The organism is Paenibacillus sp. MSJ-34, assembly GCF_018918005.1.
Lineage (GTDB): Bacteria > Bacillota > Bacilli > Paenibacillales > Paenibacillaceae > MSJ-34.
Genome location: NZ_JAHLPR010000036.1, coordinates 1 through 56533, shown reverse-complemented (window position 1 = coordinate 56533; position 56533 = coordinate 1). Strand labels below are relative to the sequence as shown.

67 protein-coding genes (1 of these 67 cut by a window edge) are annotated in these 56533 nt (G+C 52.1%); 2 read left to right on the top strand and 65 right to left on the bottom strand.

The annotated features are described in order from the left end of the window. The 13 genes from dinG to KQI79_RS18415 form a co-directional block, all read right to left on the bottom strand. Positions 1–2065, bottom strand: partial view of an ATP-dependent DNA helicase DinG gene (gene dinG, locus KQI79_RS18475; RefSeq protein ID WP_216539769.1) — the 5' portion only. It extends 830 nt beyond the left edge of the window; the window shows 2065 of its 2895 coding nt (coding positions 1–2065); its start codon is at positions 2063–2065; its stop codon lies beyond the left edge, outside the window. A 70-nt stretch (positions 2066–2135) separates the two neighbouring features. Further along, positions 2136–2762 (bottom strand): tetratricopeptide repeat protein, encoded by a 627-nt coding sequence (locus KQI79_RS18470; RefSeq protein ID WP_216539768.1) that lies wholly within the window; start codon positions 2760–2762, stop codon positions 2136–2138. 130 nt (positions 2763–2892) lie between these two features. Then, the gene (gene panD, locus KQI79_RS18465) at positions 2893–3276 is read right to left on the bottom strand and encodes an aspartate 1-decarboxylase (protein ID WP_216539767.1); all 384 of its coding nucleotides are present in this window, start codon (positions 3274–3276) and stop codon (positions 2893–2895) included. Then, complete coding sequence (gene panC / locus KQI79_RS18460; protein ID WP_216539766.1) at positions 3261–4202, bottom strand: pantoate--beta-alanine ligase; 942 nt, start codon at positions 4200–4202, stop codon at positions 3261–3263. The genes panD and panC overlap by 16 nt, the downstream gene beginning before the upstream one ends. Beyond that, positions 4199–5107, bottom strand: coding sequence for a 3-methyl-2-oxobutanoate hydroxymethyltransferase (gene panB, locus KQI79_RS18455; protein ID WP_216539765.1), 909 nt, complete (start codon positions 5105–5107; stop codon positions 4199–4201). The genes panC and panB overlap by 4 nt, the downstream gene beginning before the upstream one ends. Before the next feature lie 304 nt (positions 5108–5411). Next, on the bottom strand, positions 5412–6383 hold the full coding sequence (locus KQI79_RS18450) for a biotin--[acetyl-CoA-carboxylase] ligase (protein ID WP_216539798.1): 972 nt from the start codon (positions 6381–6383) through the stop codon (positions 5412–5414). Then, positions 6376–7737, bottom strand: a complete 1362-nt coding sequence (locus tag KQI79_RS18445; protein WP_216539764.1) for a CCA tRNA nucleotidyltransferase — start codon at positions 7735–7737, stop codon at positions 6376–6378. Before KQI79_RS18445 ends, KQI79_RS18450 begins: the two co-directional genes overlap by 8 nt. Further along, positions 7737–8903 carry an N-acetyl-alpha-D-glucosaminyl L-malate synthase BshA gene (gene bshA / locus KQI79_RS18440; RefSeq protein ID WP_216539763.1) on the bottom strand — a complete coding sequence of 389 codons (1167 nt, stop codon included), beginning with the start codon at positions 8901–8903 and terminating at the stop codon, positions 7737–7739. The genes KQI79_RS18445 and bshA overlap by 1 nt, the downstream gene beginning before the upstream one ends. Before the next feature lie 81 nt (positions 8904–8984). Then, the gene (gene bshB1 / locus KQI79_RS18435; RefSeq protein ID WP_216539762.1) at positions 8985–9683 is read right to left on the bottom strand and encodes a bacillithiol biosynthesis deacetylase BshB1; all 699 of its coding nucleotides are present in this window, start codon (positions 9681–9683) and stop codon (positions 8985–8987) included. Further along, a complete protein-coding gene (gene mgsA / locus KQI79_RS18430; protein WP_216539761.1) occupies positions 9680–10102 on the bottom strand; it encodes a methylglyoxal synthase in 423 nt (140 codons plus the stop codon). Before mgsA ends, bshB1 begins: the two co-directional genes overlap by 4 nt. A 19-nt stretch (positions 10103–10121) precedes the next feature. After that, positions 10122–10925 carry a 4-hydroxy-tetrahydrodipicolinate reductase gene (gene dapB / locus KQI79_RS18425; RefSeq protein WP_367398214.1) on the bottom strand — a complete coding sequence of 268 codons (804 nt, stop codon included), beginning with the start codon at positions 10923–10925 and terminating at the stop codon, positions 10122–10124. Further along, positions 10909–11454: a tetratricopeptide repeat protein gene (locus KQI79_RS18420; RefSeq protein ID WP_216539759.1), complete on the bottom strand. Its 546-nt coding sequence runs from the start codon at positions 11452–11454 to the stop codon at positions 10909–10911. Before KQI79_RS18420 ends, dapB begins: the two co-directional genes overlap by 17 nt. Positions 11455–11512: 58 nt before the next feature. Next, positions 11513–11848 (bottom strand): nucleotide pyrophosphohydrolase, encoded by a 336-nt coding sequence (locus tag KQI79_RS18415; RefSeq protein ID WP_216539758.1) that lies wholly within the window; start codon positions 11846–11848, stop codon positions 11513–11515. A 213-nt stretch (positions 11849–12061) separates the two neighbouring features. Here KQI79_RS18415 and KQI79_RS18410 point away from each other — a divergent pair, with 213 nt between their 5' ends. Continuing rightward, positions 12062–12931, top strand: a complete 870-nt coding sequence (locus KQI79_RS18410; RefSeq protein ID WP_216539757.1) for a YitT family protein — start codon at positions 12062–12064, stop codon at positions 12929–12931. Between the two features lie 709 nt (positions 12932–13640). On the opposite strand, the gene KQI79_RS18405 is transcribed toward KQI79_RS18410, so the two are convergent. The 34 genes from KQI79_RS18405 to mtrB form a co-directional block, all read right to left on the bottom strand. Continuing rightward, the gene (locus tag KQI79_RS18405; RefSeq protein ID WP_216539756.1) at positions 13641–14516 is read right to left on the bottom strand and encodes a sporulation protein YpjB; all 876 of its coding nucleotides are present in this window, start codon (positions 14514–14516) and stop codon (positions 13641–13643) included. 102 nt (positions 14517–14618) lie between these two features. Further along, positions 14619–15260, bottom strand: a complete 642-nt coding sequence (locus KQI79_RS18400; RefSeq protein WP_216539755.1) for a DUF1405 domain-containing protein — start codon at positions 15258–15260, stop codon at positions 14619–14621. 67 nt (positions 15261–15327) lie between these two features. Beyond that, positions 15328–16206: a menaquinol-cytochrome c reductase cytochrome b/c subunit gene (locus tag KQI79_RS18395; RefSeq protein ID WP_216539754.1), complete on the bottom strand. Its 879-nt coding sequence runs from the start codon at positions 16204–16206 to the stop codon at positions 15328–15330. Positions 16207–16222: 16 nt separating this feature from the next. Further along, positions 16223–16894 (bottom strand): menaquinol-cytochrome c reductase cytochrome b subunit, encoded by a 672-nt coding sequence (gene qcrB / locus KQI79_RS18390; RefSeq protein WP_216539753.1) that lies wholly within the window; start codon positions 16892–16894, stop codon positions 16223–16225. A 15-nt stretch (positions 16895–16909) separates the two neighbouring features. Next, entirely contained in the window at positions 16910–17455 is a 546-nt protein-coding gene (locus KQI79_RS18385) for a ubiquinol-cytochrome c reductase iron-sulfur subunit (RefSeq protein ID WP_290370018.1), read from the bottom strand. A 185-nt stretch (positions 17456–17640) separates the two neighbouring features. Then, positions 17641–18051 carry a DUF2487 family protein gene (locus tag KQI79_RS18380; protein ID WP_216539752.1) on the bottom strand — a complete coding sequence of 137 codons (411 nt, stop codon included), beginning with the start codon at positions 18049–18051 and terminating at the stop codon, positions 17641–17643. 93 nt (positions 18052–18144) lie between these two features. Further along, a complete protein-coding gene (locus tag KQI79_RS18375; RefSeq protein ID WP_216539751.1) occupies positions 18145–18324 on the bottom strand; it encodes an IDEAL domain-containing protein in 180 nt (59 codons plus the stop codon). Between the two features lie 23 nt (positions 18325–18347). Next, positions 18348–18854, bottom strand: coding sequence for a gamma carbonic anhydrase family protein (locus KQI79_RS18370; protein WP_216539750.1), 507 nt, complete (start codon positions 18852–18854; stop codon positions 18348–18350). An 82-nt stretch (positions 18855–18936) separates the two neighbouring features. Beyond that, on the bottom strand, positions 18937–20058 hold the full coding sequence (locus tag KQI79_RS18365) for a hypothetical protein (RefSeq protein ID WP_216539749.1): 1122 nt from the start codon (positions 20056–20058) through the stop codon (positions 18937–18939). Positions 20059–20144: 86 nt separating this feature from the next. Continuing rightward, complete coding sequence (locus KQI79_RS18360) at positions 20145–20729, bottom strand: histidine phosphatase family protein (protein WP_216539748.1); 585 nt, start codon at positions 20727–20729, stop codon at positions 20145–20147. Positions 20730–20745: 16 nt separating this feature from the next. After that, positions 20746–21327, bottom strand: coding sequence for an anti-sigma factor family protein (locus tag KQI79_RS18355; protein WP_216539747.1), 582 nt, complete (start codon positions 21325–21327; stop codon positions 20746–20748). Then, positions 21324–21917, bottom strand: coding sequence for an RNA polymerase sigma factor (locus KQI79_RS18350; RefSeq protein WP_216539746.1), 594 nt, complete (start codon positions 21915–21917; stop codon positions 21324–21326). Before KQI79_RS18350 ends, KQI79_RS18355 begins: the two co-directional genes overlap by 4 nt. A gap of 541 nt (positions 21918–22458) precedes the next feature. Continuing rightward, positions 22459–23553 carry a prephenate dehydrogenase gene (locus tag KQI79_RS18345; RefSeq protein WP_216539745.1) on the bottom strand — a complete coding sequence of 365 codons (1095 nt, stop codon included), beginning with the start codon at positions 23551–23553 and terminating at the stop codon, positions 22459–22461. A 23-nt stretch (positions 23554–23576) separates the two neighbouring features. Further along, positions 23577–24674, bottom strand: coding sequence for a histidinol-phosphate transaminase (gene hisC, locus KQI79_RS18340; protein WP_216539744.1), 1098 nt, complete (start codon positions 24672–24674; stop codon positions 23577–23579). Positions 24675–24695: 21 nt separating this feature from the next. Continuing rightward, positions 24696–25508: a tryptophan synthase subunit alpha gene (gene trpA, locus KQI79_RS18335; protein WP_216539743.1), complete on the bottom strand. Its 813-nt coding sequence runs from the start codon at positions 25506–25508 to the stop codon at positions 24696–24698. After that, positions 25489–26700, bottom strand: a complete 1212-nt coding sequence (trpB, locus tag KQI79_RS18330) for a tryptophan synthase subunit beta (RefSeq protein WP_216539742.1) — start codon at positions 26698–26700, stop codon at positions 25489–25491. The genes trpA and trpB overlap by 20 nt, the downstream gene beginning before the upstream one ends. Beyond that, positions 26697–27416, bottom strand: a complete 720-nt coding sequence (locus KQI79_RS18325) for a phosphoribosylanthranilate isomerase (protein WP_216539741.1) — start codon at positions 27414–27416, stop codon at positions 26697–26699. The genes trpB and KQI79_RS18325 overlap by 4 nt, the downstream gene beginning before the upstream one ends. Then, on the bottom strand, positions 27413–28225 hold the full coding sequence (trpC, locus tag KQI79_RS18320) for an indole-3-glycerol phosphate synthase TrpC (RefSeq protein WP_216539740.1): 813 nt from the start codon (positions 28223–28225) through the stop codon (positions 27413–27415). The genes KQI79_RS18325 and trpC overlap by 4 nt, the downstream gene beginning before the upstream one ends. Beyond that, positions 28215–29240 (bottom strand): anthranilate phosphoribosyltransferase, encoded by a 1026-nt coding sequence (trpD, locus tag KQI79_RS18315; protein ID WP_216539739.1) that lies wholly within the window; start codon positions 29238–29240, stop codon positions 28215–28217. The genes trpC and trpD overlap by 11 nt, the downstream gene beginning before the upstream one ends. Before the next feature lie 16 nt (positions 29241–29256). Beyond that, positions 29257–30810 (bottom strand): anthranilate synthase component I, encoded by a 1554-nt coding sequence (trpE, locus tag KQI79_RS18310; protein WP_216539738.1) that lies wholly within the window; start codon positions 30808–30810, stop codon positions 29257–29259. A 358-nt stretch (positions 30811–31168) separates the two neighbouring features. Further along, positions 31169–31543, bottom strand: coding sequence for a chorismate mutase (gene aroH, locus KQI79_RS18305; RefSeq protein ID WP_216539737.1), 375 nt, complete (start codon positions 31541–31543; stop codon positions 31169–31171). A 2-nt stretch (positions 31544–31545) separates the two neighbouring features. Next, positions 31546–32640 carry a 3-dehydroquinate synthase gene (aroB, locus tag KQI79_RS18300; protein ID WP_216539736.1) on the bottom strand — a complete coding sequence of 365 codons (1095 nt, stop codon included), beginning with the start codon at positions 32638–32640 and terminating at the stop codon, positions 31546–31548. Position 32641: 1 nt separating this feature from the next. Continuing rightward, positions 32642–33811, bottom strand: a complete 1170-nt coding sequence (gene aroC, locus KQI79_RS18295) for a chorismate synthase (RefSeq protein ID WP_230191178.1) — start codon at positions 33809–33811, stop codon at positions 32642–32644. 165 nt (positions 33812–33976) lie between these two features. Continuing rightward, the gene (locus tag KQI79_RS18290) at positions 33977–34141 is read right to left on the bottom strand and encodes a hypothetical protein (protein WP_216539734.1); all 165 of its coding nucleotides are present in this window, start codon (positions 34139–34141) and stop codon (positions 33977–33979) included. 87 nt (positions 34142–34228) lie between these two features. Next, positions 34229–35005 carry a CheR family methyltransferase gene (locus KQI79_RS18285; protein WP_216539796.1) on the bottom strand — a complete coding sequence of 259 codons (777 nt, stop codon included), beginning with the start codon at positions 35003–35005 and terminating at the stop codon, positions 34229–34231. Between the two features lie 18 nt (positions 35006–35023). Further along, positions 35024–35467: a nucleoside-diphosphate kinase gene (ndk, locus tag KQI79_RS18280; RefSeq protein ID WP_216539733.1), complete on the bottom strand. Its 444-nt coding sequence runs from the start codon at positions 35465–35467 to the stop codon at positions 35024–35026. Positions 35468–35506: 39 nt separating this feature from the next. Beyond that, entirely contained in the window at positions 35507–36481 is a 975-nt protein-coding gene (locus KQI79_RS18275) for a polyprenyl synthetase family protein (RefSeq protein WP_216539732.1), read from the bottom strand. Between the two features lie 8 nt (positions 36482–36489). Beyond that, entirely contained in the window at positions 36490–37344 is an 855-nt protein-coding gene (locus tag KQI79_RS18270; RefSeq protein ID WP_216539731.1) for a menaquinone biosynthetic enzyme MqnA/MqnD family protein, read from the bottom strand. After that, on the bottom strand, positions 37301–37954 hold the full coding sequence (locus KQI79_RS18265) for a UbiX family flavin prenyltransferase (RefSeq protein ID WP_216539730.1): 654 nt from the start codon (positions 37952–37954) through the stop codon (positions 37301–37303). The genes KQI79_RS18270 and KQI79_RS18265 overlap by 44 nt, the downstream gene beginning before the upstream one ends. Then, the gene (locus KQI79_RS18260) at positions 37951–38820 is read right to left on the bottom strand and encodes a UbiA-like polyprenyltransferase (RefSeq protein WP_216539729.1); all 870 of its coding nucleotides are present in this window, start codon (positions 38818–38820) and stop codon (positions 37951–37953) included. Before KQI79_RS18260 ends, KQI79_RS18265 begins: the two co-directional genes overlap by 4 nt. Beyond that, positions 38813–39541, bottom strand: a complete 729-nt coding sequence (locus KQI79_RS18255) for a demethylmenaquinone methyltransferase (protein ID WP_216539795.1) — start codon at positions 39539–39541, stop codon at positions 38813–38815. The genes KQI79_RS18260 and KQI79_RS18255 overlap by 8 nt, the downstream gene beginning before the upstream one ends. Before the next feature lie 9 nt (positions 39542–39550). Further along, entirely contained in the window at positions 39551–40417 is an 867-nt protein-coding gene (locus tag KQI79_RS18250) for a heptaprenyl diphosphate synthase component 1 (RefSeq protein WP_216539728.1), read from the bottom strand. 117 nt (positions 40418–40534) lie between these two features. Then, complete coding sequence (locus KQI79_RS18245) at positions 40535–41077, bottom strand: hypothetical protein (protein WP_216539727.1); 543 nt, start codon at positions 41075–41077, stop codon at positions 40535–40537. Between the two features lie 91 nt (positions 41078–41168). After that, positions 41169–41390 carry a trp RNA-binding attenuation protein MtrB gene (gene mtrB / locus KQI79_RS18240; protein ID WP_216539726.1) on the bottom strand — a complete coding sequence of 74 codons (222 nt, stop codon included), beginning with the start codon at positions 41388–41390 and terminating at the stop codon, positions 41169–41171. 92 nt (positions 41391–41482) lie between these two features. On the opposite strand from mtrB, the gene KQI79_RS18235 reads away from it, so the two are divergent. Continuing rightward, positions 41483–41635, top strand: a complete 153-nt coding sequence (locus KQI79_RS18235) for a hypothetical protein (protein ID WP_216539725.1) — start codon at positions 41483–41485, stop codon at positions 41633–41635. Between the two features lie 74 nt (positions 41636–41709). On the opposite strand, the gene KQI79_RS18230 is transcribed toward KQI79_RS18235, so the two are convergent. The 18 genes from KQI79_RS18230 to KQI79_RS18145 all read right to left on the bottom strand — a co-directional run bounded on the left by KQI79_RS18230 (position 41710) and on the right by KQI79_RS18145 (position 56277). Next, positions 41710–41982 carry an HU family DNA-binding protein gene (locus KQI79_RS18230; RefSeq protein ID WP_216539724.1) on the bottom strand — a complete coding sequence of 91 codons (273 nt, stop codon included), beginning with the start codon at positions 41980–41982 and terminating at the stop codon, positions 41710–41712. Positions 41983–42571: 589 nt separating this feature from the next. Then, positions 42572–44050, bottom strand: coding sequence for a stage IV sporulation protein A (gene spoIVA, locus KQI79_RS18225; RefSeq protein WP_216539723.1), 1479 nt, complete (start codon positions 44048–44050; stop codon positions 42572–42574). 407 nt (positions 44051–44457) lie between these two features. Further along, positions 44458–44883 (bottom strand): disulfide oxidoreductase, encoded by a 426-nt coding sequence (locus KQI79_RS18220; protein ID WP_216539722.1) that lies wholly within the window; start codon positions 44881–44883, stop codon positions 44458–44460. Next, positions 44880–45632, bottom strand: coding sequence for a DsbA family protein (locus tag KQI79_RS18215; protein WP_216539721.1), 753 nt, complete (start codon positions 45630–45632; stop codon positions 44880–44882). Before KQI79_RS18215 ends, KQI79_RS18220 begins: the two co-directional genes overlap by 4 nt. Positions 45633–45714: 82 nt before the next feature. Further along, positions 45715–46467, bottom strand: coding sequence for a DUF3939 domain-containing protein (locus tag KQI79_RS18210; RefSeq protein WP_230191173.1), 753 nt, complete (start codon positions 46465–46467; stop codon positions 45715–45717). Further along, positions 46468–46809 carry a 2Fe-2S iron-sulfur cluster-binding protein gene (locus tag KQI79_RS18205; protein ID WP_216539720.1) on the bottom strand — a complete coding sequence of 114 codons (342 nt, stop codon included), beginning with the start codon at positions 46807–46809 and terminating at the stop codon, positions 46468–46470. A gap of 22 nt (positions 46810–46831) precedes the next feature. Continuing rightward, positions 46832–47125, bottom strand: a complete 294-nt coding sequence (locus KQI79_RS18200; protein ID WP_216539793.1) for a 2Fe-2S iron-sulfur cluster-binding protein — start codon at positions 47123–47125, stop codon at positions 46832–46834. Positions 47126–47290: 165 nt separating this feature from the next. After that, a complete protein-coding gene (locus tag KQI79_RS18195) occupies positions 47291–47566 on the bottom strand; it encodes a stage VI sporulation protein F (RefSeq protein ID WP_216539719.1) in 276 nt (91 codons plus the stop codon). A gap of 110 nt (positions 47567–47676) precedes the next feature. Next, the gene (locus tag KQI79_RS18190; RefSeq protein ID WP_216539718.1) at positions 47677–48714 is read right to left on the bottom strand and encodes an NAD(P)H-dependent glycerol-3-phosphate dehydrogenase; all 1038 of its coding nucleotides are present in this window, start codon (positions 48712–48714) and stop codon (positions 47677–47679) included. After that, positions 48707–49324 carry a glycerol-3-phosphate 1-O-acyltransferase PlsY gene (gene plsY, locus KQI79_RS18185; protein ID WP_216539717.1) on the bottom strand — a complete coding sequence of 206 codons (618 nt, stop codon included), beginning with the start codon at positions 49322–49324 and terminating at the stop codon, positions 48707–48709. The genes KQI79_RS18190 and plsY overlap by 8 nt, the downstream gene beginning before the upstream one ends. A 14-nt stretch (positions 49325–49338) precedes the next feature. After that, complete coding sequence (der, locus tag KQI79_RS18180; RefSeq protein ID WP_216539716.1) at positions 49339–50664, bottom strand: ribosome biogenesis GTPase Der; 1326 nt, start codon at positions 50662–50664, stop codon at positions 49339–49341. A 111-nt stretch (positions 50665–50775) separates the two neighbouring features. Beyond that, entirely contained in the window at positions 50776–51420 is a 645-nt protein-coding gene (locus tag KQI79_RS18175; protein WP_216539715.1) for a YphA family membrane protein, read from the bottom strand. Positions 51421–51444: 24 nt separating this feature from the next. Further along, positions 51445–52494: a type 2 isopentenyl-diphosphate Delta-isomerase gene (fni, locus tag KQI79_RS18170; RefSeq protein ID WP_216539714.1), complete on the bottom strand. Its 1050-nt coding sequence runs from the start codon at positions 52492–52494 to the stop codon at positions 51445–51447. Positions 52495–52563: 69 nt separating this feature from the next. Beyond that, positions 52564–53775, bottom strand: coding sequence for a 30S ribosomal protein S1 (gene rpsA, locus KQI79_RS18165; RefSeq protein ID WP_216539713.1), 1212 nt, complete (start codon positions 53773–53775; stop codon positions 52564–52566). A 153-nt stretch (positions 53776–53928) separates the two neighbouring features. Then, a complete protein-coding gene (locus tag KQI79_RS18160; protein ID WP_216539712.1) occupies positions 53929–54498 on the bottom strand; it encodes a lysophospholipid acyltransferase family protein in 570 nt (189 codons plus the stop codon). 3 nt (positions 54499–54501) lie between these two features. After that, the gene (cmk, locus tag KQI79_RS18155; protein WP_216539792.1) at positions 54502–55203 is read right to left on the bottom strand and encodes a (d)CMP kinase; all 702 of its coding nucleotides are present in this window, start codon (positions 55201–55203) and stop codon (positions 54502–54504) included. 102 nt (positions 55204–55305) lie between these two features. Continuing rightward, complete coding sequence (locus tag KQI79_RS18150) at positions 55306–55560, bottom strand: DUF5359 family protein (RefSeq protein ID WP_216539711.1); 255 nt, start codon at positions 55558–55560, stop codon at positions 55306–55308. Positions 55561–55626: 66 nt separating this feature from the next. Continuing rightward, the gene (locus KQI79_RS18145; RefSeq protein WP_367398213.1) at positions 55627–56277 is read right to left on the bottom strand and encodes a flagellar brake protein; all 651 of its coding nucleotides are present in this window, start codon (positions 56275–56277) and stop codon (positions 55627–55629) included. Between the last annotated feature and the right edge of the window lie 256 nt (positions 56278–56533).

Here is a 56533-nt window from a genome sequence, read left to right as displayed (position 1 = left end):
TCTTCTTGGCGTCGAAGAAATATTCCTTCAGTTGCCGGCTGACATCGGCCGGAACGGCGAACATTTGCAGCGACTTGCTGCGGAAGTTAGCGTTCGCCTCGAGCCAATAAACCGTTGCGGGATCGTTCAATTTCATGAAAAGACGCAATTCGTCGCGATGTCTCGCCATGTCCTTGAACAGTCCCGCAAGATCCGTCACGATGCTTTGGATGCTGAATTCCTCTTGATTGTCCTTCAATTCGTTAATCAATTTATCCGCGGCGCGCAGCACTTCGTTTGATTCAATATAGATGTTGTTCTCCAGATCGGCAAGCGGCTCCCATTCTTGCTGCAGCTCTTGCCACTGCAGACGGTGCACGAACTGCCCCGCCTCGGTTGCGCCTCCGTCATTCGAACGTTGCGGCAGCAGCGCGAACAGCAGCTCGGTCAATTTGTCCCAATATTCTTTAATATTAATGAGGGAAGGATACATCCGATTGACCGTTTCGCTCCATGAAGCCGCTTTTTCGTTGCCGGACAGTTGCAGCTTGGCATGCAGGTTGGGGAGTTGTCCCGATTTGCTGTCTTTCAACAGCCTCGTCAACGTATGGACCATTGAAAAATACTTCAAATGCAAACCGAGATGCTTGCCCGCAACCTCCTCCAAATGATGCGCCTCGTCGATGACCAAATGATCGTAGCCTGGCAGCAAGCGATGCTCCGCGCGTATATCGGTAAAGAGCATCGAATGGTTGGTGATAACGACGTCGGCAAGGTTCGCATCGTTCTTCGCCCGGTGGTAGAAGCATTTGCGGAACCACGGACAGGCCCGGTTCAGGCATGAATCCGAATCGCTCGCCACCGTATCCCAAAATTCCATCCCTTTGCTTGCAAAGTGCAATTCCTCGTCGTCGCCGTGTTCCGTCATGCTGAGCCAGACGATCATTTGCGCCGCCGTAATGACATCGTCCTTCGGATGAAGGAATTCTTTCGTATTCAATTTATGTTCAAACTTACGCAAGCATAAATAGTGCCGGCGCCCTTTGAGCACCGAAACTTGAAAATCGACAGGCAGAACGCTTTCCAGCAAAGGAACGTCCCGCTGCCTGATCTGCTCCTGCAAATTGATCGTATGCGTGCTTACGACGACTTTCCGTTCGTTCTTCACGCTATAATAAATCGAAGGGATAAGATACCCCAACGATTTGCCCGTACCCGTGCCCGCTTCCACCATCAGATGGTTGTCCTGCTCGAACGCTTGCATCACTTCTTCAAACATCATATTTTGCGCCTTGCGCGGCTCGAACTGGGGCATTCGTTCTTTCAATCGCTCCATCGTCATTTCGCGAAACTGCTCGAACGTAACATCCGCCAGCGGATTATCGTCTTCTTCGCTGCGCGGGGGCGTTCTCTCCGTCCAATCGTCGACATTCAAAGCGATTTGGCGGAAATACGTATGCGCCTGTTCGTCGACGGCCATCCGCATTTCCCGCTCCTGCAGCGAATGGACGATAAACCAGCCGGTATCGCTGTCGTCATGCTCGAACAAGGACGCCAGACGTTGCAGCGTAAGCAGCGGCAGATCGTCCAGCTTCTCCATACATTTCAACCAAATATGCGCCGTAGCCAAGGCGTCGCTGTCCGCCTGGTGGGGACGGTCATGCGGAACGCCGAAATGCGACGAAACGTTTCCCAATTGATAGCTGGTCAAGGAAGGGAATAAAATGCGCAAAAAATCGATCGTATCCAAGATCCGGCCCGTAAACGGCAAATACCCCGTCAAATCGAGCGCTTGCCGCAAAAAATTATAGTCGAAAGCGACATGATGTCCGATCAGCACAACATCGTTCAGCAGCGGCACGAGCTCCATCATCATGTCGTCCAATGACGGCGCTTCCTCGACGTCTTTGTCGGTAATGCCCGTTAATTGGGTAATAAACGGAGGAATATTTGTGCTTGGTTTCACAAAGGATTGGTACACATGTTCAATTGTCAGATCGTGATTTATAATGGCAAGCCCGACCTGAATGATTTCATCGGCGGGCTGGTTTCCGGTCGTTTCAAAATCTAGAACTGCAAATTTCATCGGTTATTATTGTCCCTTCATTCCAATCTCCTATAAGCATAACAGAAGATTGGAATTTTGGAAATTGCCTTTACATGAAAGAAGTCAATTCGCTGCCGTATTGCAATGTACCGTCGTTGTATTGGCATACCTTCAAATTTGCGAGCGGTTCCTGCAATTGGGGGTCGGTTTGATGGGCGAGTTTAAAATATTCTTGCGCTTTTTCGAAATTTTTCCTTTGCGCTTGGATGCATCCGAGCGCATTGTAAGAAATCGCCTTTACCTTTTTGTTATCGGTCAGAGGAATAATGAGTTGAAAATGGCGGTACGCATCATTGCTTTCGCCAAGTTGCAAATAAGCCATGGCCAAATAAATGCGGGAGACGATGCTGTCGGGAAATTGGCTCACGACCGTTTCAAAGGCGTCAATCGCCTGTCTGAACATAAACAGGCGATAGTAGCCTTGTCCGCGCATAAAAGCTTCGCTGCGCGTTTCTGCGGAACTTTCCAGCCATTCCTTCTGTCCTGCCCCTTTGGCCCGAAACGCCCCCATCTTCTCCTCGAACAACAACCACTCTTCAATAATGCCGTCGCTTAGCGCCCGTAGCAGCGCCAATTTTTGGTTCAATTCCTGTTTCGATACGTCCTGCGCCTGAGGATAATGTAGAATGATTTCATCTAACATTTCGTTCATGGTTGCAAACAAATGTTGGAACATCACTGCATCCCACCCTTAACGAAAGTGTACAGCCCAAAAATCATATTGCCGTAACCTCATTTTTTGTTAAGGCGAGCTTTTTAATTCCCCGTTCCAGCCTTTACATAAAGCTGAACAGGCTTAACATTGCTTACAAAATCGTCGCATGAATCTCTTCGCGGTGAACGTCCGTTATTTGATTTCCTTCGCCAAGAATGACGACTTTCGGCTGGAACTTCTTCGCGTCTTCGTCCGACATGATCGCGTACGAAATAATAATGATTTTATCGCCGGGCTGCACCAGTCTGGCCGCCGCGCCGTTTAAACAAATAACGCCGGAGCCCCGCGGTCCCGGAATGACGTACGTTTCCAATCGCGCTCCGTTATTATTGTTTACAATCTGAACTTTTTCATTAACGAGCAGATCCGCTTCATCCATTAAATTTTCATCGATCGTGATGCTGCCGACATAATTCAAATCGGCTTCCGTTACGGTTGCGCGATGCAGCTTCGATTTCATCATCGTTCTAAACATGTGGCTCGTTCCTCCTTGTCGAATAGTTCAACCGCATATGATGCGCGTTGCGGCAGCAACCGGTTGTCGATCAGCCTGGTATGGCCGAATTTCACCGCCAGCGCGACGATGATCGTCTCGCGGCGCTCGCTGATGTCGGTACCCGGTTCAATCGGCTGCAGCGCCGGGAATGTCAATATGTCCACGTAATCGATGCGCGCCAGCGGCGCGCTCTCAATATGCCGCACAATTTGCGATCGCAAAGCTTCCGCCGAGTTCGCGCCTGCGCCGATCCAATCCTCGATGCGACCCAGAGCTTGCGACAAGACGAGCGCCTGCTCGCGCTCTTCCGGACTTAGATAGACGTTGCGCGAACTCATCGCGAGCCCGTCCTCTTCGCGAACGATCGGACACGCCACAATCTCTACGTCGATGTTCAAATCCTGTACCATTTGCTCGATGACCGCAATTTGCTGCGCGTCCTTCAAGCCGAAGAACGCCTTATCGGGCTTAACGATGTTGAATAACTTCGTGACGACCGTCGAAACGCCGTCGAAATGGCCGGGTCTCGAAGCCCCGCACAGCCGCTCCGTAAGCTCGGCGACCTTGACGTATGTTTTCGCGCCGTGTGGATACATCGTCTCCACTGTCGGCATAAACACGACATCTACCCCGGCTTTTCGCGCGATATCCAGATCCCGCTTCTCGTCGCGCGGATATTTGTCGAGATCTTCGCCCGGTCCGAATTGGATCGGATTGACGAAGATGCTCAAAACGACAATGTCGCATGTTGCTTTCGCTTGCCGCAATAAACTGACATGCCCCTCATGCAAATAGCCCATCGTCGGCACAAAGCCGACCTTGGCTTCCGCCGAAGCGAACGAACGGTTGCGGCGCAGCCGGGCAAGCTCGCTCCGTATATCTTCAATCGCGCCTAATACGATCATTTGGTTGTGTGCGCTCCTCTCTCGCCCGAATTGGCCGTCTCCTCATTCGCATGATTGCCTCCGCCGCCGTACAAGCTCTCGGCAACCGTGTCCGCCGCCGCAAATACGTGGTCCTCGGCCGGGAACGAGCGATCCTTCACTTCTTTGACATATTGCGAAATGCCTTGGCGAATGATGCCGCCGACATCGGCATACGTTTTAACGAATCTTTTCTCATAATATGGGGAAGCGTACCGCACCACGTCGTGGAATACGAGAACTTGCCCGTCGCAGCCGCGGCCGGCGCCGATTCCGATCGTCGGAATCGTAAGTTCCCGCGATATATATTCCGCCACCTGCTCCGTCACCAGCTCAAGCACGACGGCAAACGCGCCCGCGCGTTCCAACGCTTTGGCGTCTTCGAGCAAACGCTTGGCGTCTTGTTCGTCTTTCCCCTGAATCCGGTACCCGCCGATGCGATTGACCGACTGCGGAGTCAAGCCGATATGCCCAAGCACCGGAACGCCCGCCTTCACGCATGCGTCTACGGCGAGGCAAATATCGGCGCCGCCTTCCATCTTAACGGCGTTCGCATGGCCTTCCTGCATAATTCGCGCCGCATTGCGCAGCGTTTGATCGATGCTGCCGTGGTAGGTCAAGAACGGCAGGTCCGTCACGATAAACGTGTGCTGCGCGCCGCGCGCCACGGCCCGGGAGTGGTACACCATATCGTCAAGCGTCACCGGAACGGTCGTTTCATACCCGAGCACGACGTTGCCGAGGGAATCGCCTACCAGAATGATATCGACCCCCGCTTCTTCCGCAAGCTTGGCCGAAGGAAAATCGTATGCCGTTATCATCGTGACCGGAATTCGGTCTTGTTTCATTTTTTTCAATTTCGGTATCGTCAATCGTTGATTGTTCATCGGAAGTTCAACTCCTTTTCTCTTTTGTATTGTGCGCAAAACAAAAAAACCTTTTAGCATTTCCACTAAAAAGGTCCCAACACAAAAAAGAATCACTTGCGATCATCCTTCTGTCTCGGTCCCTGAGGCTCAGAGCAGAATCCATTTCCCACAACGTTATCGCCGGTCCGCACGAACTTTCACGCCGAACCGCCGAATGCGAATATGAAATTATGCGTATATAATTGCTGCCCGAGTGCAATTCGTTCGCACGATATCGCCTCTTGCATAAAAGTATAACATGCCGTACGGCGAAATTCACTATTTAATTTGGCATCTCGATTTCGCCCGAGAACAATTTCAATCGTTCCCCGTCTTTGTTCAACACGATCAAGGCCCCGGTTTCATCCAATTGCTTGGCTACGCAGTCGATCGAGCCGTTCGCCGTACGGACCGTTATCGGACGATTCAAAGTCACCGAATTGAGTTCCCATAGCGTGCGAATCGGCGCAAAGCCTTGTTCATGATACAGTTCGTACAACGTTTCGAATTCGCGCATAATGTCGAGGATGATTTCCGCGCGGTCGATCTTGCGCCCCGCTTCGATTCGCAGCGACGTCGCTTTGGCGCGCAGCTCTTCCGGATAATCCGCTTCCGTCAAATTGACGCTAATGCCGATGCCGGCGATGACATGACGGATCCGCTCGTCCTCCGCACTGGATTCGAGCAGTATGCCGCATATTTTGCGGCCGTTCACCAGCAAATCGTTTGGCCATTTAATGCCGACTTTTGCCGGGATGAATTTCTGCAAGCTGCGGCAAATCGCCACGGCGGCCAGCAGCGTCAATTGGGGCGTAAACTGCAGCGATATACGCGGCCTCAGCACGAGGCTCATCCAAATCCCTTTGCCTGACGGCGAGTGCCACGACCGCCCCATGCGGCCCCGCCCTGCCGTTTGCTCTTCGGCAATGACCAGCGCCCCCTCCGGGGCCCCTTGCGCCGCAAGCTGCTGCGCCAACGTTTGCGTCGAGGCCGCCGTTTCAACCAGTTGGATGCTTCGGCCCATCGTTTTCGTATTCATTCTCGCAAGCAAGGCATCCGGATCCAACCGCGCCGGCCTGCCGATATAACGGTAGCCCAGACGGGAGACGGCTTCGAATTCATATCCTTTTTTGCGCAGACGGTTAATTTGCTTCCATACGGCCGTCCGGCTTATTTGCAATTTGCGGCTAATTTCTTCGCCGGATACATATTCGCCCTGCTTATCCAAAAATATTTGCAGCAACGCATCATTCATGGTCATTCATCACTCGTTTCGCTTCGTTTAACAATGCTTCTTTCTCGTTCGGCAACGATTCGACCGCGACTTTCTTCAGCAGCAATTCCAACAACCGCCCAAGCCACGGACCGGGCGGACGCTCGAACAGCGACAGCAAATCTTGCCCGCGGACATCCAGTTCGCGCACACTCGCCGCCCCCATTTCGTTCAACCAACGGCGGCCGTTTGCCGCTGCCGCGCCAAGCTCCGCCACCATGTTCCCGCCGCCGGAAGAAACGGCTTGATCCGCATACGGCGCTTCTACTTCGCGCAGCGCCAGCCAATCCTCGGCCGCGCTTCGGCCGAATTCGAGGGCGGCGTACAACCATATGCGCCGTATTTCCGGCGCCGCAGCCGGGCGGGTCTCCGCCCGTGCGAACTCGGTCCGCAAGCGGGCGTCAAATCGCAGCGCCGCCGTAATCCGCGCGGTCTTGCTCCCTGCGAACGTCAACGTTTGCAGCAGTCCGCGGGCCGCATCGGCATCCGTTTCGCAGCATGCCAGCAGAGCGGCCCAACGCAGCGCCGGGTCGTCCGCGAACGCGGCCGGCCCTTGCAACGAACGCAGGCGCGAACTGCAGCCGTTCCCGTTTCCGCGCTTGGCATCCCAGGCAAGCGACGCGGCAACGGATTGCGGCAGCTTGATGCCGGTATGCTCCATTAACCGGCTGCGCCGCAGCAGTTCGATTGCCCTGAACGGATCGGGCCCCTCGATCATTTTCTCCAATTCGGCCCGGATGCGTTCGACCGCGATGAAGCGAAGCTTGTCCCGATGGCGCAGCAGCGCCGCCCACGTCTCCTTCGCGATCGCAAAACCGTATGTCGCGGCAAACCGGAGGCAGCGCATCATACGCAGCGCGTCTTCCTGAAACCGCGCATCCGCTTCGCCTACGCAACGCACGATTCGCTTGCGGATATCGGCTTGTCCGCCGAAGGGATCGATCAAGCGTCCGTTCCGGTCGAGGGCGATCGCATTCATCGTAAAATCGCGGCGAAGCAAATCATCGCGCAGCTCCGAGATGAATTCGACCTTCGCAGGCCGGCGGAATTTCTCATATGCGGATTCCCTGCGGAATGTCGTCACTTCGAAAGTATGCTCGTTCATGATGACGGTAACGGTCCCGTGCTTTACGCCGGTTGGAGCCGTACGGGGGAAAACGCGCATGACCTCAGCGGGCAACGCTGAGGTCGCAATATCGATATCGGCAATCGGGCGGTCGAGAAGCGCGTCCCGCACGCATCCCCCGACCAAATAGGCTGAATGCCCGTTATCCTGCAGCGCAGCCAGCACGATTCCGGCTTCTTCCCCCAATGAACCTTCGATACGAATTTGCATTATACGCAAACATCCTTGCTTACTCGCGCAGGCGCCGGTCGGCCCAGCACGCGATAATAAATTTGTTCGTATTCCGACATAATCAAATCATTGCAGAATTCGGTCCGCGCCCGATCCAAACAGTTTGCGGATATGCGGGCCGCCAATTGCGGATCGGACAGCAGCCGATAAGCGTAATCCGCCATCTGGTCCGTGTCGCCGATCGGCGCCAAAAATCCGGTTTCCCCATGCGTCACCAGTTCGGGAATGCCTCCCGCCTGGGAGCCTACCGTCGGCACGCCGCATGCCATCGCTTCCAGCGCGACAAGTCCGAAGCTTTCTTTTTCCGAAGGGAGCAGCATCAAGTCGGCGATCGATATCACCTGCGCGACATCGTCCTGCTTGCCAAGAAAGGTGACGCGGTCTTCGAGCCCGAGTTGCTGAATTTTGGATTGGATTTTCGGCAAATCCGGACCTTCGCCGACGAGAACGAGCCGAGTCGGCAGCCGTTCGCTAACTTTGGCGAATATGTCCACAACGTCGGATACCCGTTTCACCGGGCGGAAATTCGAAATATGCATCAAAATTTTCTCATGCGGCGCGGCGATTCCCGCACGCAGATCCGAACAATTCCGCGGATAATATACCCGCTTATCGACGAAATTGTATGTCAGGTCGATATGACGCGTAATTTCCAGCAATTCCTTCGTCTCGGCGATCAAATCTTTGGATACCGCCGTCACCGCATCGCTGTTGTTAATCCCGAAACGGATCATATCTTTCAACGTTTCGTCCTGCGCAAGCACGGTAATATCGGTGCCGTGAAGCGTCGTCACGATCTTCAGCGAATCGCCGAGCATTTGCTTTGCCAAATAAGCGCATATCGCATGCGGAACCGCATAATGGACATGCAAGATATCCAATCCGCGCATGCGCGCCACCTGAGCCATTTTGCTCGCCAGAGACAAATCGTAAGGAGGGTAGCGAAAGACGTAATAATCGCTTACCTCCACTTCATGATAAAATATATTTTTTTGAAACGTACCTAAACGGAACGGAACGCTGTGCGTTATAAAATGCACTTCATGGCCCTTCTCCGCTAGCAATTTTCCAAGCTCCGTCGCCACAACTCCCGAACCGCCAAGAGAAGGGTAACAAGTAATTCCGATTTTCAGCATTTCCCCCATCCGGCATGTTCCTCCTATCGTTATCTGTATTGACCCAGCGTTCATAAGCCGACTATAACATTTATATTATTCGGCGTTTGTTTAAAATAGGTTAATCAAATGAGGCTGCTTGGTCGTAAAGCTTTCCGCGTACCGGACGAGACGCTTCTGTCCCGTCACTCTGTCCCGCGCTTCCACTTGCTCGATATAACCTTGATTCAAAGGCGTCCGCACATATTCCGCTACCGTGCCCGGAGAAGTAAATTGCGAGCGATACGCCTTCAGCGCGTTCAACTTTGTCTCATAAACGGCCGTTACATCGACCGCAAGATCGGAAGGGCCCAAATCATTAATATAGTAGAAATAAAGCTGTTCCACCGTTACCGCCTCGAATTCCGGCATATACCGCCGCAATTTCGCGTTGAAGACGGCTTCCTGCACCATTCTGCTGCACATGACATGATCGGGATGACGATCTTCCCAATACGGCGCGAAGACGATTCGAGGCGCGAAACGGCGAATTTCGCGGACGATCGGATCGATCTGTTCTTTCTCCGCTCGCAGCCCGCGATCGGGCAAGCCCAAATTCGTGCGGGCCGTCAACCCCAGAATGCGCGAAGCTTCTTCGGCCTCGATCCTGCGCGTGTCCACATTGCCGTTGGACGACATTTCCGCATGCGTCAGATCGCAGATTCCTACCTTTATCCCCGCTTGCGTATGTTTGGCGACCGTACCGCCCATTCCGATCTCCGCGTCGTCCGGATGGGCGCCGAAAATAAGAATGTCCAGTCGATCCGTCATTCTTCAATACCCGGCTTATATTTATGGACAAGCTCCCGCCATGCGAAATCGCCGCGGTCCAGCGCCTTCACCAATATTTCCGCCGTCGCGATGTTCGTGGCGACCGGAATGCCCTGCACGTCGCATAGGCGAAGCAGAGCGATAATATCAGGCTCATGCGGCTGCGCCATCAAAGGATCGCGCAGAAAAATGATGAGATCCATCTCGTTCTGTGCGACGAGAGCGCCGATCTGCTGATCTCCTCCAAGCGGACCCGACATGAAACGGTGAATGTTCAGCCCTGTCTTCTCCATAATTCGCATTCCCGTCGTTCCGGTCGAATATAAACGATGCCCTTGAAACACTTTCTCATACGCGGTTACAAAATTAACCATCTCGTCTTTTTTACGATCATGCGCTATAAATGCAATGTCCATCATTTCAGAATCGCCCCATATCTTATTCTATAAAATGGTCAAATCCATAGATCAATCCGGTATATTCCATTACTTTTTTGACGGCAAGGTTTACGCCCGGCATATAACCGGCGCGCTCGTACGAATCGTGGCGGATTTTGAGCGTTTGGCCGAAACCGCCGAATATGACTTCCTGCTGCGCAAAAACGCCCGGCAGACGGACGCTATGTATGCGGAAACCGTTGTAATATCCGCCTCGCGCCCCTTCGATCGTTTCTTCCTCTTTCGGGTTGCCTTGACGCAATTCCTCCCGTACTTGCGAAATAAGCTCGGCCGTTTTCACCGCCGTACCCGACGGCGCATCCAGCTTCTGGTCGCCATGATATTCGATAATTTCCAGGTGGGGGAAATATTTCGCAGCCTGCGCCGCAAATTTCATCATGAGAATGGCCCCGATCGAAAAATTAGGGGCGATTAATCCGCCAATTTGGCGATCTTGGCAAAGCTTGTCCAGCTCTTCGATTTGTTCGGGCGTAAAGCCCGTCGTTCCGATGACAGGCCGCACGCCATGCTCGATCGCCGTCTTCGTATTATGGAATACCGTTTGCGGCGTCGTAAAGTCGACCATGACATCCGGCTTCGAATCGGCCAGCGTCGTTTCGAGATCGGTCGTCACGATGACTTCGGATGCCGGCAATCCGACCAAGGAAGCGGCATCTATCCCGCCGGAGTGAGGATCGACGGCTGCGACCAATTGCAATGCCTCGTCCTCCAGCACCATTTTTACGACTTCTTTGCCCATTCGCCCGCCTGCGCCTGTTACCGCAACTTTAATTTTTTGCATGATCGCCTGCAACTCCTTCTATTTCGAGATCTTTTGCCAATTTTTGTTTCCAGTCCTCGTATAATACTTTAACCGTTTCGTTGTCGGGATCAAGCTTGCGTGCTTCTCCCAAGCAACGAATCGCCTGATGATAATCTTGCAGCTTCGCGTAGGCTTCGGCCATCAGCACGTAAGCCCGCACCGCGAGCGGATCGAGCTCGACCGCTTGCCGCAGCAGATGAATGGCTGCGTGCGCGTCGATCGCATTGTCGCCCGTATAGTTCTCCGCTTCTTCGATTCGCTCTTTCGCCTGCAAATGCTGCAGATGAAGCCGATACTTCTCATGCTCAGGCTGTAAATCCGACGCGCGTTTCGCATGGACGATCGCTTGCTGCAACCGGCCGCTGCGAGCATACGTAATCGACAGCTTATAATGGTAATCCGGATGATTGCCGTCCAGCAATATCGCCTGTTCGAACCAATAGACGGCACGCCCGAAATCGCCTTGTAGAATGGAATGATAAGCTTGCTTAATCATTTCATCCGCATTCACCGGCCCTTCCTCCTCCCGGCTTCTATCCTGAAGCCACTATAGCATATGAGAAGGGCGGTTATTCGGTGTGTTTTTTCGTCCAACGATCCGCATCCCGCGTGTTGAACTTTTCGAGCACTTGATCATGCGCTTTCGTCAAATCGATTCCGAGCGAATTGGCGAAACATATCGTAATAAAGAGAATATCGCCTAATTCCAGCTCGACCGAGTTTTCGGCTTCGTCCGGCTTTTTCGGCTTTTCTCCGTAACGGTGATTGACTTCGCGGGCCAGTTCCCCGACCTCTTCGGCCATCCGCGCAACGAGCGCGAGCGGGCTGAAGTATCCCTCTTTAAATTGGGATATGTAACGATCCACTTCCCGCTGTATTTCCGCTAACGACTTCTCTTCTGCCATAGCCTCGTTCCCCTACCCCTTCTTTATGTTTTTATCAATATGTTATCCTAAAGCCGTATTGAACACAAACCCTTTTTTTGCGGGCCGTCCAAAAATGTTTTGCTCCAACATGAGAAAATCGCGCTTTTCTTCTTGGATAAAAAGAGATACTATATAGAACGGAAATAAAATCATCCGGTTCGGCTTTTGCGCAACCGGCTCTGGGAGGATCCGATGAGTAAACATTTTGCTCTAGCTCAAATCAAAACGATCGCGCCGATTATACTTGGTACGGCGATATACGCCCTGGGCCTTTTATACTTCATCATTCCAAACCAACTGATGGAAGGAGGCATTACAGGGGTAACCGTATTGCTGAAATACGCCTTTAACATACAGCCTTCCTTGTCGACGCTTGTCCTAAACATTCCGCTGTTCTTCGTCGGATGGAAGGTGCTCGGCAAGAAGCCGATGGCTTACACGATTCTCGGCACGCTGTCGCTTACTTTTTTCCTATGGCTGTTCGAATCGGGGATTCGCGCCGGCTGGATCGTCCCGTTTCAAACCGATCACGATTACATATTGGCGGCATTATATGCAGGGGTAACGCTGGGAGCGGGGCTCGGAATCGTCTTCCGCTTCGGAGGAACGACCGGAGGGGCGGATATAATCGCCAGGATATTGAACCGCCGGTTCGGTTGGAGCATGGGGCAAATCATTTTATCGCTCGATGTCATCATCATCGGCTCCTCCTTGTTTTTTATCCCGAAGGAAAAAATACTGTACACATTTATCGTCGTGTTCATCGCTTCGAAAATGATCGATTTTATTCAAGAAGGCGCATACGCGGCCAAAGCCTTTACGATTATCAGCGACCGCGCGCCTGAAATCGCGGACATCGTGACGCGCGATATGGAGCGCGGCGTGACGCTCATTCCTGCGGTAGGCGCCTATTCCAAGCAATCCAAATATATCGCGTACTGCATCGTCGGACGCCAGGAAATGCGCCGGCTTCATCAAATCGTAAGATCGGTCGATCCGCGCGCGTTTGTCATCATCAACGACGTGCATGACGTGCACGGGGAAGGGTTTAAGGAATCATAGCGTTTCGGCCGGGCGCCCCGGCTTTTTCTTTTTTCCCGCCGTTCGTCGAAATCCCGCTCGCTCAGGACCTATCAAATTTTCGACTAGTTCCAATTCGCTTAGTCTTATCACCATTCGCATTAGCTTCACCTCGCTAAGATGAGATCAGCCACGGATTAGCTCCTCCTCGCCAGGATCTATCAGCCTTCGCATTAGCTCCAGTTCGCTCGGAACAGACCTGCCTCTCGATAGCTCCAAAATGTGGAGTTCATTTTCGCGCTCCCCGCTATCTGCGTTCATTAACGGTAAAAACCGGCGCTAATGTGCGGCAGATCGCAAGATCGGGCCAATGTGGACGAGATTAACTGTAGAAAATGCCGCTAACTTTCTCTTTTCGCTTTCCGAGTACAAAATAGCTCCAGTTTTTACCGTTAGTTGCAGGCGTCGAGCGAGAGTGTGGTCGACCGCCCGCCGACATGCAGCGAAACACCGTGCGCTGGAAGCTGCGAGCGGTGCAAGAAGAGCGCAGAGACCGCGCTTCAGAAGCGGCTTAGATAGCCGAACGCTGTATTTTTCATTGCGCTCCAAACCAAACCAAACCATACATCATACACCACACACCATCCACTGAACGAAGGGGATATCGACAGAAGGGGAAAAAAAACAATACCGCGAAAATGAGAATGCAGCGCACGGCATGCCACTCATGAAAAAAGCCCGATTCCTCGGGCTATCGTTCAGGCTTGCGGCGGCGCCTCTCGGCTTCCGCCTTTTTCTCGTACCGGTATTTGCGCCAGGCGACGTAACCGAGTACGATGACGACGACGGTTCCAATCCACAGCGTCCATATCCATTGGTCGTTCGTGCCGACGATCGGCATAAAGGTAGGAACGTCTTTTTTGCCGAAAAACAGCTCGTTCACCCATTGCCTGCCAACGGGCAGTATCTTTCGCAAATCTTCCCGCTCTACCTTATCTTTCGTAATCCGCTGGCGCAAATAAGCCATCATCGAATCGAGCTTCTCGATTTCTTCAGACGCCCGCTGAATCGCCGCCGCCGGGCGAATGACATTGTAATGCTGCTGAAAAGCGGCAAACGCCGCCCGGATGGCGGCAGCTCCTCCCGTTTCCGCGGCCAGCCCCTGCTCCATCCGTTCGATATCGTCGTTCATGACTTTATAATACTGATGCCACATCGGCTGCTCGGGATGCGTTAACGCATCGGCGGCCAGCCGGACGGTAGCGGCCGCTTCCAGCCATCGTTCCGGTTGAATCGTCGCTTGATTGACGATCCGTTTCATATCGACAATGCATTCCGAAAGAGCCCCGACCCCTTCCACGGAAGCGGCTCCCTCAAAACGAATTTGCGCAAACAGCTTTTCCATTTGCGCGATCCGTTTGCGCACTTCCAATATATTACCATCGGACGTATAGCGGTATACGGAATCCGCCAACCGATCGAATTCCTCCAGCTTGTTTCGATCCACTGGCCGGTCGCCGGACGCATATGTCGCGTACCGATCATGCGAGTCGCTCGCCGAACCGTATATCGGATTGCCGAACCATATCGTTCCGATGCAAAGGATAAGCAGCAATTTGCGAAGCATGGATCATCCCTCCCACAGTACATACTATGAAAGGTTGTCCGGCGCTAGAACATCCGTCGCGGCGAAACAGCGAAGCGCCCAGGAATATGCCGCAGCCTTGCCTTATTTCCGTTGGCGTATCGCTCTGGCCGCCCGCAGCGCCGCGTAACCGCAAACGAAGCTGAAGATAGTCAAACCGAACGTAAAGTTGCGCACGGCCGCAAGATCGTCCATCAACACTCCAGGCAGCGTTGGAAACACATGAAACGTATAATCTACCGTATCGTTAAGCAATGTCCATAATAAACCGATTACGAGCGCGCCCGTTCCAAACGAGAAAAAGCGAACGAACAACAACGCTTCGACCGCCATTGCCGTATGCGACGCAACAAGCATCCAATCCTGCCATACGAGCATATTCCCTTGCGCGGCTCCCGCAAAAATAATTGCCACCGCCCAAATGCCGTATTTCACCGAAGTGATAACGGCGAGACCTTCGACGATCTTCCGCAATCCGATCATGAACTTCGACCTGACGGGCGGGTACAGCAGGAACAGCACCGCGATCGTAAAAAACAAGCTGGCTGTCGGGCTGTCCGGAACGAACACAAGCTGCCATACGGGGGAATTCTCGTACGTATATCGCAATTGCGGACCGTACCATATGTAGCCGTAAATCGTGCCGAGCAAGTTAAACCAAAATAAACACCATAAAATAATGCGGTTCGTCAAAAAATGTTTGCTCCAAAAGAAAGCGACGTTCAATCTTTTCCCCCCTTAATAAAGGAAACCTGATCGAATAAACGACCAGGTTCTGTTCCCTAACATATTACTATGCCTTTTTCTGTTTCGCAAGCCATTCGGCCAGATGATCGATTTGATCGTCCGTTAAACCGTTGCCGACGGCGATATCGTACATGGCAGGCATTTTGCCGTTCTCCGATCCTTCATGAATAATCTTCAGGATCTCTTCTTTCGAATGCTTATCCCCTACGCCGCGGAGCGCCGGCGCGCCGTTCGTGCCTTTCAAATCGTTTCCGTGGCACGCTAGGCAAGTAGCGGTTTTTAAGTATTCCATCGCCGGATCGTCAGGTTCGACGATCGCAACTTCCACCGGCTTCTTCGCGCTGCTCGTCGGAAGTCCGTTCTCGAAGTTCTCGCGGGCTTGTTCTTCGCGAGTGATATGTTCAGGTTTAATGCCTGTCGCCGAAAGTTCTTCCTGATATTCGCCCCATGCCGAACTTGTCAAGTAAACAAGCGAAATGAGCCCCAAGAACATCAAAGAGGAAGCGATCGGTCGGCGGTAGAAGCGCCGTTCTTTGCCTGTATCCAGGAACGGAGCCAGCACCAGCGCCCCGAATGCGACGCCCGGAACCAATACGGTACCGATTACGATGAAATCACCCGATGCGTACGGGAATTTCAAAAACTGATACAAGAACAAGAAATACCAGTCTGGAATCGGAATGAAAGCCGCGTTCGGATCCGCCGGAAATCCAAGCGGGGCCGGTTCGGAAATCGTCAATACGAGAAAGCCGACCAGCACGACAACGCCGACCATCCATTCTTTCAATAAGAAGTTAGGAATAAACGCTTCCGACTTCCCCGGAAAAGATCTGTAGTCCGGTTGTTCCGGCTTGTTGGTTCTAACGCGGACGCGAGAATCGCCCACGAATACAACTTTTTCATTTGATTTATGACCGTGTGCCATCGATATTCCTCCCTTCTTATAGCGGTCCCGAAATTCCTTGTCTGCGGATCATGAAGAAATGTCCTCCTAAAAGGGCAAGAAGACAGGCCGGCAAGAAAAAGACGTGAATTGCGAAAAAGCGCGATAACGTTTGAGCTCCGACGATGGTTCCGCCTTGCGCCAATTCTTTCAAGTACGGTCCGATCAATGGAACGGAATCCGCAATTTCCATCGTTACTTTCGTCGCAAAATACGCTTTGTTGTCCCAAGGCAATAAATAACCGGTCAAACCGAGACCGAGCATGACGAAGAAAATAAGCATGCCGACAACCCAGTTCATCTCGCGCGGCGCCTTGTAGGAACCGGTAAAAAATACGCGCATCGTATGCAAAAACATCATTACGATAACCAAACTCGCACCCCAGTGATGCATCCCGCGCACGATCTGGCCGAACGCGACTTTGGTTTGCAAATATTCGACGCTCGCATAAGCGTTAATAATATCCGGAACGTAATACATCGTAAGGAACATCCCGGATAAAATTTGAATTACAGTGATGAAAAACGTCAGCCCGCCAAAGCAATACACGAAGGCGGAAAAATGATGCGCCGGATTGACGTGTTCCGGAACTTCATGATCCGCAACGTCTCTCCACATCGGCGTGATATCAAGACGTTCGTCCATCCAATTGTAGACTTTCTTAAACATCCGACTCTACGCCTCCTATTTCACTCTCGTATTCTCGATAATATCCCCCAAGTAAACCCATCCGTTTTCAATCCTAATGTCGTACTGTTTCAACGGACCGCGCGCTACGGCAAGCTGCTTGCCGTCTTTCGTGTAGTGGGCTCCATGGCATGGGCAGTGGTACTCGTTCGGGAATTTTTTGTCGCTGTTCCAGCCGACCGTACAGCCTAGATGCTGACAAATCGGAGACAACGCAAAAATCTCTCCCTTGGAATCTCTCGCAATGTATGCGGAAAAAGTCGGATCGCTCTCATACCAGCCGTCAACCTGATGTTTCTGGAAAGTAAATTCAGTCGGCTCTTCCGTAATTTTGCTCTCTTCGGCAACTTTCACGAATGCGCCTGTATCTTTCTTCTGCAACAGCGGATCCACCGCGAATCGAATCATCGGAATAACCGCCCCGCCCGCCATGAACGCGGTAGCGCCGCCTAACGTATACGTCAAAAATTGGCGCCGGGAAATTTCTTTGCGCGTCAGACCGCCGTGGTTCGTCGTCTCTTCATGTTCGTTATGGTTACTCATTCTGTGCTCTACCCCCCTTGTCAACCATATCTTGCGTCATTTCAATGACCAAAATCACTTATTAACTTGGACATAATTATAATATCTTAGGCGCCCTATAGCGTCAAGAATTTCCAAGCTTATTTATAAAGCAGATGAAGCGCAGATGATTCAAATGTTGAGAATTTGTCACAATTCAATCACAATTATCGCCAAAGCTCCTGCACCATCCTGGAAATGTCCGCCGCTCTCGGTTTCCCGCCCGGCTCGCTCTCGGACGTCGGCGATATCGCCAGATCGGCTTCGGGAAACGATTCGCCGTTCAATTCGAGACGCGACGAAATCAAGATGACGTATCGAAACCCCGCATTCTTCAATTGACGGCAAACTTCGTTGACCCCGTCTTCTCCCCCGGCATAATGCATGGCCGGATATGTAACGACTCTCCCGCGGAACGGAATTTCGACCATATCCATCCAATCCCGCAAATCTTCCAAAGCTTCGGTCGTTTCCCAAGGTTGTTCCCGTCCGGTTAACCCGGTGACCGGCAGAAGGCAAGTATCGAGGTATGGTTGTAGTTCTTTCCATTCTTCCGCTGAAATATCACTAAATTTCATTTTTTCCACCCCTTCAGGTTTTCATTATATACGGAAGCGTATAAAATTGAAATCGTCTTGGCCGAACAAAAAAAGAAACGCGCGCGCGTTTCTTTAATTTAAAGTTTTCAGTTGATCGGTTAGCAAGCGGAACGTCGCTTCGTCCCCCGAAGCCAGCGCCTTGTCGATTTCCTCGTATATTCGTTCTGCTCGATATTTGCGGAGCGCCTCGTCCAATGCCATTTCCGCCGCCAAACTCAACATCGCTTCATAAGTAACTTTCATTTTATCCATAGGATGCACCTCCAAACCAACGTTTAAGAGATCCTATATTCCTTTCCTTTCACCACATAACTTTCCGCTGTTCGACGCATACGCAATAAGTCTTCTTCGGTTAACTCTCGGACGACCTTGGCGGGTGAACCTAGAGAAAGAGTATAGGCCGGAATTTTTTTGTTCTCGGTAACGATCGAACCTGCCCCTACTAAAGCATATTCACCGATTTCGGCTCCGTTTAGTACAATAGCCCCCATTCCGATTAATGTACCTGTGCCTATCGTACAGCCGTGTATGATGGAGCCGTGGCCTACAGACACGTCGTCCGCGACGATGAGGGGCTGATCGGTATTGACATGGCCGACGCATCCGTCTTGAATATTGGTGCGCTCTCCGATCCGGATCGGAGCCAGGTCTCCGCGCAATACCGCATTGAACCAAACGGACGATTCGTTGCCGATCGATACATCGCCGACAATCTTGACGCCGCTCGCTATATAAGCCGATGGCGCCACGTTCGGCATTATTCCCGAATAAGGTATGTACATTGGGCAACCACTCCTGTCTAAAATGCGTGTTCAAAAAGTGTGAACAACCTCTAAAATTGGAGTGATTTTACCAGTCATCGCTTTACTTGTCAACCGGGAGCTCGATTTTATCTTCATGCGAGACGTAGATGCCTTGAATCAACGCGGATCCCAGCTTCGTTACGACGACCGCCCTGCCTTCCTGCTCGTCTTCTCCGAAACGGAGCAAACCTAGATGAAGCATCATTTTCAAAATGCGTTCTTCCAAAATCGACTCCGCGTCGTCATAGTAATAAGGTTTAATGAACGGACAAATAATTGTGCGCAGAGAAGACACAGATACCCAATTCCGGGCGCATATGTCCACCCAATGAACGAGTGACGACAAATTCGGGATCGCTCCTTTGTACAACCGCAACCAGAAGCGATATAACTGTGTCAACTGCGGTTTCGTTCCTTCCGTTATGCACTGTTGTCCCAATTGGGTCAGCGCAAGCCGATTGTCGCGTTCTTCAATAAACCCTTGATAATAAGCGAAGTCGTAGAGAAGCGAGAAGCGGTTCGGATATTCTTTGAAACGGCGACCGTAACCGAATCTCCACCCTCCCTTTGCGACCAAATCTTCGTTGACGGCAAACCTTTCGAATAATTGCTGCTGATTTTTTCTGTACATCGCTCCTTCCATATTCAACGGAATGTCTTGCTCATACACATATCGTAGAAATTGATGAAAATCGTCCAATATCAACATCTGTTCGTCCCTGTATACCGACGGCTCTCCGGTAAAGGTCAGCTCGCTGCGGAATCTGTTCGACAACGCCTCGCGGAACCGTTCCCTTAAATCCAGCGGCACCTGAAACAAATAGCGGGAATGATGGGAGTAGCCGTTAAACAACCAGCCGAGATGTTTAAATTTCATAATCGTATCCCGCGGGCTGGAGGCCGCCTCTTCCGATTTCTCAAACCTCGTTTGTCCGACCCGGGCGACAAGCTCCTCGAGGCTGAACGAATTGCGCTGATCGAACAAAATCGAATTCAAAAACCGCAAGTCTTCCAAACTAAGCCGGTTAATATGTTGTTCGAAAATATCTCTGCGGCTGACGGTGGACAAGATCGATTGAATCAAATCGTTTTTGGAATTTGCGTTGCATTCGCAATTGTAATAGTGTGCGATGCGCGTCAATTGCTGGATGTCGGCAAAACTGAGCATATCTGCGAAATTCATAACTTCTACGCCCCTTTTACAAACCATTATTGGATTTTTGCCGGCTTTTATTCTTCGAAACAAAAAAAATAGCCCAAATATTCGGGCTATTCTATCGTTTGTAAATGACGAGTGCAATTGTAGAGAAGCGGAATCCATTCGGCGTCCTTTCTTTCCAGTATCGTAAAGGAAAGATTGCCGATATGCTCCTGGAACCGGTCTTGAAATAGGGCGGTATACAGTTGAGCCAAGAAACTGCCGTGCGTCACGACCAAAATATTGGATTGCGGATACCGGCCGTACAAATCTTCGATAAAGTCGAGCCCTCTCGCCTGCATCGATGCGTCGGTCTCTTGACCGAGATCGAGCCGCTTCCAGTCGGCGCCCCATCTGCGAACTCTCTCTTCTTGCGTCGTACCTTCGACCGAACCGTACGACCGTTCAATGAGCCGAGGGTCCGGAGGCAATATCGGCATATCCAAACGTTCGGCAATGATTCGCGCCGTTTCTAGCGCGCGGGATAAGTTGCTTGAAACGATATAATCCCATGGTCCGGCATCGTCGATAAGACGCGAAGCCATTGCTTCGGCTTGCTTCCTTCCGTCCGCATTCAGCGGAATATCCGTTTGTCCTTGAATTTTGCCAAGCGCATTCCAATCTGTCAATCCGTGGCGAATTAGTCCGATTTGCACGCGTGTCTAGTTCCTTTCAATGTCGTACTCTTGCGAGCCAGTTCAGCATCAGCAGCGTAAAGGCTACGCCCAATAGAGAAAGCGCGATCCAGTATTGCGGATATGTAGGCACGACTTTCAAAATCGGCGGATCGCCAATGCTGGCAACGGGTATTTCTCCGAGATTAAAATCGGTCGTAAAGTTCATCTCCGAAGCGACTGCGGTCGGAATCAATTCGTTATGTTTCGGTCCGAGACCGCCCGTCACGGCAAGATACATAAAACTGCACAGAAATACGGCCATAAAGCATGCTACCAGCGCGGCGATGTTCCGTCTGAGCTTTGCCGTGAAAGCGTAAGTGCGGTGGCTTACGGGAGCGAACCATGACGATTCGGCATAAATCCGATTCATCACATTGTCGCTGACGTCGCCCGATGCAATCGGAACGGTATCCTCCGAGAACGAAAGAATCAGTTCCTGGCTCTCTTCCCATATTTTAAATTGTTGGGCACAGCTTGCGCAATATTCGATATGGCGTTCCACCTTGATGCGGTTCGCATCCCCTTGCGGCAGATCCCAATAACTGCCTAGCAATTCTTGTACCTCAAGGCAATTCATCTCGATTTCATCCCTTCGTATTCCTCATAAACGGTCTCGACATAATATGGCTCCAGCTGCGTCTTGACGCTAGCTCGCGCTCGGAATAATAAAGATTTGACAGAACTGACCGTTTGCCCGAGAATATTGGCGATTTCCTGATAATCCAACTGGTCGTATTCGCGCAATATGAGCGCGGACCTTTGCTTTTCGGGCAAATTATTGATCGCTTCCCGGACCATGCTTACTTTCTCACTGCGCAATATCGCTTGCTCCGGTGCAATTTCGGGCGGAGCAACGGGAACGATCCCGCTTTCGTCGAGCGACACGTTGCCGGCCCTTTGCTTGCGAAGCTCGCTAAGCACCGTATTTCTAGCAATCGTGTACAACCAAGTGGAGAAAGAAGCGTCCACCTCGCGAAACGAATTCAAGCTGCGAAACGCTTTGTAAAACGTCTCCGAACATAAATCTTCCGCTAGCAACTCCAATTGCGCGCTCTTTAACATATGATATATAAATGCCAGAATTTTCCTTTGATAACGTCGCATTAACTCCGAGTACAACTGCACGTTCCCGTCTTTAATTTCACGAATTAGCTGGGAATCGGTCATCGATGAGATCCTCCTTGACCAACCATGTTCCTCCCAGTTCGAATTACATATTAATACCGAACAGGGCAGAAAAAGTTGCGGTATTCCGCAAAAATTTATCCTTTTCTTCGAATGAATCGTTCCGAATATATAGAAAGCAAGTTTTATCGCCAATAGGACGGCAAAGCATCCGTGTCAGAAATCTACCAAAACCTATGTAGGAAAGTCGATAACCTTCTATTAGCAAACTACACCATTTTTTTGAAAACATACCTCTCTTATTGTATCATATCTTGGCTCGTCCAAGGATAAATATTTTTTAAGAATAAAAAAAGAACCACCTGAAAATCAGGTGGCTGCACAAAAGTGCCATGTATTTGGATAGGAGTGGAGAGAAACCATACTGTAGTTTTATTATATGTATACGTTTTCATTTTGTCAACAGTTGTTTTTCACTTTTTCGGGGGCGCATGGATTTAGGGAACAAATGCCGCCTGGAACGCCTCCAAAATCGGTTCGTCAGGCGGCGGCATCGTCCCATATATTTCGTCATCCAACGGCTCTATACGTATACTTTAAAATCCATCGACTCGAGCAGAGCGTACGCCCGATCCTTATCCTCCTCGTTGCGGAAGGACAGGCGAAGCACGCCGGGAACGTCCTCCCTGCTCTCGATAATTTGCAGGTTGCTGAGATTGACGTGGCTGTTGCCGAGTTCTGTCGCGATTTTGCCGATAATTCCCGGATGGTCGGGCACGTCGACATACAGATCGTACAAGGACGTTATTATTCCTTTCCGCCGCTCCGGCAATCCGCTGCGGAACCGGCTCGCTTCGTTGAATGCTTGCTCGATCCCTTCCCCGTCCCCGCGTTTCAGCAAATCGATAAAATGAGCGACTTCGCCGTTCCAGTCCTCCAGCAACGCCAGCAGGACTTCCTTGTTGTTCAGCAATATATCGCGCCATATAACCGGATCGCTCGATGCGATCCGCGTAATGTCGCGGAAGCCTCCCGCAGCCAGGCTGCGGTAGAGCGCGTTCGTTTCGTTATACCCTTTAATCTGATTGACGAGCGCGACGGCGATAATATGCGGCAAATGGCTAATGGCGCCGACGATATCGTCATGCAGCTTCGGATCTACCCTGACGATTTGCGCTCTCGTATGCAGCAAGAGCCGGCGAAGGCTCTCATAGGCTTCTTCCGAACCGTCCGGCTCCGGCGTAAGCACATAGAAGGCGTTCTCGAACAGCAGCGAAGTCGCCGCTTCCACGCCGGACCGCTCCGATCCGGCCATCGGATGCCCTCCGATAAAATGGGCGTCCCGCAGATCGATCCGCCGCGCGCAAGCGGCGATCGACGCTTTCGTGCTGCCGACATCGGTAATGATGCATCCCGGTTTCAGCGGCAGCCTGCTTAGCTCTTCCAAATACGCTTCCAGCCTGCCTACGGGAACACATAAAAAAATAAAATCGGCGTCTTCCGCCGCTTCGCTCATGGACGTCGTCGCGAAATCGACTACATTCCGCGCCATATATTTGCGAACCGAGTCCGGGTTATTGGAATGTCCGACGACGGTCATCCCCGGCTTGCCTTTAAAGCAAAGAGCCAGGGATCCACCGATGAGTCCGACTCCAAAAATCGCGATTTTCGTTGTCATTGACTTCACTCATTTACAATAGATTAAGCTTCGACGGGAATTTCATTCATTACTTGTTCCAGCGCATGAACGAACTTATCGTTTTGCTCCGGCGATCCTACCGTCACGCGAATATAAGTAGGGTACATCTTGTGGCCGGCGCGCGTAATGATGCCTTTGCGCAGCAATCCGTCGAATACTTGAGAGGCGGGCCGCTTCACGTCCACCATAATAAAATTACCATGCGCCGGGAAGGAGGACAACCCTAAACGGGCAAATTCCTTTTGCAAATATTCGATGCCCGCAGCATTGCTGCTGCGGCATTGTTCGATGAACTGCCGGTCCTGAAGCGCCGCAAGCGCCGCCGCTTGGCCGAAACGTGTCGTATTAAACGGCTCGCGCACTTGATTGATCAATTTAATCACATCCGGATGGCCGACGCCGTATCCGATCCGGAGGCTGGCCAATCCGTAAATTTTGGAAAATGTGCGCAATAAAACGACGTTTTTGAAACGGCGAAGCAAAGCGAGACCGTCCGGATAGGAAGGATCGGTAACATATTCGCAATAAGCCTCGTCAAGCACGACCATAACCGTCTCGGGCACCTGTTCGATAAAACGAATAAGTTCGTCATGCGAAACGATCGTACCCGTTGGATTGTTCGGATTGCAAACCCAAATGATTTTCGTCTTGTCCGTCACTTTGCCGAGCATCGCTTGCAAGTCGTGCGTACCGTCCCGAAGGGGCACTTCGATCGCAAGCGCCCCTTCGATGTCGGTGTTATGTTTATATTGCGGGAACGTTTGATCCGCCATAATCGTTTCGTCGCCAGGCGTAACGAAAGCGCGCGCAATCATAAGAATCACTTCGTCGGAACCCGCTCCGAACACGATTTGATTCGTCCCGACGCCTAAATGTTCGGCGACGGCGGCCGTCAAATCGACGGCGAATCCGTCGGGGTAAATGCTGGTGTTACGGATTTCATCGGCAATCGCCTGTTTCGCCTTATCGGAACAACCGTACGGATTTTCGTTCGATGCGAGCTTGATCACTTCGCTTAATCCGAGTTCCCGCTTCACTTCTTCCATCGGTTTCCCAGGCTGGTATATCGGCAAATTCACTATATTCGGTTTCGGTTGCACCGGCAATCATCCTTTCTGTTTTCATGCTTTTAATTGTCGCACAAAATTTTGGATTTGCAAGAGTCCTTGATCTTTCGTAGACGGGGAGCCGAGCAGCGGCAGCGCCTGTTCGATTTCGCGCACGATTGCGCTTCCGACGACGACGCCGTCGCAAAGCTGCGAGAACATGCGGAATTGATCGTTATTGGAAATGCCGAATCCGACGGCAACCGGAACCGAGGCATGCTCTTTCACCGTAGCGATAAATTGCCCGATTCCTTCATGGAATGCGGCTCTAACCCCCGTTACGCCGAGCGAAGAAACGCAATATATAAATCCGCCGGCGCGGCTGACGATTTTGGCGATACGGTCATTGGACGTCGGCGCGACAAGCGGAATCAGATGAATGCCCGCCGCAGCCGCCCGTTCGCGGACTTCCGCGTCTTCTTCGAACGGCAAATCCGGAATAATCATTCCGCTTATATCGTTAGCCTGCAGCAGTTCGAAGAATGAATCCAGGCCGAGCTGCAGCACCGGATTATAATACGTAAACAAGATGAACGGGAGTTGCACGCCTTGATCTCTCGCTTCCTTCGCGACATGAATGCAATCGAGAATCGTAATCCGGCTTTCAAGCGCCCGTTCCGAAGCGCGCTGGATGACAGGGCCGTCCGCAAGCGGATCGGAATACGGAACGCCGAGCTCGACGATATCCGCTCCGGCAAGCTCCAGTTGTTTCAATATTTCGATCGTCATCGCGATCGACGGATCCCCGACCGTCAAGAACGGGATCAGCGCGGTCTTCCCTTCCTGAGCGAGCCGTTCGAACGTTTGATCAATGCGATTCGTAGCCATCCAAGCCACCTCCCAAATAGTTCATGATCGACTCAACGTCCTTATCTCCGCGGCCGGATAAACTAACGACGATAATATCATCCTTGCCCATGGTCGGAGCAATCTTGATCGTTTGCGCGACGGCATGCGCCGATTCGAGCGCCGGGATAATGCCTTCCGTCCGGCATAACAGCTGCAAGGCGTCGAGCGCTTCGCCGTCCGTGATCGGCACATATTGCGCCCGGCCGCTGTCTTTCAAATACGCGTGTTCCGGACCGATACCCGGATAATCGAGTCCGGCCGAAATGGAATGGGCCGGTTGAACCTGGCCGTATTCGTCCTGCAGCAAATAGCTGAAGGAGCCTTGAAATACGCCTTGGCTTCCTTTCGTCATCGTAGCCGCATGATAAGGCGTGTCGACGCCTCTCCCCGCCGCCTCCACGCCGACCAGCCGGACCGTTTCGTCCTGAACGAACGGATAGAAAATGCCCATCGCGTTGCTGCCGCCTCCCACGGCCGCGACCACAACGTCGGGAAGGCGCCCTTCCGTTTCAAGAATTTGCTTGCGGGCTTCGTCGCCGATAATGCGCTGGAAGTTGCGGACCATCATCGGATAAGGATGCGGCCCGGTAACGGAGCCGAGAATATAAAACGTATCCTGCACGTTGCTCACCCAGTAACGCAGCGTTTCGTTGCACGCGTCTTTCAGCGTCCGCGTTCCGGACAACACCGGCACCACTTCGGCTCCGAGCAGCTTCATGCGGAATACGTTCAATTGTTGCCTCTTCGTATCTTCCTCGCCCATGAAAACTTTGCATTCCAAACCGAGCAAAGCCGCTACCGTCGCCGTTGCTACGCCGTGTTGGCCCGCGCCCGTCTCGGCAATCACTTTCTTCTTGCCCATCCGCTTCGCCAGGACGGCCTGTCCGATCGTATTGTTAATTTTATGGGCTCCGGTATGATTCAAATCCTCGCGCTTCAAATATACTTTAGCGCCGCCGAGATGCTCCGTCAGCCGCTGCGCGTAATATAATGTCGTCGGCCGTCCGGAATATTGCTTCAACAAATAGTTGACCTCTGCCGTAAATTCGGAATCTTCGGCAAATCGGTTATATGCTTCCTCCAATTCAAACAATGCGTTCATCAACGTTTCGGGAACGTAACGTCCGCCAAACCCGCCGAACCGTCCGTTCTCATCCGGTACTCGATTCATCCGATTTTCACCCTTTCCACAAATGCCGTAATTTTCGCGATATCTTTCACGCCGTCCGTTTCCACGCCGCTCGAGACGTCGACGCCGTCCGGCCCATACGCTTCGATCAATCCGGCGACGTTATCCGCATCCAGGCCGCCGGCGACGAGCAATTTCACGCCTGCCTCGCGCGCCCAAGCTTGATAGCGCGGAATCCGATCCCATGCGAACGCTTTGCCCGATCCCCCCGCCTGCTCCGGATCGTACGTATCGAGCAAAATCGCGTCGACGGCTCCTGCATACGCCGCTATCCGCTCCATCGCTCCGTCCTTCAGGACCGCCACCCCCGCGGCGTTCTCAGCGCCGCTTGCGGCCGTACCGCCATCTTCGCGAGCGGTCGCAATGGAACAGCTTTTATATACTTGCACTCCGAACGTCTCTTTCACCCAACGGCAAAATTCCGGCGTTTCCTGCCCGTGCAGCTGCACGACGTCCAATTCGGCTTTGGACAAAACCGCCTGCAACTCTTCCTTGGCCGGATTGACAAACACGCCGACCGTCAAAGGGGCAAAGCCCTTCTGTGCGCGAATAAAGTCGATCATCGTCCGTGCCTTCTCCGCATCGACTTGCCGCTTGCTCTTGGCGAACACGAAGCCGACTTGATCGACCGGCAAGTTTATCATCGATTCTAGCAGTTCAACCGTTTGCAGTCCACATATTTTCACCGTCGCCGTCATGAGCGCACGCCCCCTTCGTTCCGTACCGGCCCGAGCAAATCCGTAACGCCTTGCGCGACGACCGGCTGCCGCATGAAATGTTCGCCGATCAGGACGGCATGCGCTCCGGCCGCTCGTACGAACTCGATATCTTCCGGTCCGGCGATGCCGCTCTCGCTTACAATGGTAACGCCGTCCGGCATCTGGCCGATCAAACGCTCGGTCGTGCGCAAATCCGTTTCGAACGTATGCAAATTGCGGTTGTTGATGCCGATCAACGTCGCTTTGTTCAACTCCAGCACCGCCTCCAATTCGGCGCTGTCATGCACTTCGACGAGCGCGTCCAGGCCGATCGATTTGGCCGTATCGATATATTCCGCGATTTGGGAAGGCGTTAATATCGCCGCGATCAACAAAATCGCGTCTGCGCCGATCAATCTCGCTTCGTAAATTTGCCGCGCGTCGATCGTAAAGTCTTTGCGCAGAATCGGAACGCCGACGGCTCGACGCACCGATGTCAAATAATCGTTGCTTCCTTGAAAATACGTTTCATCCGTCAATACGGAAATACAATCGGTACCCGCGGCTTCGTAAGAACGGGCGATCTCGACCGGATGAAAATCGGGGCGGATCAACCCTTTGGACGGCGAAGCTTTCTTCACTTCGGCGATCAAACCGACCTCGCGCTTGCGCTTCGCGGCAAGCGCTCGCTCGAACCCTAAACATGCCGGCATCTTCGCGATATTCCGTTCGGCTTCCTCCAGCCGAAACGTTTCCGCGAGCCTGTTCACTTCTTCTTTCTTCGTTGCTACAATACGGTCAAGAAACATAGCTCAGTTCTCCTGTCGTTTCAATTAATTGTTGCAATTTTGCGTAAGCTTTGCCCGTGTCGATCGCTTCCGCCGCCGCCCGCACGCCGTCCTGAATCGACGGAGCCAGCCCGGAGACGTAAATGCATGCGCCGGCGTTGGCCAATACGACGTCCCGGTATGCGCCTTGCTCCCCTTGCAGGACGCGGCGAATAATGTTCGCGTTCGTAGCGGCGTCTCCGCCCAATACTTCGTTGATCGGATAAGTCCGAAGCCCGATCGCCTCCGGATCGATATCGTACGTTCGAATATCGCCGCCGACCAGCTCCGATACTTGCGTTGGAGCGGAAATGCTGATTTCGTCCAATCCGTCGTGGCTCGATACGACCATCGCCCGTTTCAGGCCGAGCTGCTGCATGACCGAGGCGATCGTCGCTGTCTTGCCGCGGTCGTAAATGCCGAGCAATTGCCGGTCCGCTCCCGCCGGATTCGTCAACGGGCCGAGCATATTGAAAATCGTCCGTACGCCGAGTTCTTTGCGCGGCGCGGCCGCATGCTTCATCGAAGGATGGTAAAGCTGCGCGAACAGAAAGCAAATGCCGATCTCGTCCAAACATTTTGCCGCTTGATCGCTAGTTAAATTAATATTGACGCCCAGCGCTTCCAGCACATCCGCGCTGCCCGCCCTTCCGGATGCGGACCGGTTGCCGTGCTTGGCGACCCGGACCGATACCGAAGAGGCGATAATGGCCGAAGCCGTCGAAATATTGAATTTGTGAATGCCCGATCCGCCGGTGCCGCATGTATCGAGCAATCGATACTGTTCGGTTCGGAGCCGATTCGATTTGCTCCGCATCGATTCGGCGAAGCCGGTAATTTCGTCGATCGTCTCTCCTTTGATGCGAAGCGCCGTCAGAATGCTCCCGATTTGCGCCTGCGTCGCGCGGCCCTCCATAATTTCATCCATAACCGAACGCGCTTCCTCGCGCGACAAGTCCTCTCCGGCAATCAATTTCCCAATCGCTTGTTTCATCATGCCCGTCCGCCCCTTTCTATGCTTTTACGAAATAATCCAAGTTCGTGAACCGCTTCTCGTCCTCGGGAAGCTTCGTCACGAATATTTCTTCCGCCATCCGAATCGCTTTCAGCATCGCTTTCGCCTTATTCTGCGTCTCCAAATATTCGCTCTCCGGAATCGAATCCCATACGATCCCCGCTCCCGCCTGGACGTACGCTTTCCCTTGCTTGAAAATGATCGTCCGGATCGTAATGCAAGTATCCATATTTCCGCCGAATCCGAGGTATCCGATCGCGCCTCCGTACGCTCCGCGCGCTTCCTTCTCCAATTCCGCAATAATTTCCATTGCTCTTAACTTCGGCGCGCCGGATAACGTTCCCGCAGGCAAGCAGGAGATGAACGCATCGAAAAAGTCTTTGTCATGCCTAAGCTTGCCGGAAATATTCGAAACGATATGCATCACGTGCGAATACCGTTCGATCTCCATGTACGAGTCGCAGCGCACCGTACCGAATTCGGCCACGCGCCCGATATCGTTTCGCCCCAGATCGACGAGCATGACATGCTCGGCGCGCTCTTTCTCGTCGGCGAGCAATTCCCGCTCGAGCGCCTCATCCTCTTCCGTTGTCTTCCCTCGCGGTCTCGTGCCGGCGATCGGCTTCGTTTCCACCCGTTCCCCATCCACCTTCACCAACGCTTCCGGCGACGTTCCGACGATGATCTCGTCGTCCATCTTCAAATAATACATATACGGCGACGGATTCATCGTTCGCAATACGCGGTATACATGGAGCGGCGAAACGTCTGTCGCGATATGGAACCGCTGCGATAAGACGACTTGAAAGATGTCCCCGGCGCGAATATACTCCTTGGCCCGCTCGACATTGCTCAGGAACCGTTCCTTCGTCACATTGGAATGCACTTCCCCGAGATCGACGTCTTCCGGGATCGGTTTGCCGCTCATCACGGCATACGAGATCGGCTGCTTCAACTTTTCGACGGCGGCATCGATCTTGCGCGACGTCGTTTCGTACGCTTGTCTAATTTGCTCGTCGGTCGCTTTGTCCGGGATATGCACGTTGGCGATCACTTGAATTTGCTGCTTCATATGATCAAACACAATCACTTGGTCGCAAAACATAAATTGAATGTCGTTCATCTGCATATCGTCGAGCTCATGGGCGGGCAGCTGTTCGTAATACTGAAGCAGATCGTAACCGAAAAATCCGATCGCTCCGCCCGTAAACGGCGGCAGTTCCGCAAGCGAAGGGCTGCGGAAGGAGCGCAAATACGACTTCAACGTTTCGATCGGCTTCCCTTCCATCTTGCGGACGCCGTCTTTCGTCTCGATCTCCATCATGCCCATCTTGCCCTTGATCATCAAGAACGGATCGGTCCCGATAAAGGAGTAGCGGGCCCATTTCACGCCACCCTCGACACTTTCCAGTAAAAATGCCCGCCGGTCTTGGTAAAAGTGTTGAAAGATGCGAATCGGCGTTTCCGTATCCGCCATTAACGTCCGTACCAGCGGAATCAAGTTGTACTCTTGCGCAAGCCGAATCACTTTATCCACATCAGGGGTCGCCATGAACATCACTCCTCGTTTCGCTTGATCGAGTTGGCCGAAAATAAAAAAACCTCTACCGAAGTAGAGGTTGTTTCGAAATGGTTATAGTCCGGCGAAGACAAGAAACAAGGCACTTTATAGTCCATGCCTGCAACAAACTGCGGCAAGAAATATAAAGACCGCTCCCGGCCTTCTCGATATATTGCTGTATAAGCACCGCTCTCATACTGCTCTGCTCAGGCTCATCTCTACGGACTAACTACTCTTCTCAACTAAGCTCAACTCTCGTTACAACCACTATACACGATAAGGGTAGGTACGTCAACGATCGTTTTGCGAAGAGGGGTTCCCATTAGAGCCTGTATGGCATGCATAGGCGTCACTTCGAGCTTTCCGCCAAATCCGGTCGCAGCGCTTTCGCCTCGTTCAAATAAACGTGGCGGATTTCATCCTGCCTCTTGTCCGTATTCACTTGCACCATCAATCGGATGCAGCGCTGCAAGCTGCCTTTCACCGGAATTTCAACGGAGCACATTAAAGGCACCAGCTCCCAGCCCGCCATTTGCCGAATCGCTCGGGCCGGAAAGGTCGCGTCCAAATCGGTCGTCATCGTCACCCATACGCTGCATATGTCTTCCGGTTTGAAATCGTTCTCCCGCACGATTTCATTCAGCAGAACGATCGTTTCCGCCAAAATTTCATGTTCTTCATTTTGCTTGACCGTCGTCGCTCCGCGGATTCCTCTAACGTACATGCCTAAGCTTCCTCCTTCAATTCAGCCACAATTTGCCGCACCAGTTCGGTTGATACGTCTTGCTTGATTTCCACCTTGCCGATGGCGACCGGCACGATAAAGACCGTACGGCCTTCCTTGAATTTTTTGTCATGCATCATGGCATTCATGATGTCATCGACGTTCATCTGTTGCGGCACCCGGATCGGCAAACCGAATTTCCGCAAAATCCGCTTCGTCTCGGTATAGATCGATTCGTCGTAACCGAGCCGGACGGCCAGCTTCGCGGCTCCGACCATCCCGATGGAGATCGCTTCCCCGTGCAGCAGCGTATCATAGTTCGCCACCGCTTCCAGCGCATGCCCGATCGTATGTCCCAAATTCAGGATAGCGCGCAAGCCGTTCTCCTTCTCGTCCTGGGAAACGACGATCGATTTCACTTTGCAGCCTTGATACAATCCGTAGCTCAACGTTTCGGCTTCCAAGCCGATCAGCCGTTCCGCGTTCTCGTCGCACCATGCGACGAATTCGGCGTCCCAAATCAACCCGTGCTTAATCATTTCCGCCAAGCCCGATTTCACGTCGCGTTCCGGCAGCGATCGCAGCGTCGCCGTATCGTACAATACCATTTCCGGCTGGTGGAACGCGCCGATAATGTTCTTGGCGAGACGATGATTGACGCCGACTTTGCCGCCGACGCTGCTGTCATGCGCCAATATGGTCGTCGGAATTTGCACGAATTTCACGCCCCGCATATAAGAGGCCGCTGCAAAACCCGCCAAATCTCCGACCACGCCACCGCCCAACGCGACTACGGTGGAATGGCGGTCCAGTCCCGCATCGAGCGCAATCGTCACGATCTCTTCCAAAACGGCGAGCGACTTCGACTTCTCCCCCGCCTCGACGATCGCGTGTACGACCGAATACCCTCCGGCTTGCAAATTGGACTCCACGCTCTCCAAATAAAGAGGCGCAATATGTTCATCCGTTACGATTAATATCGGACTTTTCTTCGTAATTTCATGCTTGACGAACATGGAGGAGACGTCGCCAAGCAGCCCTTCGCCGATATAGATCGGGTAGGAACGGTCGGGAAGTTCGACCCGCAGTTCGCGCATCTTAATACTGCTCCAGTTGCTTCAAGTAATTATTATAATTCGCGCGGATTTCCTCCATCGAATCCCCGCCGAATTTTTCCAAAAACGCTTTGGCCACTTCCCATGCCACCACATGCTCCATGACGACGCTTGCGGCGGGAACGGCGCAGCTGTCGGAACGTTCCACTTGCGCGGTGAACGGTTCTTTCGTATCGATATCTACGCTGCGCAGCGGCTTGTATAACGTCGGAATCGGCTTCATTACGCCGCGCACGACGATCGGCATTCCGTTCGTCATCCCGCCTTCAAATCCGCCAAGCCGATTCGTAGCGCGGTAATAGCCGCGTTCCGCCGAATACAGGATTTCATCGTGAACTTGCGAGCCGCGCATCGTTCCGGCTTCAAAGCCGATGCCGATTTCGCATCCTTTGAAGGCGTTGATCGACATAACCGCTTGCGCAATTCGCCCGTCCAGCTTGCGGTCGTACTGCACATGGCTCCCGAGTCCGACCGGCACGCCCTCGACGATGCATTCGACGATGCCGCCGATGGAATCGCCTTCGGCCTTAATCTGGTCGATATACGCTTCCATCTTCTTCTCGGTCTCCGGATCGACGACGCGGACCGACGATTCCTCCGTGCGTTGGATCAATTCATCGATCGGCAAGTCATGCGGCGGCGCTTCGATTTCGCCGATGCGAATAACTTGCCCGGCCACTTTGATGCCGAATGCCGCCAACAGCTGCCGCGCCACCGCGCCGCATGCGACGCGCGCCGCCGTTTCGCGCGCGCTGGAACGTTCAAGCACGTTGCGCAAATCTTTCAAATTGTATTTCAAACCGCCGTTTAAATCGGCATGGCCCGGGCGCGGACGGTTCACGCGGCGTTTCGCCTCGTCTCCGCCTTCGATCGGCTCGATATTCATAATTTGCATCCAATGCTTCCAGTCGTTGTTAGCGACGACAAGCGCCACCGGCGCTCCCGTCGTTTTGCCGTGGCGAACCCCGCCGACGATATTCGCCGTATCTTTTTCGATTTGCATCCGGCGCCCCCGTCCGTACCCTTTCTGGCGACGGTGCAATTGAAAGTTCAATTGTTCGAAATCCAGCTCCAAATTGCTCGGAAGACCTTCAATAATGGCAGTTAATTGCGGACCGTGAGTTTCACCCGCTGTTAAATAACGTAAAGTCACGCTGCGTTCCCCCTTTAAACTTTTTAAGCTGTAAACGACTAAAACCCGATTCTTGTCTTTGCTCATTATAGTATACGTTCAAACGGTTTGACAACCGCTGACTAGGCGCAAAACGCAAAAAAGCGCCGCACGGCTCTTGCAAGCCGAACAGCGCATTCATCTCGATTAACCGTTTGCTGAGTGCTTCTTGATTACGATCGGCACTTCCGCATATTGCGGGTCGTTGACCAATCCTTTAATTTGTGCGGATTCAATGCCCAAAATTTGCGCACACTCTTGTATGGAAATAAACCCACGGCGATATGCGGCAATGACTTTCCGCTTGTCCATTCCATTGACCTCCACTTAGTCTGACTGTTAGTTTTAGTATTGGAAGGAAAGGGAAGCAATATACATCGGCCGCGCATACCGGCGCATTTATTTTTTACGGTAAAAAAACGTTTCCAACGGTTCGAGCTCGTATTGTCCCGGCGAAAATATTTGTTCCGTACTGCCGACAAACAGTACGCCGCCGCTTTTTAACGATTTTGCGAATTTATGATATAATTTCGATTTGGCTTCTTCCGTAAAATATATCATAACGTTGCGGCAAATAATTAAATCGTAATGATTATCGAACGAGTCCAACAGCAAGTTTTGTTTGCGGAATTGAATCGCCGCTTTCAATTCGTCGACAATGCGGTATAATAATTGCTCCTGCTTAAAATAACGCTTGATGTATGCGGGCGGAACGTCTTTGAGCGAGCGCTCCATATAAACCGCTTGCTTCGCCCGACCCAATGCGCCGTCGTCGATATCGGTTGCATGAATTTGCGATTGCCGCAGCAAATTCATTTCCGACAAAATCATGGCGAGCGAATAAGGTTCTTCCCCTGTCGAGCAAGCCGCGCTCCAGCATTTCAAGCGCGGGCTTCTCCGCGCGAGCTCCGGCAAAATCGCTTGCCGCAGCGTCTCCCATCGATTCGGATTGCGCCAAAACTCGGAGACGTTGATCGTCATCCGATCGAGAAATTCGTAGAACAGGCTTTCATTCTCCATCATAGCTTTGAAAAACGAAGCGAAGGTTTGATAACCGTTTTTCATACGGAGCGTCGTCAGCCGGCGCTTCATCTGAGCTTCTTTGTACTGCGCCAGATCGATCCCCGTCTTCCCCTTCACTTGTTCGATAAATTGCGAATAATCCCTATCTTCCAGTGGAATCACGCTCCGGCATTAAATCCAAGGTTGGATCTCTTTGTTATATGTAATCAACTCATGAGGCTCGAAGAAATTGGCGATTTCGCGCGCCGCGCTTTCGGGAGAATCCGATCCGTGAATCAGGTTGAAGTTCGTATGAACCGCAAAATCGCCGCGGATCGTTCCGGGCTGGGCTTCGAGCGAATTCGTTTTGCCGATCATCGTCCGGGACAGCGCGATCACTTGGTCCGCTTCCCATACCATCGCAAATACCGGGCCCGAAGTAATGAAGCTGACCAATTCCTCGAAGAACGGTTTCCCTTGATGCTCGGCGTAATGCCTGACGGCTTGTTCGCGCGAGACGACGATCATTTTGGCCGCGGCCAGCTTAAACCCTTTTTTCTCGAAACGACCTACAATTTCACCGATCAATCCGCGTTGTACTCCGTCCGGTTTGACCATCAAAAACGTTCTTTCCATAACTGTCACTCCTCAAAGTTTTGTGAATTTCACAGAAAGTTAATAAGATCGTTTTGCTACAAAGTGCGCGATTTCCGTAAGATTTTTCTTCGCTTTGATGTCAGGGAGCCCTTCGAGCGCATGAAGCGATTTGGCAATGTAGCGGTTCGCCAATCGGTCCGCAATGTCGATACCGTTGCTGCTGCGGATCATGTCGAGCGCCGCCGCTACGCCCGCAGCGCCGTCGCTCTCATGGATGATTGCAATTTGATCCAGCAGCGGCCCGCGCAATTCGGGCTGCTGGAGCGCGAGCAGTACGGGCAGCGTGATATTGCCTTGCTTCATATCGCTGCCGGGCGGTTTGCCAAGCTGCTTCTCCGTTCCGCATATATCGAGCAAATCGTCGCGAATCTGAAAGGCCATGCCTACATTATAACCGAATCGATACAGTTTGTTGCTGACTTCGGCGGGCGCGTCCGACGCGATCGCGCCGAGTTGGCAGCTCACCGCGATCAGCAATGCCGTTTTGCGGCGGATGCGGAGCAAATAGTTGCGGATCGTTTGCTCTGTGTTGAAAAAATCGCGGATTTGCTCCATTTCGCCGATGGACATTTGGACGATCGCCTTGGATAATATTTGGTGAACCAACGGGTTCTGCAGCTGCGTCGCGATGATGAGCGCTTTCGCGAATATATAGTCGCCCGTATACATCGCGATTCTGTTGTCCCATTTCGATTTTACCGTAGGCTTGCCTCTGCGCGTTTCCGCGTTATCGATCACGTCGTCGTGAACGAGCGAAGCGCTATGAATCAATTCGAGCGGAACGGCGACATGCTGCAATTTGTGCAAGTCATAGGTCCCGAATTTGCCGGCCAGCAGAACAAAAACGGGACGAAGCCGCTTTCCCCCCGCTTTTAATAAATGCAATGACGTTTCGCTGAGCAGTTCGTGATCGCTGAGCACGCTTTTCTCCAACTGCTTTTCCATGAATTGAACGTCGTTTTTCAAGGCTGAGTAAATATCCAATAGTTTCATTATTTCACCTATACGACCGAATTCTCTGACCAAATGCGAATTTCTACATCTTTATCGATTAAACCGAGTTCCTTGGCATACCGGAAATACAATTTTAACCCATCTTGCTGTTTTTGTCCAAAATCGTGGCATAATCCGTTAAAATACCTGCGCCAATAATCGGCCGTGCCGCCGATGTTGGCGCAGGCGGCGCGAACGAGCGGCTCGGGATCGCGAATGCTGCGCTGCTTGCTCTCTTCGAACGCGTCCACGATTTGCCGGATTTGCTTCGGATGGCGGGCTGCCGCATCGCTGGATACGGTCCAGACGGCAAATGTCATCCAATGGCCCGTCCAGCGGCGCCAACATTCGCCCAAATCGAGAATTTCATACTCCGTGTTCGTCCACGAGGAGCGAATGGCATGGTCTCCGATGAGGAGCGCGGCGTCTGCGTCCTTCATCATATCTTCCAACACCGGTTCGGCGTCGAAGTAAGTCGGGCGGCCTCCGTAGAAGCGGTCGATAATAATTTTCAATAAATTGACCGATGTGGCCGATGTCGTCGTTAATGCGATCCGGCCGTTTACGACCTGCTCGAGCGGTTTTTTCATAAACAATAAAATCGATTTGACAGGTCCGAAAGCGCTGACGGATAGATCCGGGAACAGCATGTAACGTTCATAAGAAGCGCCGTAAGCGAAAGACGAAATCGGTCCCATATCAATCGTACCATTCAACATGGCGCGGTTCAACTGGGTTGGAAACTGTTGAATCATTTCCACATCGATTTGCAAAGCTTGCGGCGTAAAATAAAAATACATCGGCCATACGTTGGCGTAATTAATTTCCCCTATGCGAATCGGGTCTCTCAGATTCGTGTTCATCCGAATTCCCCCATCTAGTGTACAATTGATGTTCCATATCGACTTGGTCAAGCACTTTCCCGACCAGGAACGAGACGATATCGTCGAGCGATTCGGGCCGGTAATAGAAGGCCGGCATCGCGGGCACGATGCGCACTCCCATGCGGGAAAGCTTCAGCATATTCTCAAGGTGGATCGCATGCAGCGGCGTTTCGCGCGGCACGATGACGAGCGGCCTGCCTTCCTTCATCATGACGTCCGCGGCCCGCGCCATTAAATTATCCGAAGCGCCGTGCGCAATGGAGGACAGCGTCCCCATCGAACAAGGCATAATAAACATGCCGCTCACCCGGAAAGATCCGCTCGCGATGCTGGCGCCGATGTCCCGGATCGGATGATATTCGAGCGATCCGGAGTGCGATCCGAACCGGCGCTCAAGTTCGGCCTGGCGCTGCGTCGCGTCCCAGCCCAGCTCCTCCTTCAGCACTCTCCAGCCTGCTTCGGTTACGATAAGATGGACAGAGCAGCCGGACGCAAGAAGCGTCTCCGTCAATTTCACGCCGTACACCGCGCCGCTCGCTCCCGTAATTCCTACAATCCACCTTCCGTTCCGGCTTGCTTGCGCCTTCATTTCAACACCACCAGGTCAATGAGCGTAAACGCGAAAACGACAATGCTTAGCACGCCGTTCATCGTAAAGAACGCCGTTTGCAATTTGCTCAGGTCATGCGGTTTGACAATATGATGCTCGTAATACAAGATCGCGTTGGCGATAATCGTGCCGGCCAAATACCACCAGCTTAAATCGGTAAATATCATTAACGAAATAAAGCCCAATGCCGTAATGATATGAAACGCTTTGGCAATATGCAGCGCTTTGGCGATGCCGAACCGAACGGGAATCGAATGCAACCCTTCTTCGCGGTCGAACTCGTAGTCCTGGCATGCGTAGATGATGTCGAAGCCGGCCGTCCAAAAGGCGCAAGCGACATAAAAAATGAGCGCCCTCCAATCCGCTTGATTGGTAACGGCCACCCAGCCTCCCAGCGGCGCTAGCGCAATCGTCATGCCGAGCACAATATGGCACAGCCATGTAAATCGTTTCGTGTAGGAATAAAAGACGAGAAGGAACACGGCAATCGGCAACAGTTTCAACGCTAACGGGGCCAGTTCCGCGGCAGCCCAGAACAATAATGCAAAAGATACGATAACGAATATGATGACTTCTTTCGATTGGAGCAACCCCGCGGGGATGGCGCGCATGGCCGTGCGCGGATTTTTCTTGTCGATGACCCTGTCGATCAACCGATTCAGTCCCATCGCGGCGCTGCGCGCCCCGATCATCGCGAGCAACACCCAGCCGATTTGGCCCCATGACGGGAGATGGTCGTTGACGACGACCGATCCGAGTACCGCCCCCATAAACGCAAAGGGCAGCGCGAATAACGTATGTTCGATTTTAATCATTTCTAGAAAAATTCGAATTTTCCTAATCATGTCCATGCTCCTTGATTCCGATATGAAGAGCGGCGATGCCGCTCATCAACGGATAAGCTTGTACGTCGCCAAGCCCGACCTCACGGAATATGCGCGCAAGTTCCTTATGGTCCGGGAAAGCGGCAAGCGAATCGGGCAGCCACTTATACTGCTCGTATCGTTTGGCGATCAGCTTTCCAAGTATCGGTAAAATCCGTTGAAAATAAAAATAATAAATGCTTTTGAACGGCTGCCAGGTCGGCTTCGACAACTCGAGGCAAACGACCATGCCGCCGGGTTTAACAACGCGCCTCATTTCTTTCAGCACTTGAACGAGGTCCGGAACGTTGCGCAGGCCGAAGCCGATCGTCGCGTAATCGAAGCGGTCATCTTCGAAAGGCAATTGCATCGCATTTCCTTGAACGAGCGATATTTGCTTGTTCAATTCCAGGCGGTCGACTTTCGCCTGGCCGACGTCGAGCATGTTTTTGCTGAAATCGAGCCCCACGACTTCGCCGCTTCCGCTCGCCTGCGCCAATGCGATTGTCCAATCGCATGTGCCGCAGCATAAGTCGATCGCCGTGTCGCCGGGACCGACGTTCATTTTGTTCATCGTGAACTTGCGCCACGACTTATGCCTTCGAAAACTCAGTATATCGTTCATCACGTCATATTTGGTTGCAATGCTTTCAAACACCGAATGGACGAATTGTTCCTTCGTGCCGGAAGATTTCGTTTCCAATCCGTTCACCTAACCTTCCCTGAGCGCTGGCGCCGAATGCCGGACAAGCCGCACAAACGGCTCCCCGATCAGCATCAGTTCGTTCAACAGTTTCTCGGAGTCAAGCTCGCGCAACACCGTTTGAATGTGCTCGACCGTCTGGCTCAGCTTGTCCACTAATTTATTGCGGATATCGTATTTCAGCAGCATCGCCCGTAAAGCGGCTGCGTCCAATCCGTTCGCTCGCAGCGATTTCAGTTCTTCGTCCGTGCCTTGATGCCAAATATGCCAGTACGCCCACGATCCGGCGAACGTGTCCACTTGCTCGTTTTTGCCGAGCTCGCCTTGGAGCACCTCGCAATGGGTAAACGCTCGCAGCAATTCGGACCACGACTTGGCGTCCTTGTCGTCGAACAGCTTGGAGAAGGCAACGAACAGTTGCATTTTCAACTGCACTAATTGTTGCAAATATTCTTCAGCGGTCACGATGCATTGTTTCATTTTGACGTATAAATTCACTTTCAAACGGTTGACTTCGCAGATTGCGCCGCTTAGCGTGCGGATCGTATCGATTTGCCCCGCTTGGGACAGCAAGTGATAAAACCGGCTGCTGTAATAATCCCCCGCAAGCACTTTGAACTGGCGGGAGCGCATCTCGCGCTCGGCTTGCTGGATATTGGCGGGCTCGATTAAATCATGCGTATCCAGCCCCATCTGCACGAGCGAAGTGACAAGCGCAAACAATTCGCTGTTCGCGGATGAAACCGGGCTTTTATTCAAAAAAGCAAACAAGAGCCGCACGCGCGAATCGGGAAACTCCGGCAGCTTGGTATGCTTCTGAATCAGATCGTATTCTACGTATTTGCGGGCAATTTCTGGGATTCGATATCGTTTCATACAGGCCTCCGAACCTACGGCTAGTTCTAACTTGACGATTTCAGTCAGCAATCTAAATAATTATATCACAAGATGCTTACATGCGCACTTGATCTGACCATGCAAAATTGAAGTTTTTCAATCGGACGAGAACTGGCGTTGCCAATGCGAAGTGTATGTAAAATGCAGCTTTTGCGTTACGACGCCGGACTCTCCGCGAAAATGGCGGAGCGCTTCAAGCACGTCCGAATCGATTTCGCTTCGGCGCGCGTCCACCGCGAGCAGCAAACGTTTCGCCTTCGTACGCTCGTCGGCAATGACGAAACGAAGCAGCAGCTGCTTAACGTTCGAAGTTTGCGTAAAGCTGAAGCGGATCATTTCCGCCATATTTTCATAGATGACGGCGGGATTGACGCCCGCGCTGGCATATTTCAAATCTACGGCTAGAATGGAGTCGTCCCATTCGACTTTGCTGATCGGCAAAGTTAGCGGCAACTGCGTCATCGTATCCACCAGATTGTTCTGATCCAAATGCGTTTCGGGCATATTCGTGAACACGGGGACGTTCTGCCTGCCGTAGGCCAACCGCGATTCGAGGCGCGGAAGGGCGGCAACCGCCAGAACGATGGCGACAGATACGATAAAAACGAGCGCGAACCGCGCGACGCTGCGCTGTTGCATTGGCAAAGCCTCCTCAGAAACGTACGGACTTTTCGATTTATACGCTACTATATCATTGTACAACGTAAAAAAGCAGGCTATGCCTGCAATTTTACGCGTCCGTTTCGATCGTCCCGTATTTGGTCATAACGACCGCATTGCCGCGGATTTTAATGGCCGACGTATGGTCGGTAAATTGGCAGATCAGAACTTCGCCCTTATCCAGTTTCTCGGTATGATGAAACCTCGTATCATGTCCTCTGGTCAGTCCGATCACATGCACTCCTTGCTCCTTCGCCTTCACGACGATGTAATCCGCATTCGCCATTTCCATGATCCCACCCCCTGCACGTTGTTTTATTTTTACGATCAGGCAATACTAACGGGGAACGTTATTTGAAATAACTTCTTGAAAGGAGTTCAAGCATGCGTCCCGCACAATTAGAGGATAACCAAATTACGCGATTAAAGCAATGGGAAGAAGAGCTGCGGCAATCTTCCGGCGAACATATCGTATTGATCGCATATACCGATATCGGCGCCCCGGAGCCCGAGCAACGCCGGCGTTCGGAAAGGTAGAACGCGCCTTTAGAAAAGAAAAGGCCGTGAACAAGCTTCACGGTCTTTTTTCAGGTCAAAATATGTAGAATCGCTTATTTAATTCCGTCTTTAAGAGCTTTACCAGGTTTGAAAGCTGGAATTTTGCTAGCTGGAATTTCGATCTCTTCGCCCGTTTGCGGGTTGCGGCCTTTGCGCGCGGAACGCTCGCGAACTTCGAAGTTTCCGAAACCGACCAGTTGAACTTTATCTCCGTTCTGCAACGCCGCGGAAATCGCTTCGAAGACGGCGTCAACCGCTTTCGTGGCGTCCTTCTTGGATAATTCGGTCGATTCAGCCACTTGTGCAATCAATTCGGATTTGTTCATGCTATTCACCTCCCCAAAGGAATATGCTCCATTATCATACTTTCTTTACCGTTTCGCGAAAAAATATACATTCATCTGCGAAAATTCCTGTATTGGCGTGATCCCATGCGTTGCATCGCAGGGCTAGGAACAAACTTATAGTAATACACTGCGTTTATAATTTCAAGTGCTTACGCCAAAAAGAGTGAAAAAAGCTATCCGGAAAGACCGTTAGGAAGGGGATTTTGGCATCGTTTATGCTCCACTAGTCGGCAATCGGCCACTGGAGAATGTCCAATGATTTTGGGAATATATGGTAAAATAAAGAGGCTCAGTTGGAAATGATCCAATGAATCCAAGGCATTTTTCGTTATTAGCCGAATTTGGAACGATTTGATTGGACAAATTCCAATGAATCGACGTGCAATAGAGTCTGAACCGATGATTGGTTGGATGAATTCCAATAAGTGTCAAAAATAAGGTGCTACCGGACGCGATCGGGAGCTGCTGTTGCGAACAACCGGAAACAACCGTTCGCAAATGTACAGCATCTGCAATAAAAAAAGAAGCACGATTCATGCGCTTCTTTTTCCGTAATATGATATGGGCCTTACAAAATGATGGCGATGAGCCCGCCCGATCCTTCGTTGATGATTCGTCCCAGCGTCTCCTGCAATTTGTAGCGTGCATTGTCCGGCATCATGGCGATTTTGCCTTGAATGCCTTCTCTGACGATGGAATGCAGCGATCGTCCGAATATGTCGGATTCCCATATTTTGATCGGATCGTTCTCGAAATCTTGCATTAAGTAGCGGACCAGTTCCTCGCTTTGTTTTTCCGTTCCGATAATCGGAGCGAATTCCGATTCGACATCGACGCGAATCATATGAATCGACGGCGCGGTCGCTTTCAAGCGGACGCCGAATCGGGAGCCTTGACGGATCAATTCCGGCTCGTCAAGCGCCATTTCGGCAAGCGTCGGAGCCGCGATGCCGTAGCCCGTCGTCTTGACCATCTCGAGCGATTCCGCAAAACGGTCGTATTCGCGCTTCGCGTGGCTGAATTCCTGCATCAACTGCAGCAAATGGTCTTTGCCGCGAATTTCCACGCCGACGACTTCCATCAAAATTTTATCGTATAGTTCATCCGGCGCATACAGGTCGATCTCAGCCACGCCCTGCCCCATATTCATGCCGCTTAGCCCGGCCCGGTCGATAAAGTCGTACTCCATGAATTGGGAAACGACGCGATCGACATCGCGCAGGCGGCGAATATCTTTCACCGTATCGCGCACGGAATTTTCGTAATTGCTGCGCAGCCAGTGGGATTCGTTCAGCACCATGACCCAGCTCGGCAAATTCACGTTGACTTCATGAACCGGGAATTCGTACAATACTTCGCGGAGAACGCCCATGACATCGTCCTCGCCCATATTCGCCACGCTCATCGACATGACCGGAATATCGTACTTTTCCGCCAACTCGCTTCGCAATTGCAGCGTTTCTTCGCTGCGCGGCTTGGTCGAGTTAATAATGAGTACGAACGGTTTGCCGACTTCTTTCAACTCGGCGATGACCCGTTCTTCCGATTCGATATAGGAGCTGCGCGGAATTTCCGCGATCGATCCGTCCGTCGTCACGACAACGCCGAGCGTCGAATGTTCCTGAATGACTTTGCGGGTTCCGATTTCCGCCGCTTCCTGAAACGGGATCGGTTCTTCAAACCAAGGCGTCGAAATCATCCGCGGGCCGTTCTCGTCCTCGTATCCTTTTGCGCCTTCCACGGCATAGCCTACGCAATCTACGAGACGGACGTTGACTTCCAGCCCTTCCGCCACTTTAATTTGAACGGCGTTGTTCGGAACGAATTTCGGTTCGGTCGTCATAATCGTCTTGCCGGCCGCGCTTTGCGGCAGTTCGTCGACAGCCCGCAAACGGTCGGCATCGTTCGTGATGTTAGGCAAAACAACCGTTTCCATGAAACGTTTAATGAAGGTTGATTTCCCCGTGCGGACCGCACCAACGACCCCGAGGTAAATATCCCCGCCGGTACGCTCAGCAATGTCCTTAAAAATGTCCACTTTTTCCAATGATATCCCCTCCTAAATTTTTTCTGATCCATTGCCCATCAGAAAAGGTTCGCAACAATTGCAGCGTATGAGCTTTTGCCGTTGTCGCCAGTGTTCGCCGCCACGAGCGATTTCCTTTTGCGCGCCAAAGCGACGTGACTCGTACATACATTTGGACTAGTAACAGCATATGTTCCATATGCGCAAATATGACGTCCTTGTGCAAAAAACTTCTCATAAATAGAAATGCGTTAGACGAATATGTATTAAGCTTGCGCTGCGCCGTTCACTAGGCCTCCAAATATGTTATATGAACCTCTAGGAGAGGATATGCCCAATTTATGCAATTATACCGGAATGAACATCATAGAAAAAAGATCGCCCTCCTCCTGAACGAACAGGCGGGAAAGCGATCTTCGATCGAGCGGCTACTCGGAATCGCCCGCTTTGCGGACTATAATGAGGAGCGCGGTAATGAGAATAAAGGCGATCAGCGCCAATAACGGAATCGTGATGAATCCGAACCAATTCAAATAATCGAAATTGCACGGTATGCCTACGGTGCACGGCGTGAACTCCGCCAAAGCCGGGACGTTCAATTCCAGGACGTGCCACAGCGAGATGCAGCCTCCGATGACGCTGAACGGAAGCGCGTACTTGACGATCGACCGGTTGTTCTCGTATGCCGCGATGCCTAATAGGATCACAAGCGGATACATCATAATGCGCTGCAGCCAACAGAGCTTGCATGGCTCGAATCGGGCAATTTCGCTGAAATACAAGCTGCCCGCCGTTGCGATGATCGCGACGAAACATGCAGCGTACAACCCGTAATCGCTTATCCGGCGTCTCATTTCTCCAATTCCTCTTCAATAGCTTTGGCGATGTTCTCGTACGTCGGCGTCTCGATCCGTTTCCCGTTGACGAGAATGGTCGGCGTAACCGTCACTTCAGCTTCGCGGACCAACTGCAAATCTTTCTCGATTTCGGCGTTGTACGTTCCTTTGTCCGCATCTTCTTCCAATTTTGCCAAATCGATGCCTTCAATTTCAGCGGCCAATCCCATAATTTTCTCTTTGGTCGCCCAAACTTCGCTCTCGCTTCCTTGATTTTCGAACACAAGCTTGTAATAATCCCAGAACGCTTCGCGGTTTTGTTGGAAGATCGACTCTCCGACCAAAGCGGCATAACGAGAATCGTCCTCTGGCAGCTTGAAATTTTGGCTCATAAACGGAAAATTGACAAAATGAAAGCTTACTTTGTCCGTATCGATATAATTTTGTTTCAGTTCCGGAAATACTTGCATGCTCCAGTTGCGGCATGCGGGGCATTTGTAATCGGCGAATTCGACGACGGACACTTTCGCGTCCGCATTGCCAAGCGTCGGCTGGCCTTCGGTCGAAATATCGTAAACGGTATTGGCGCCGCTCCCCGGCCGGTCATCCACCGGAGCCGTTTTCGTTAGCAAATAGATAAGTCCCGCAACCGCGACGACGGCGATAATAATAAAAATAATGAACGATTTGCCGGATTCGGGCTTTTTATTGGCTTTATACGTATTGTTATGCTGAGGCTGCTTTTTTTTCTTTTTTTTCTGCGGCAAACGAATCACCTCTCCATGAAAAATAGTAGATAAACGCTATTTCCGTGCGGCTTGTCTTATAGTGAACTCTTTGAACAACCTATTATAGTTTGGCAGGTCTCGGTTCTCCGTCGACCCAAAAGTAAGGGACCGATTTGACGGGGACGAAGTAGGAGGCTTCCGTTAGCAGCGTCCGCAAGTCGAACGTCGGATCGGTCGGATGCTGCCCCGACTTCTCGATGGCTTGCATAATGTCCGGCGCGTAATCGACATATACGTTGCCGCTTACGCCAAGCATGAACCGGACGGCTTCTCCGGAGAACACGCTGTTCAGCGCCCGTTTCGACAGCCCGATCTTGTCCAGATCGAGCCAATAATAACCGGGATACGCCTCCTCTCCTCGCGGCAAATCCCCTTTATTGTCCGCGGCATATTTATCCACGGCCTTCTGCAAATCGTTAACCAATTGCGCTGTGACCAAATCCATAATTCTGACGGTAGGATTGGTTTCCTCGTCGATAATAATAAAGTAGCCGTGCCCCCCTTTTTCGAACGCGGCCGACGGGATGGCGCTTAAATATTGCTTGCCCACGAGATCTTCGAAGTTAATGCGAAATTTTTCGTATTTCGGCGTTTCTTGCGTGCTGTTGAAGATGGGCAGCAAGCCCTCGTTCTTCAGGTATTCGTCTACCGCATTTTGAACGAGCAGCACGCTGTCGCGGTACGAAGCCTTATTCTCGCCGCGCAGTTCGTCCGGATACAAGCACCCCGTCGCAGCGACCGCAAGCGCAGCGAATAGCGCCGTAAGCCGCAGCAAACGGGTATGTACTCGCAGCCGTTGTACTAATGCATTCACTTACAAGTCATCCTCCTCTTTCTGTCTTGCCAATTGTTTGCGCACGGCCTCCTTTAACGGGTCTTCCGGCACGGTGACGGCAACGTTGCCGGTCACGCAGGCCTGGCATGCCAGCCGATAGCCTTGTTCGATCAAACGGCCCAATTTCAGCGATTCCTGCTTCAACGGAGGCGTCAATCCTTCGCCGCTGCCTACCCGAACTTTGCACATCAAGCAGGAAGCGTTGCCGCCGCATCGGGTGCGAACATTCACCCGGGCCCTTCTCGCCGCAGCGAGCAATGTCGTTCCGGGCCGCACTTGCACCGTCTTGCGGTCGGGCAAAAACGTAACTTGGATGGGCATGCTTCTCTTTCCTTCCGTCAAACTAGAAATAAGGCTTGTTGACCGCTACGATGCGACCCGGTCGTTTAATGACCGCTTGACAGCCAAGCCGGTATCCTTCCTCCAATTCTTCCGGCTCCAGCCGCCTCCATTCGGCATCCGAAGGTTCTTCCAGGCAGTCCGCGCCCTCTTCGATGTAGCACCGGCATCGCGCGCATGTCCCGCGCGTGCATGAAAATCCCCAGTCGACTTTATGCTTTAACGCAAGCTCGAGAATGGAGTACCCCGTCTCGCTATCGACGGTTTTGGAGACGGTTCTTCCTTTAAGTTCTATCATGTCTGTCACGATTCATCCTCCGCTATCATAGTTCGTCATTTTGTTGAAATAAACTAAGCTATATTATACCATTGCCCCAAAAAGAACAAAAGACGGACATTGCTTGCGCGCTGTCCGTCTATTATTTGCGAAGAGAGAGTTCATAAAAATGTTAGATTTGAATGATTATCTTTTCGAAATCATTTTCATTAACGATTCGATGCTGGAAGCATTTCCGCCGCCTTTTTTGACCGCCTGAATAATATCGTTGATGGTCGCTTCCGAAACCGGAACGTTCGCGACGGCAGACACTTGCTTGATCAATTGGCGCAGCTGCGTTTCGCTTTGCAATGTGCTCGGTTTGACGGTGCTGGCCAATTTTTTGATCGCATTTTCCGAAATCGGCTTGCCGGTTTTTTTGCTTACCGCATTCAATACGTCTTTCGCATTGTTTTTGCTCATTCTTCCCCTCCTAACAATGTGCTTCTTTATCATATGAAAGGAGAAGAAGCTTGGTGCAGGCCTCCCGCATAGGCCAATATTGGAAAGCGTCAAGCGGTCAAGCGAAGGCGCTACAGCAATTTGAAGTTCGTTTCGTTTACGACCTCTTCGATTTCATGCCGCTTGACACGGCCCATTAAATCTTCCACCGCCGCTTTCGGCTCTTTATTCTCGAACAGCACGTGGTACAGCTGATCCGTGATCGGCATTTGCACGTCGTATTGGCGCGCCAATGCGTAAGCCGCTTCCGTCGTGCGGATGCCTTCGACGACCATCCCCATCCGATCCAACACTTCCTGCAGCGGCTTTCCTTGCGCCAGCAGCGATCCCGCCCGCCAATTGCGGCTATGGCGGCTCGTGCAAGTCACGACCAAATCGCCTACTCCCGCCAGCCCGGCAAACGTCAACGTGCTGGCTCCCATAGCCGTGCCCAGGCGGGCAATCTCGGCGAGACCGCGCGTGAGCAGCGCCGCCTTCGCGTTATCGCCGTACCCCAAGCCGTCGGATAGGCCGACTCCGATCGCAATAATGTTCTTGAGAGCTCCGGACAATTCCGCGCCAAGCGCGTCCGGATTCGTATAAACGCGGAAATAAGCGTTCATGAACAAATCCTGGGCGATCTCGGCATGTTTCAGTTGTTGCGAAGCGACGACAACCGTTGTCGGGCAGCAGCGGACGACTTCCTCCGCGTGGCTCGGCCCGGACAGGACGACGATATCCGATTCGTCGCAGCCCAATTCCTCGGCGATGACGGTCGACATCCGCTTCATCGTACCGACTTCGAATCCTTTCGTCGCATGAATGCATATCATATCTTCCCGGAAGAAGGGCCGAATCCCGCGGGCAACTTCGCGCATCGCCGACGAAGGGGCCACGATGACGACGGCGACGGCATCGTCCATCGCTTCCCGCAAATCGGTCGTAGCCCGGATCCGCCGCGGCAAATCCACGCCCGGCATATACTTTTCATTCTGATGCGTATCGTTGATTTGCCGTACTTGCTCCTCGTTCCGCGACCAGAGAGCCACATCGATCTCATTGTCGGCAAGTACTTTCGCCAGCGCCGTCCCCCAACTTCCTGCGACGAGCACAGCCACTTTTTTAGACAACTCGACGTTCCCCTTTCTGCTTGGATCCGATTTTGTTTTCTTTGCCTTGCACAATTTTTACAATATTCGAACGATGTCTTACAAAAGCGAATAAACAGAGCAGCAAACTGGCCCAGAACACTTCCCAAGGTCTGCCGAGCAATACGATAAAAATCGGTAATAGTCCGGTAAAAAGCAGCGAACCGAGCGAAACGTATCTTGTAAACACAATCGAAAGAATCGCAATAATGCCGGCAAAAAGAGCCGGCAAAAAGCTTAAGGTCGCCATGACGCCAATCGTCGTCGCGATCCCTTTGCCGCCTTTGAAACGGAAGTAGATCGGCCAATTATGGCCTACGATAGCCGCAATGCCGCACAACACAGGGATCCAGCCGTTATCCGCGCCAAGCCATTTGCCGAGCCAGACCGCTCCCATCCCTTTCAGCACGTCCAACGCCAGAACTCCGATCGCCGGGCCTTTGCCGAGCACGCGCAGCGTGTTGGTCGCGCCCGCATTGCCGCTTCCGTGCTGCCGAATGTCGATGCCTTTCATCCATTTCGCAATAACAACGCTAAAACTGACCGAACCGAGCAAATAACTGATTACAATAGCGATAATCGGTAAAACCACAGTTTTCCCCCTCTTTACGAATTATCATCCGATTTGCGCCGTGTCAACAATCGAATCGGCGTTCCTTCAAAATCGAACGCGGCTCGAATTTTATTATCCAAATAGCGTTCATACGAAAAATGCATCAATTCCGGATCGTTCACGAAAATGACAATGGTCGGCGGCTTCACCGCAACTTGTGTGACATAATTAATGCGCAATCTTCGTCCCTTGTCGGTCGGCGGGGGATTCATGGCCACCGCGTCGGATACGACGTCGTTAAGCAGATGCGTTTGCACGCGCAGCGCATGCTGCTGCGACACATGCTGAACGACAGGCAGCAGCTTATGAAGCCGCTGTTTCGTTTTGGCGGATAGGAAGACGATCGGACTGTAAGTCATGAACAGAAAATGATCGCGTATTTTCTGCGTAAATTGATGCATCGTCTTATCGTCCTTCTCGACCGCATCCCATTTATTGACCACGAAGATGGACGCCTTACCCGCTTCATGGGCATATCCGGCAATATGCTTATCCTGTTCGATAATCCCTTCTTCGCCGTTAATGACGACCAATACAACGTCCGCTCGTTCAATCGCTTTCAAAGAGCGCATGACGCTGTATTTTTCGGTCGTTTCGTACACTTTGCCCCGTTTGCGCATCCCGGCCGTATCGATCAGCACATAACGCTGACCGTCCTGCTCGAACGGCGTATCGACCGCGTCGCGCGTCGTTCCCGCAACATCGCTGACGATGACGCGTTCTTCGCCCAGAATGGCGTTAACCAGCGAAGATTTGCCCACATTCGGGCGCCCGATCAACGCCACTCTAATGACGTCTTCGTCATATTCTTCTTCCGTCTGCTCGGGCAGCCGTTTCGCGGCCTCGTCGAGCAAATCGCCGATGCCGGTTCCATGCGCGCCCGATAAGGCGATCGGATCGCCGAATCCTAAGGAATAAAACTCGTATATATCCTCCATCCGATTCAGATTGTCAACCTTATTGACCGCAACGATAATCGGTTTGCCCGAGCGGTAGAGCAATTCGGCCACTTCTTCGTCGGCATTCGTTACGCCCGCCTTCGCATCGCACATAAAGACGATGACGTCCGCTTCCTCGATGGCCAATTCGGCCTGCGCGCGGATCGATTTCAGCATGGCGTCTTCGCCGTCGATTTCGATGCCGCCGGTATCGATGATGCTGAAAGGCTTGCCGTTCCATTCTCCGCTGCCGTATATGCGGTCGCGCGTAATTCCGGGTTTATCTTCAACTATTGCCAGCCGGTCGCCGATAATACGGTTAAAAATCGTCGATTTTCCTACGTTCGGCCTGCCGACGATAGCAATAACGGGTCTTGCCATAGTCATCCTCCTAAAATGTCTTTGGGTCAAATAATACAATAAGTTTGAAAACTTATCGTTTCGCATTTCTCAATCATAGCAAAAAACGGCGCTCTTTGCTAACCGTTTGCGTTATTTATTTTTGCGTCGAAACAAGGCGGAACGAGCCATTCTCCAGCCTTCCAGCACCTTCTCCGCCGTCCATGCCGACACCCTGACCGCCAGCAGCGTCAACCACCACGTATCGTGCCAGCCCGGCGTTCCGATTTGTATCGCATGCATGCCGCCGTTTAGCGCTTGCAGCAGCAGATCTCCGCCCAGAAGCCCGATCGAGACGGTCGCCACTTGCTCCTCGAAAGTATGTACGGTCATGAAGATGCACAATCCGATGACGATGACGGGATCCCATTCGGGGGAAACCCAGATCAGCACCGGATCAAGCGCATGCAAATGGCTGAAAAGCCCATACAGCATCGCGATCAAAATAGCGACGAGGGAAACGTAGACGCGCCGGTACGCGCTGCGCATACGCATATACATAACGGGAATCGCCGCCGCAATAAGCGCAGCTCCCAAATTAACGGATACGCCGGCCCCCGGACGAATCGTAAAGAAATGAAGAAACAGCCATCCGGCCATAAACAGCAAGATCGCTTTCTCGGAAAAAGCGTTTCCGGCCACAAGCCGGTTCCATCCGCTCGCCGTCAAAATGGCAGCAATCAATAAGAGCAACAGCGAAATAATGCCCGGATTCAATCCTATCACCTCTGCTGCCACTATTATTTGTCTTTTGACGGCAATTTAATCTGTTCTGCATCCGTACCCGCGAATGTCGATATTCCGGGCGGCGCACCATTCGGCCGTCGCTCCGCCGATCACGAGCGGAACGCGCGCCAATCCCGCCACATCCGGAGCGCCGAGCGCCGTCATCAATAACGACAAATGATCGTTCATTTCGCGAATGCGTCCGATCAGCGCGCCAACCCCTTCCTGGCGCAACGTCCGCAAGAACGCTCCCGCCACGCCGACGGCCGCCGCTCCGACGGCCAACGCTTTGCACGCATCCATCGGCTCCGCGATGCCGCCCGATGCGATAATCTGTTCGGGACGATAGACGGATTGCACTTCGAGCAAAGCGCAACTGGTCGTCAGCCCCCAATCGTTCAACCAATCGAGAGGCGCCGTGCGGCGCATATTCTCGATCGCCGCAAAATTCGTTCCCCCCGCGCCCCCGACATCGATCAGTTTCACGCCCGCTTCACGCAAACGGCGCGCAACGTCCCTCGTCAATCCGAATCCGACTTCCTTGACGATGACCGGCACCGGCACCGTTTCGGCGATTCGCCCGATCCGCTCCGCCATCCCTCTGAAATCCCGGTCTCCCTCCGGCATAATCAGCTCTTGCATCGGATTCAGATGAATTTGCAGCGCGTTCGCCTCCAGCATTTCCACAGCCGCAAGCGCTTGCTCCGGAGTCGCCTCGCCGCCCAAATTGGCAAGCACGATGCCGTCCGGATTCGTCTTCCGCACAACCGTGTAGCTCGAACGCACCTCGGGATGCTTCAAAGCCGCCATTTGCGAGCCGACCGCCATCGCGATTCCGGTTTCCTTGGCCGCCTCGGCAAACCCCCGGTTGATCGCCTCCGTCTCTTCCGCTCCGCCGGTCATCGCATTAATAATAATCGGCGAACTCAATACGAGCTCGCCGATCGATGTCGATAATGTGACGGAGGAGAGGGATTGTTCCGGCAAAGCGTTGTGCACGAAACGAATATCAGATAAACCGTTATTTCCGCTCTGGCCAAGCTGCAACGCATGGCGTACATGCTCCATTTTGCGTGAAACGCGCATGTGTACCTCCTAATCGCCCGCGCGAAGCGATCCGGGTCGGTTCGCTTCGCACTATTTCGCAATACGATATTATTTCAATTTGCTCAGTTTATCTCCGAATTTTTCGCCAAGCGTAAAGCTTAAGCCTTGGTTATTAAGCGAAACGTTAGGATTGTTCAATTCTTCCTTCAGCGCTTTTTCCGCCTTCGGCGCCGGAGCCGGAGCTTCTTCCGTCTCTTTGATGCTTAAGCTAACGCGTTTGTCGGCAACGTTCAAGTCCAGAATTTTCACTTGAACGGTTTCGCCCTCTTTCAACACTTCGAACGGCGTTGCGATATGGCGATGGGCGATTTGCGAAATATGAACCAAACCTTCCACGCCCGGCGCGATTTCAACGAATGCCCCGAAGTTGACAAGGCGCTTCACTTGGCCGGATACAATATCGCCTACTTTGAATTGCGTTGCCGCCGTATCCCAAGGACCCGGTTGCGCCGCTTTCATGCTTAGGCTGATTTTTCCGTTCGCAGGATCTACTTTGAGCACTTTCACCTTGACGGTTTGGCCTTCTTGTACAACATCCGAAGGTTTGTCGACATGCGTCCAAGCGAGCTCGGAAACGTGCACCAAGCCGTCTACCCCGCCGATATCGACGAATGCGCCGAATTGCGTCAACCGTTGCACCGTGCCTTCGATTTCTTGGCCTTCCTTCAAGCTTGCCATTACTTTTTGCTTATTCGCTTCGAATTCCTCATCGAGCACATCTTTTTGCGATAAAATGACTTTATTGTTCTCGCGATCCAATTCTTTCACTTTCACGCGAAGAGTACGTCCTTTGTAATCGCTGAAATCTTCTACAAAATGACGCTCTACCATAGAAGCAGGAATAAATCCGCGCACGCCTACGTCAACGACGATTCCGCCTTTGACGACATCAGCGACGACAACCTCGAACACTTCTTGATTGTCGAAACGCGCTTGCAGCGCTTCCCATGCGTTCTCGCTATCGATTTGACGTTTGGACAGAATAAGCTTTTCTCTCTCGTCGTCGATGCTTACGACGCGGCATTCGACTTCTTGCCCTACCTGTACCGCATCAGCCGCATTGTCCACTTGAACCGCAGAGAGTTCGCGGATCGGAATCACACCGTCATATTTATATCCAAAGCTTACATACGCTTGGTTGTCGTCGATTTTGACGATCGTTCCTTTCACGGTGTCCCCTTTTTTCAAGGCAACCATATGATCCATTGCCTCTTGATTTTCAGTTTCAACCGTCTCTTGCATTTTCATTTCTTCCGTCATCAGAAATAACCTCCTCAATTGAAAACCCCATTTATTTAAACCCGCCCGTTGACGAGCGGCGTTCAAAACAAACGTAAAAATAAGTCATAATGAAAAATAATACCTGTAGTATCTTTCCAAAATTGTATTTCATGCGTCTGGCGCAAAAATAAATTAGCGATGCGTTCGAATCAATTCGTTGATGTCCTTCATAATTTTGTCGGTCGCTTGCTCAAGCGAAGCGGAAGGATTGTCTTGAAATTCCGATAAATCCACCGGAGGGCCATAAACGATCTTCATTCTACGAAACCATTTGTATTCCCCGCATATCGCCGCCGGAATGACGGCTGCGCCGCTCCGTAACGCAAAGCTTGCCGCGCCTTTCTTACCCATTCCGCCGCCGCGGGTTCCTTCGGGAAAGATGCCCATGACTTTGCCTTCCTTCAATATGCCGAGCGCAGTTCGAATCGATTCCTTGCTTACGCCGCCCCGTTTGACGGGAAATGCGCCTAGCCCCCGGATCAGTTGTCCGAACAGCGGAATTTTGAACAGTTCGGCCTTGGCCATAAAGTGAATGCGCCGTTCCAGAAACACGCCGAGCGTCGGCGGATCCAAGACGCTGATATGGTTTGCGCACAGCAGGACCGGTCCTTCCTTCGGTATATGTTCTACGCCTACCGCCTGAAGCCGAAAGACGAACCTGTAGAATAATCTTAGCAAGGACCTGCAAAAGGAGTATAACATAGTTTACTTCGCTCCATCCGTTTTGGTTCTGCAGTAAGAGACAATATGCGCTACGACGTCGTCGATGCTCATCGAAGTCGTATCCAATCGAATTGCGTCGCTTGCGCAAACTAACGGCGAAACGGTTCGCTGTTCATCCAGACGATCGCGTTCGGCGATGTCGCGCTGCAACTGCTCGAGCGAGACGCGATCGCGATCTTCCATTTCCTTGTACCGCCGCAATGCGCGCTCCTCCACACTCGCCGTAAGGAAAAATTTCGCTTCCGCATCCGGCAGCACTTGCGTACCGATGTCCCGTCCGTCCATGACGACTCCTTTGCCGGCTGCCAGCCGGCGCTGCATGTCCACCAGCATTTGTCTCAGCCGCTCGATCTTGGCGTAATGCGACACTTGCCGGTTCACTTCCAAAGAACGAATAAGCTCCGTAACGTCTTCCCCATCCAGCAGCACCTTTTGTTTGTTTCGTTCGGGAACGAGACGGATATCGATTTCGGCCGCTTTCCTTGTGACAAGCTCCGTTTCATCCGGACGAACGCCGTGCCGAATCATATGCAAGGCGACGGCCCGATACATCGCTCCGGTGTCCACGTACACATATTCAAGCGCCAAGGCGACCAGACGCGCTACCGTACTTTTCCCCGCTCCGGCGGGGCCGTCGATGGCAACATTAATTTTACGTTGTTTGGTCACATCTGGCTGTGAGATAGCCAATGGGGTACTCCTCCTTAGCTGTCGTTGCGCCGCAAACTTGCCCTCAATAAAAAAGCAGGCGTTGCCTGCGGACGTGAAAATTATACCACACTGCAGCTAAGGATGCAAAAACTGTTGCGATTCCGGCGAAGGATTGTTGTTCTCGCGCGCGGAACGATACATGACCGGCTTGCCTTCCAGACGGTCGACGGCGGAAATCAATTCCCGCAATGCGGGAATGCGCAGCAGCGCTTGGGCCGCAATCAAGAAACAAACGAAAACGATAACCAAGCGCAGCAGCATCCGCTCGACGCGTCTCGAGAAACGAAGGAACAGGCGAACATAGCGCTCGGAAGCTTTATCCCTCATCATGAGACACCTCCAAGTTTTCCTGTTATTGTAACCGATTTCCTCCGTTTTATGCGCAGCATAAGGCGATCAGTGTTTGCGCATTTGAAATTGCCGCTCGAAGCAGAAGCGTATCAACGTTTGCCGGTCGGTATCCGCAATGTCGGTATATTGCAGCATCACCATCTGCTCGCCGGTCATAAGCCGTTTCAGCCGAACGATTTCCCCCGTAAACGGAATATGGCCGATCGAGCCGTTCTTAAACGTTAGCAACAGCCAGCAAAATAGCGGTTGTTCATTGCGCAGCGACCATTGGCCGTCGCATACGAAAGAGAGGCCTCCTCCGCTTACATCTTTCGTGACGGCGACAAAACGCAGCTGGCCGCTTACTTTGACAGCCACCTCAAGCTCGGCGCCCACGCGCAAATATTTGCGCCTTTGCGCCTTTGCGATCTGTTCCGGAACGGGCTTCCGAATCGAAACCATTCGGATGCCGTCATCTTTGAAACCGATAACGAAGGTGCGAAAAGAATGCTTTACGCCGCTCTCATTCACATAATAAGCCGACAGCTTGTCTCCCAAATTCAATTTTTTCAGCTTTCCCGTTTTTTCTTCCAATGGGATTTCGATATAAAGACAATCCTCTTCGGCTTCGGCAATGCGCGCTTTGAATTGTTTCGAAGCTTCTTCGCGATCTCCCGAATCGACTTGAATATATAATATGTCACTTACTTTCGGCAACAATCGCCCCACCTGCCAACCTCTTAGTTCTCTCTTGCGACGAATTTGCCCTGATGGCAAATCCCTCCACATTATAACATTAAGCTTCTCGGAATTCACATTCCGTTGCAGACTCTAGCTTCCTAGCTAGGGTCTTCTATTGTTTCACCCCCAAACATGGGGTGCGAACAAACATTCCTCTTGACTTTTCAAAATCACCCCAATAATCGCCGAGAAGGCTTTTTTTATTTCTAATGAATTGGGTGATTTTCATGAA

What these genes read in the sequence shown, in the direction of transcription:
- KQI79_RS18470 (WP_216539768.1), bottom strand. Translation starts at nt 2,762, where the DNA reads ATGTTCCAACATTTGTTTGCAACCATGAACGAAATGTTAGATGAAATC.
- panD (WP_216539767.1), bottom strand. Translation starts at nt 3,276, where the DNA reads ATGTTTAGAACGATGATGAAATCGAAGCTGCATCGCGCAACCGTAACG.
- panC (WP_216539766.1), bottom strand. Translation starts at nt 4,202, where the DNA reads ATGATCGTATTAGGCGCGATTGAAGATATACGGAGCGAGCTTGCCCGG.
- panB (WP_216539765.1), bottom strand. Translation starts at nt 5,107, where the DNA reads ATGAACAATCAACGATTGACGATACCGAAATTGAAAAAAATGAAACAA.
- KQI79_RS18450 (WP_216539798.1), bottom strand. Translation starts at nt 6,383, where the DNA reads ATGAATGATGCGTTGCTGCAAATATTTTTGGATAAGCAGGGCGAATAT.
- KQI79_RS18445 (WP_216539764.1), bottom strand. Translation starts at nt 7,737, where the DNA reads ATGCAAATTCGTATCGAAGGTTCATTGGGGGAAGAAGCCGGAATCGTG.
- bshA (WP_216539763.1), bottom strand. Translation starts at nt 8,903, where the DNA reads ATGGGGGAAATGCTGAAAATCGGAATTACTTGTTACCCTTCTCTTGGC.
- bshB1 (WP_216539762.1), bottom strand. Translation starts at nt 9,683, where the DNA reads ATGACGGATCGACTGGACATTCTTATTTTCGGCGCCCATCCGGACGAC.
- mgsA (WP_216539761.1), bottom strand. Translation starts at nt 10,102, where the DNA reads ATGATGGACATTGCATTTATAGCGCATGATCGTAAAAAAGACGAGATG.
- KQI79_RS18415 (WP_216539758.1), bottom strand. Translation starts at nt 11,848, where the DNA reads ATGGCAGAAGAGAAGTCGTTAGCGGAAATACAGCGGGAAGTGGATCGT.
- KQI79_RS18410 (WP_216539757.1), top strand. Translation starts at nt 12,062, where the DNA reads ATGAGTAAACATTTTGCTCTAGCTCAAATCAAAACGATCGCGCCGATT.
- KQI79_RS18405 (WP_216539756.1), bottom strand. Translation starts at nt 14,516, where the DNA reads ATGCTTCGCAAATTGCTGCTTATCCTTTGCATCGGAACGATATGGTTC.
- KQI79_RS18395 (WP_216539754.1), bottom strand. Translation starts at nt 16,206, where the DNA reads ATGGCACACGGTCATAAATCAAATGAAAAAGTTGTATTCGTGGGCGAT.
- qcrB (WP_216539753.1), bottom strand. Translation starts at nt 16,894, where the DNA reads ATGTTTAAGAAAGTCTACAATTGGATGGACGAACGTCTTGATATCACG.
- KQI79_RS18385 (WP_290370018.1), bottom strand. Translation starts at nt 17,455, where the DNA reads ATGAGTAACCATAACGAACATGAAGAGACGACGAACCACGGCGGTCTG.
- KQI79_RS18380 (WP_216539752.1), bottom strand. Translation starts at nt 18,051, where the DNA reads ATGAAATTTAGTGATATTTCAGCGGAAGAATGGAAAGAACTACAACCA.
- KQI79_RS18375 (WP_216539751.1), bottom strand. Translation starts at nt 18,324, where the DNA reads ATGGATAAAATGAAAGTTACTTATGAAGCGATGTTGAGTTTGGCGGCG.
- KQI79_RS18370 (WP_216539750.1), bottom strand. Translation starts at nt 18,854, where the DNA reads ATGTACATACCTTATTCGGGAATAATGCCGAACGTGGCGCCATCGGCT.
- KQI79_RS18365 (WP_216539749.1), bottom strand. Translation starts at nt 20,058, where the DNA reads ATGAATTTCGCAGATATGCTCAGTTTTGCCGACATCCAGCAATTGACG.
- KQI79_RS18355 (WP_216539747.1), bottom strand. Translation starts at nt 21,327, where the DNA reads ATGAATTGCCTTGAGGTACAAGAATTGCTAGGCAGTTATTGGGATCTG.
- KQI79_RS18350 (WP_216539746.1), bottom strand. Translation starts at nt 21,917, where the DNA reads ATGACCGATTCCCAGCTAATTCGTGAAATTAAAGACGGGAACGTGCAG.
- KQI79_RS18345 (WP_216539745.1), bottom strand. Translation starts at nt 23,553, where the DNA reads ATGACAACGAAAATCGCGATTTTTGGAGTCGGACTCATCGGTGGATCC.
- trpA (WP_216539743.1), bottom strand. Translation starts at nt 25,508, where the DNA reads ATGGCTACGAATCGCATTGATCAAACGTTCGAACGGCTCGCTCAGGAA.
- trpB (WP_216539742.1), bottom strand. Translation starts at nt 26,700, where the DNA reads ATGAATCGAGTACCGGATGAGAACGGACGGTTCGGCGGGTTTGGCGGA.
- KQI79_RS18325 (WP_216539741.1), bottom strand. Translation starts at nt 27,416, where the DNA reads ATGACGGCGACGGTGAAAATATGTGGACTGCAAACGGTTGAACTGCTA.
- trpC (WP_216539740.1), bottom strand. Translation starts at nt 28,225, where the DNA reads ATGTTTCTTGACCGTATTGTAGCAACGAAGAAAGAAGAAGTGAACAGG.
- trpD (WP_216539739.1), bottom strand. Translation starts at nt 29,240, where the DNA reads ATGATGAAACAAGCGATTGGGAAATTGATTGCCGGAGAGGACTTGTCG.
- trpE (WP_216539738.1), bottom strand. Translation starts at nt 30,810, where the DNA reads ATGGCGACCCCTGATGTGGATAAAGTGATTCGGCTTGCGCAAGAGTAC.
- aroH (WP_216539737.1), bottom strand. Translation starts at nt 31,543, where the DNA reads ATGTACGTTAGAGGAATCCGCGGAGCGACGACGGTCAAGCAAAATGAA.
- aroB (WP_216539736.1), bottom strand. Translation starts at nt 32,640, where the DNA reads ATGCGCGAACTGCGGGTCGAACTTCCCGACCGTTCCTACCCGATCTAT.
- KQI79_RS18290 (WP_216539734.1), bottom strand. Translation starts at nt 34,141, where the DNA reads ATGGACAAGCGGAAAGTCATTGCCGCATATCGCCGTGGGTTTATTTCC.
- ndk (WP_216539733.1), bottom strand. Translation starts at nt 35,467, where the DNA reads ATGGAAAGAACGTTTTTGATGGTCAAACCGGACGGAGTACAACGCGGA.
- KQI79_RS18275 (WP_216539732.1), bottom strand. Translation starts at nt 36,481, where the DNA reads ATGAAACTATTGGATATTTACTCAGCCTTGAAAAACGACGTTCAATTC.
- KQI79_RS18270 (WP_216539731.1), bottom strand. Translation starts at nt 37,344, where the DNA reads ATGAACACGAATCTGAGAGACCCGATTCGCATAGGGGAAATTAATTAC.
- KQI79_RS18265 (WP_216539730.1), bottom strand. Translation starts at nt 37,954, where the DNA reads ATGAAGGCGCAAGCAAGCCGGAACGGAAGGTGGATTGTAGGAATTACG.
- KQI79_RS18260 (WP_216539729.1), bottom strand. Translation starts at nt 38,820, where the DNA reads ATGATTAGGAAAATTCGAATTTTTCTAGAAATGATTAAAATCGAACAT.
- KQI79_RS18250 (WP_216539728.1), bottom strand. Translation starts at nt 40,417, where the DNA reads ATGAAACGATATCGAATCCCAGAAATTGCCCGCAAATACGTAGAATAC.
- KQI79_RS18245 (WP_216539727.1), bottom strand. Translation starts at nt 41,077, where the DNA reads ATGCAACAGCGCAGCGTCGCGCGGTTCGCGCTCGTTTTTATCGTATCT.
- mtrB (WP_216539726.1), bottom strand. Translation starts at nt 41,390, where the DNA reads ATGGAAATGGCGAATGCGGATTACATCGTCGTGAAGGCGAAGGAGCAA.
- KQI79_RS18235 (WP_216539725.1), top strand. Translation starts at nt 41,483, where the DNA reads ATGCGTCCCGCACAATTAGAGGATAACCAAATTACGCGATTAAAGCAA.
- KQI79_RS18230 (WP_216539724.1), bottom strand. Translation starts at nt 41,982, where the DNA reads ATGAACAAATCCGAATTGATTGCACAAGTGGCTGAATCGACCGAATTA.
- KQI79_RS18220 (WP_216539722.1), bottom strand. Translation starts at nt 44,883, where the DNA reads ATGAGACGCCGGATAAGCGATTACGGGTTGTACGCTGCATGTTTCGTC.
- KQI79_RS18205 (WP_216539720.1), bottom strand. Translation starts at nt 46,809, where the DNA reads ATGCCCATCCAAGTTACGTTTTTGCCCGACCGCAAGACGGTGCAAGTG.
- KQI79_RS18200 (WP_216539793.1), bottom strand. Translation starts at nt 47,125, where the DNA reads ATGATAGAACTTAAAGGAAGAACCGTCTCCAAAACCGTCGATAGCGAG.
- KQI79_RS18195 (WP_216539719.1), bottom strand. Translation starts at nt 47,566, where the DNA reads ATGAGCAAAAACAATGCGAAAGACGTATTGAATGCGGTAAGCAAAAAA.
- der (WP_216539716.1), bottom strand. Translation starts at nt 50,664, where the DNA reads ATGGCAAGACCCGTTATTGCTATCGTCGGCAGGCCGAACGTAGGAAAA.
- fni (WP_216539714.1), bottom strand. Translation starts at nt 52,494, where the DNA reads ATGCGCGTTTCACGCAAAATGGAGCATGTACGCCATGCGTTGCAGCTT.
- rpsA (WP_216539713.1), bottom strand. Translation starts at nt 53,775, where the DNA reads ATGACGGAAGAAATGAAAATGCAAGAGACGGTTGAAACTGAAAATCAA.
- KQI79_RS18160 (WP_216539712.1), bottom strand. Translation starts at nt 54,498, where the DNA reads ATGTTATACTCCTTTTGCAGGTCCTTGCTAAGATTATTCTACAGGTTC.
- KQI79_RS18150 (WP_216539711.1), bottom strand. Translation starts at nt 55,560, where the DNA reads ATGATGAGGGATAAAGCTTCCGAGCGCTATGTTCGCCTGTTCCTTCGT.